Annotated in this window: 56 protein-coding genes, 1 other RNA gene and 1 pseudogene (1 of these 58 only partly in view); 34 read left to right on the top strand and 24 right to left on the bottom strand. The window is 50.6% G+C overall.

What is annotated here, in order from left to right; all coding sequences use genetic code 11:
• Window positions 1-955, top strand: partial view of a serine/threonine transporter SstT gene (gene sstT, locus SK36_RS00820; protein ID WP_048220512.1) — the 3' portion only. 290 nt of this gene lie to the left of the window's left edge; 955 of the gene's 1,245 nt are visible here — the last part of the coding sequence; its start codon lies beyond the left edge, outside the window; it ends in the stop codon at window positions 953-955.
• Between the two features lie 16 nt (window positions 956-971).
• Here sstT and SK36_RS00815 read toward each other — a convergent pair whose 3' ends face one another.
• The 3 genes from SK36_RS00815 to uxaC form a co-directional block, all read right to left on the bottom strand.
• The gene (locus SK36_RS00815; protein ID WP_048220511.1) at window positions 972-1,526 is read right to left on the bottom strand and encodes a YgjV family protein; all 555 of its coding nucleotides are present in this window, start codon (window positions 1,524-1,526) and stop codon (window positions 972-974) included.
• A 206-nt stretch (window positions 1,527-1,732) separates the two neighbouring features.
• Window positions 1,733-3,220, bottom strand: a complete 1,488-nt coding sequence (locus SK36_RS00810; RefSeq protein ID WP_048220510.1) for a UxaA family hydrolase — start codon at window positions 3,218-3,220, stop codon at window positions 1,733-1,735.
• Between the two features lie 14 nt (window positions 3,221-3,234).
• Window positions 3,235-4,647, bottom strand: coding sequence for a glucuronate isomerase (gene uxaC / locus SK36_RS00805; protein ID WP_048220509.1), 1,413 nt, complete (start codon window positions 4,645-4,647; stop codon window positions 3,235-3,237).
• Window positions 4,648-5,120: 473 nt separating this feature from the next.
• Here uxaC and SK36_RS00800 point away from each other — a divergent pair, with 473 nt between their 5' ends.
• The 11 genes from SK36_RS00800 to SK36_RS00750 all read left to right on the top strand — a co-directional run bounded on the left by SK36_RS00800 (window position 5,121) and on the right by SK36_RS00750 (window position 12,551).
• Entirely contained in the window at window positions 5,121-6,422 is a 1,302-nt protein-coding gene (locus SK36_RS00800; RefSeq protein WP_048220508.1) for an MFS transporter, read from the top strand.
• Between the two features lie 134 nt (window positions 6,423-6,556).
• The gene (exuR, locus tag SK36_RS00795; RefSeq protein ID WP_045447868.1) at window positions 6,557-7,333 is read left to right on the top strand and encodes a transcriptional regulator ExuR; all 777 of its coding nucleotides are present in this window, start codon (window positions 6,557-6,559) and stop codon (window positions 7,331-7,333) included.
• Window positions 7,334-7,683: 350 nt separating this feature from the next.
• Window positions 7,684-8,346 (top strand): DedA family general envelope maintenance protein YqjA, encoded by a 663-nt coding sequence (gene yqjA, locus SK36_RS00790; protein WP_045447871.1) that lies wholly within the window; start codon window positions 7,684-7,686, stop codon window positions 8,344-8,346.
• A gap of 3 nt (window positions 8,347-8,349) precedes the next feature.
• Window positions 8,350-8,733, top strand: a complete 384-nt coding sequence (mzrA, locus tag SK36_RS00785) for an EnvZ/OmpR regulon moderator MzrA (protein ID WP_045447874.1) — start codon at window positions 8,350-8,352, stop codon at window positions 8,731-8,733.
• Window positions 8,734-8,880: 147 nt separating this feature from the next.
• On the top strand, window positions 8,881-9,249 hold the full coding sequence (locus SK36_RS00780) for a DUF1090 domain-containing protein (RefSeq protein ID WP_045447878.1): 369 nt from the start codon (window positions 8,881-8,883) through the stop codon (window positions 9,247-9,249).
• Window positions 9,250-9,282: 33 nt separating this feature from the next.
• Entirely contained in the window at window positions 9,283-9,588 is a 306-nt protein-coding gene (locus tag SK36_RS00775; protein WP_045447881.1) for an ElaB/YgaM/YqjD family protein, read from the top strand.
• Between the two features lie 2 nt (window positions 9,589-9,590).
• Window positions 9,591-9,986 (top strand): phage holin family protein, encoded by a 396-nt coding sequence (locus SK36_RS00770; protein ID WP_045447884.1) that lies wholly within the window; start codon window positions 9,591-9,593, stop codon window positions 9,984-9,986.
• Window positions 9,986-10,285, top strand: coding sequence for a YqjK-like family protein (locus tag SK36_RS00765; protein WP_045447887.1), 300 nt, complete (start codon window positions 9,986-9,988; stop codon window positions 10,283-10,285). The genes SK36_RS00770 and SK36_RS00765 overlap by 1 nt, the downstream gene beginning before the upstream one ends.
• 216 nt (window positions 10,286-10,501) lie before the next feature.
• Window positions 10,502-10,894, top strand: a complete 393-nt coding sequence (locus tag SK36_RS00760) for a DoxX family protein (protein ID WP_048220506.1) — start codon at window positions 10,502-10,504, stop codon at window positions 10,892-10,894.
• A 178-nt stretch (window positions 10,895-11,072) separates the two neighbouring features.
• The gene (yqjG, locus tag SK36_RS00755; protein ID WP_048220505.1) at window positions 11,073-12,059 is read left to right on the top strand and encodes a glutathionyl-hydroquinone reductase YqjG; all 987 of its coding nucleotides are present in this window, start codon (window positions 11,073-11,075) and stop codon (window positions 12,057-12,059) included.
• Between the two features lie 126 nt (window positions 12,060-12,185).
• Entirely contained in the window at window positions 12,186-12,551 is a 366-nt protein-coding gene (locus SK36_RS00750; protein ID WP_045449799.1) for a DUF805 domain-containing protein, read from the top strand.
• Between the two features lie 83 nt (window positions 12,552-12,634).
• Here the strand turns inward: SK36_RS00750 and yhaJ are convergent, their stop codons facing one another.
• Window positions 12,635-13,531, bottom strand: coding sequence for a DNA-binding transcriptional regulator YhaJ (yhaJ, locus tag SK36_RS00745; RefSeq protein ID WP_045447896.1), 897 nt, complete (start codon window positions 13,529-13,531; stop codon window positions 12,635-12,637).
• Window positions 13,532-13,635: 104 nt separating this feature from the next.
• Between yhaJ and SK36_RS00740 the strand changes: the two genes are divergently transcribed.
• Window positions 13,636-14,337 (top strand): pirin family protein, encoded by a 702-nt coding sequence (locus SK36_RS00740; protein ID WP_045447899.1) that lies wholly within the window; start codon window positions 13,636-13,638, stop codon window positions 14,335-14,337.
• Between the two features lie 25 nt (window positions 14,338-14,362).
• On the top strand, window positions 14,363-14,512 hold the full coding sequence (locus SK36_RS24520; protein WP_136345234.1) for a hypothetical protein: 150 nt from the start codon (window positions 14,363-14,365) through the stop codon (window positions 14,510-14,512).
• A gap of 69 nt (window positions 14,513-14,581) precedes the next feature.
• On the opposite strand, the gene SK36_RS00735 is transcribed toward SK36_RS24520, so the two are convergent.
• The 14 genes from SK36_RS00735 to garP form a co-directional block, all read right to left on the bottom strand.
• Window positions 14,582-15,892 carry an L-cysteine desulfidase family protein gene (locus SK36_RS00735; protein WP_045447902.1) on the bottom strand — a complete coding sequence of 437 codons (1,311 nt, stop codon included), beginning with the start codon at window positions 15,890-15,892 and terminating at the stop codon, window positions 14,582-14,584.
• A gap of 24 nt (window positions 15,893-15,916) precedes the next feature.
• The gene (locus SK36_RS00730) at window positions 15,917-17,248 is read right to left on the bottom strand and encodes an SLC5/6 family protein (protein ID WP_048220504.1); all 1,332 of its coding nucleotides are present in this window, start codon (window positions 17,246-17,248) and stop codon (window positions 15,917-15,919) included.
• A gap of 382 nt (window positions 17,249-17,630) precedes the next feature.
• A complete protein-coding gene (gene tdcG / locus SK36_RS00725; protein WP_048220503.1) occupies window positions 17,631-18,995 on the bottom strand; it encodes an L-serine ammonia-lyase in 1,365 nt (454 codons plus the stop codon).
• A 91-nt stretch (window positions 18,996-19,086) separates the two neighbouring features.
• Window positions 19,087-19,482, bottom strand: coding sequence for an enamine/imine deaminase (locus SK36_RS00720; RefSeq protein WP_045447911.1), 396 nt, complete (start codon window positions 19,480-19,482; stop codon window positions 19,087-19,089).
• Between the two features lie 13 nt (window positions 19,483-19,495).
• A complete protein-coding gene (gene pflB, locus SK36_RS00715; protein ID WP_048220502.1) occupies window positions 19,496-21,790 on the bottom strand; it encodes a formate C-acetyltransferase in 2,295 nt (764 codons plus the stop codon).
• 28 nt (window positions 21,791-21,818) lie between these two features.
• Window positions 21,819-23,027, bottom strand: a complete 1,209-nt coding sequence (gene tdcD / locus SK36_RS00710; protein WP_045447917.1) for a propionate kinase — start codon at window positions 23,025-23,027, stop codon at window positions 21,819-21,821.
• 31 nt (window positions 23,028-23,058) lie between these two features.
• Entirely contained in the window at window positions 23,059-24,390 is a 1,332-nt protein-coding gene (gene tdcC / locus SK36_RS00705) for a threonine/serine transporter TdcC (RefSeq protein ID WP_045447919.1), read from the bottom strand.
• Between the two features lie 21 nt (window positions 24,391-24,411).
• Window positions 24,412-25,401: a bifunctional threonine ammonia-lyase/L-serine ammonia-lyase TdcB gene (tdcB, locus tag SK36_RS00700; RefSeq protein WP_045447921.1), complete on the bottom strand. Its 990-nt coding sequence runs from the start codon at window positions 25,399-25,401 to the stop codon at window positions 24,412-24,414.
• A 97-nt stretch (window positions 25,402-25,498) separates the two neighbouring features.
• Complete coding sequence (tdcA, locus tag SK36_RS00695; protein ID WP_045447923.1) at window positions 25,499-26,437, bottom strand: transcriptional regulator TdcA; 939 nt, start codon at window positions 26,435-26,437, stop codon at window positions 25,499-25,501.
• A 784-nt stretch (window positions 26,438-27,221) separates the two neighbouring features.
• Window positions 27,222-27,598: RNase P RNA component class A (gene rnpB / locus SK36_RS23130), an RNA gene on the bottom strand.
• Window positions 27,599-27,630: 32 nt separating this feature from the next.
• On the bottom strand, window positions 27,631-28,776 hold the full coding sequence (gene garK, locus SK36_RS00690; protein WP_045447926.1) for a glycerate 2-kinase: 1,146 nt from the start codon (window positions 28,774-28,776) through the stop codon (window positions 27,631-27,633).
• Between the two features lie 65 nt (window positions 28,777-28,841).
• On the bottom strand, window positions 28,842-29,732 hold the full coding sequence (garR, locus tag SK36_RS00685; RefSeq protein WP_045447929.1) for a 2-hydroxy-3-oxopropionate reductase: 891 nt from the start codon (window positions 29,730-29,732) through the stop codon (window positions 28,842-28,844).
• Window positions 29,733-29,763: 31 nt separating this feature from the next.
• Entirely contained in the window at window positions 29,764-30,534 is a 771-nt protein-coding gene (garL, locus tag SK36_RS00680) for a 2-dehydro-3-deoxyglucarate aldolase (RefSeq protein WP_048220501.1), read from the bottom strand.
• Between the two features lie 15 nt (window positions 30,535-30,549).
• Complete coding sequence (gene garP / locus SK36_RS00675) at window positions 30,550-31,884, bottom strand: galactarate/glucarate/glycerate transporter GarP (protein ID WP_045447935.1); 1,335 nt, start codon at window positions 31,882-31,884, stop codon at window positions 30,550-30,552.
• 402 nt (window positions 31,885-32,286) lie between these two features.
• Between garP and garD the strand changes: the two genes are divergently transcribed.
• The 12 genes and pseudogenes from garD to SK36_RS00615 all read left to right on the top strand — a co-directional run bounded on the left by garD (window position 32,287) and on the right by SK36_RS00615 (window position 45,872).
• Window positions 32,287-33,858, top strand: coding sequence for a galactarate dehydratase (gene garD, locus SK36_RS00670; protein ID WP_045447938.1), 1,572 nt, complete (start codon window positions 32,287-32,289; stop codon window positions 33,856-33,858).
• Window positions 33,859-34,034: 176 nt separating this feature from the next.
• Window positions 34,035-34,889 carry a tagatose bisphosphate family class II aldolase gene (locus tag SK36_RS00665; RefSeq protein ID WP_045447941.1) on the top strand — a complete coding sequence of 285 codons (855 nt, stop codon included), beginning with the start codon at window positions 34,035-34,037 and terminating at the stop codon, window positions 34,887-34,889.
• Window positions 34,890-35,022: 133 nt separating this feature from the next.
• Window positions 35,023-36,295 (top strand): annotated as a pseudogene (gatZ, locus tag SK36_RS00660) (tagatose-bisphosphate aldolase subunit GatZ).
• Window positions 36,296-36,309: 14 nt separating this feature from the next.
• Window positions 36,310-36,774, top strand: coding sequence for a PTS galactitol transporter subunit IIA (gene gatA, locus SK36_RS00655; protein WP_045447947.1), 465 nt, complete (start codon window positions 36,310-36,312; stop codon window positions 36,772-36,774).
• 29 nt (window positions 36,775-36,803) lie between these two features.
• A complete protein-coding gene (gene gatB, locus SK36_RS00650) occupies window positions 36,804-37,088 on the top strand; it encodes a PTS galactitol transporter subunit IIB (protein ID WP_003828616.1) in 285 nt (94 codons plus the stop codon).
• 4 nt (window positions 37,089-37,092) lie between these two features.
• Window positions 37,093-38,466 (top strand): galactitol-specific PTS transporter subunit IIC, encoded by a 1,374-nt coding sequence (locus SK36_RS00645; RefSeq protein WP_045447951.1) that lies wholly within the window; start codon window positions 37,093-37,095, stop codon window positions 38,464-38,466.
• A gap of 44 nt (window positions 38,467-38,510) precedes the next feature.
• Window positions 38,511-39,554 carry a galactitol-1-phosphate 5-dehydrogenase gene (gene gatD, locus SK36_RS00640; protein WP_048220500.1) on the top strand — a complete coding sequence of 348 codons (1,044 nt, stop codon included), beginning with the start codon at window positions 38,511-38,513 and terminating at the stop codon, window positions 39,552-39,554.
• 111 nt (window positions 39,555-39,665) lie between these two features.
• Complete coding sequence (locus SK36_RS00635) at window positions 39,666-40,439, top strand: DeoR/GlpR family DNA-binding transcription regulator (RefSeq protein ID WP_045447957.1); 774 nt, start codon at window positions 39,666-39,668, stop codon at window positions 40,437-40,439.
• 456 nt (window positions 40,440-40,895) lie between these two features.
• The gene (locus tag SK36_RS00630) at window positions 40,896-41,468 is read left to right on the top strand and encodes a fimbrial protein (protein ID WP_045447960.1); all 573 of its coding nucleotides are present in this window, start codon (window positions 40,896-40,898) and stop codon (window positions 41,466-41,468) included.
• A gap of 77 nt (window positions 41,469-41,545) precedes the next feature.
• Window positions 41,546-42,244 carry a fimbrial biogenesis chaperone gene (locus SK36_RS00625; RefSeq protein WP_048220498.1) on the top strand — a complete coding sequence of 233 codons (699 nt, stop codon included), beginning with the start codon at window positions 41,546-41,548 and terminating at the stop codon, window positions 42,242-42,244.
• Window positions 42,245-42,279: 35 nt separating this feature from the next.
• Complete coding sequence (locus tag SK36_RS00620; RefSeq protein WP_048220497.1) at window positions 42,280-44,799, top strand: fimbria/pilus outer membrane usher protein; 2,520 nt, start codon at window positions 42,280-42,282, stop codon at window positions 44,797-44,799.
• Window positions 44,800-44,810: 11 nt separating this feature from the next.
• Window positions 44,811-45,872 carry a fimbrial protein gene (locus SK36_RS00615; protein ID WP_045447968.1) on the top strand — a complete coding sequence of 354 codons (1,062 nt, stop codon included), beginning with the start codon at window positions 44,811-44,813 and terminating at the stop codon, window positions 45,870-45,872.
• A 122-nt stretch (window positions 45,873-45,994) separates the two neighbouring features.
• Here the strand turns inward: SK36_RS00615 and rsmI are convergent, their stop codons facing one another.
• On the bottom strand, window positions 45,995-46,858 hold the full coding sequence (rsmI, locus tag SK36_RS00610) for a 16S rRNA (cytidine(1402)-2'-O)-methyltransferase (protein WP_048220496.1): 864 nt from the start codon (window positions 46,856-46,858) through the stop codon (window positions 45,995-45,997).
• Between the two features lie 62 nt (window positions 46,859-46,920).
• Here rsmI and SK36_RS00605 point away from each other — a divergent pair, with 62 nt between their 5' ends.
• From SK36_RS00605 to dolP, 4 genes are read left to right on the top strand one after another with little or no spacing between them, the layout of a single operon-like run.
• Complete coding sequence (locus tag SK36_RS00605) at window positions 46,921-48,975, top strand: penicillin-binding protein activator (RefSeq protein WP_048220495.1); 2,055 nt, start codon at window positions 46,921-46,923, stop codon at window positions 48,973-48,975.
• The gene (locus SK36_RS00600) at window positions 48,933-49,328 is read left to right on the top strand and encodes a YraN family protein (RefSeq protein WP_048220494.1); all 396 of its coding nucleotides are present in this window, start codon (window positions 48,933-48,935) and stop codon (window positions 49,326-49,328) included. Before SK36_RS00605 ends, SK36_RS00600 begins: the two co-directional genes overlap by 43 nt.
• A 34-nt stretch (window positions 49,329-49,362) precedes the next feature.
• Window positions 49,363-49,953, top strand: coding sequence for a DnaA initiator-associating protein DiaA (gene diaA / locus SK36_RS00595; RefSeq protein WP_003024948.1), 591 nt, complete (start codon window positions 49,363-49,365; stop codon window positions 49,951-49,953).
• 9 nt (window positions 49,954-49,962) lie between these two features.
• Complete coding sequence (gene dolP / locus SK36_RS00590) at window positions 49,963-50,538, top strand: division/outer membrane stress-associated lipid-binding lipoprotein (protein ID WP_045447981.1); 576 nt, start codon at window positions 49,963-49,965, stop codon at window positions 50,536-50,538.
• A 35-nt stretch (window positions 50,539-50,573) separates the two neighbouring features.
• On the opposite strand, the gene SK36_RS00585 is transcribed toward dolP, so the two are convergent.
• Both SK36_RS00585 and SK36_RS00580 read right to left on the bottom strand, forming a co-directional pair.
• Window positions 50,574-51,209 (bottom strand): NAD(P)H-binding protein, encoded by a 636-nt coding sequence (locus SK36_RS00585; protein WP_048220493.1) that lies wholly within the window; start codon window positions 51,207-51,209, stop codon window positions 50,574-50,576.
• Between the two features lie 38 nt (window positions 51,210-51,247).
• Window positions 51,248-51,676 carry a YhbP family protein gene (locus SK36_RS00580; protein ID WP_045447987.1) on the bottom strand — a complete coding sequence of 143 codons (429 nt, stop codon included), beginning with the start codon at window positions 51,674-51,676 and terminating at the stop codon, window positions 51,248-51,250.
• Window positions 51,677-51,728: 52 nt separating this feature from the next.
• Between SK36_RS00580 and SK36_RS00575 the strand changes: the two genes are divergently transcribed.
• Window positions 51,729-52,028 carry a GIY-YIG nuclease family protein gene (locus tag SK36_RS00575; protein ID WP_045447990.1) on the top strand — a complete coding sequence of 100 codons (300 nt, stop codon included), beginning with the start codon at window positions 51,729-51,731 and terminating at the stop codon, window positions 52,026-52,028.
• Here SK36_RS00575 and SK36_RS00570 read toward each other — a convergent pair.
• A complete protein-coding gene (locus SK36_RS00570) occupies window positions 52,015-52,518 on the bottom strand; it encodes a GNAT family N-acetyltransferase (RefSeq protein ID WP_045447993.1) in 504 nt (167 codons plus the stop codon). The genes SK36_RS00575 and SK36_RS00570 overlap by 14 nt on opposite strands.
• Window positions 52,512-53,036, bottom strand: coding sequence for a ubiquinone anaerobic biosynthesis accessory factor UbiT (gene ubiT / locus SK36_RS00565; protein WP_045447996.1), 525 nt, complete (start codon window positions 53,034-53,036; stop codon window positions 52,512-52,514). Before ubiT ends, SK36_RS00570 begins: the two co-directional genes overlap by 7 nt.
• Window positions 53,037-53,255: 219 nt before the next feature.
• Between ubiT and ubiU the strand changes: the two genes are divergently transcribed.
• From ubiU to SK36_RS00550, 3 genes are all read left to right on the top strand, one after another.
• The gene (ubiU, locus tag SK36_RS00560) at window positions 53,256-54,251 is read left to right on the top strand and encodes a ubiquinone anaerobic biosynthesis protein UbiU (RefSeq protein ID WP_045447998.1); all 996 of its coding nucleotides are present in this window, start codon (window positions 53,256-53,258) and stop codon (window positions 54,249-54,251) included.
• 8 nt (window positions 54,252-54,259) lie between these two features.
• The gene (locus tag SK36_RS00555; protein ID WP_045448000.1) at window positions 54,260-55,138 is read left to right on the top strand and encodes a U32 family peptidase; all 879 of its coding nucleotides are present in this window, start codon (window positions 54,260-54,262) and stop codon (window positions 55,136-55,138) included.
• 78 nt (window positions 55,139-55,216) lie between these two features.
• Window positions 55,217-56,224 (top strand): luciferase-like monooxygenase, encoded by a 1,008-nt coding sequence (locus SK36_RS00550; protein ID WP_045448002.1) that lies wholly within the window; start codon window positions 55,217-55,219, stop codon window positions 56,222-56,224.
• A gap of 88 nt (window positions 56,225-56,312) precedes the next feature.
• Here SK36_RS00550 and mtr read toward each other — a convergent pair whose 3' ends face one another.
• Complete coding sequence (gene mtr / locus SK36_RS00545; protein WP_045448005.1) at window positions 56,313-57,557, bottom strand: tryptophan permease; 1,245 nt, start codon at window positions 57,555-57,557, stop codon at window positions 56,313-56,315.
• Between the last annotated feature and the right edge of the window lie 114 nt (window positions 57,558-57,671).

Here is a 57,671-nt window from a genome sequence, read left to right as displayed (position 1 = left end):
AGCCGCCGTCGTGTTCAGCTTCGCTTTCCCGTCCACACTGCATCTTTCCAGTAGTGCGAACGATATTGTGCCGCCATCAGGTATTGTCGAAGTCATGCGTGGTCTGTTGATGAGCATGGTTTCTAACCCGATTGATGCTCTGCTCAACGCGAACTATATCGGTATTCTGGTATGGGCTGTCGGGCTGGGTTTTGCACTGCGCCACGGTAACGACACGACCAAAAATCTCGTCAACGATATGTCCAATGCCGTTACTTTTATGGTGAAACTGGTGATTCGTTTCGCGCCGATCGGTATTTTTGGTCTGGTTTCTTCCACTCTGGCAACCACCGGTTTTGCAACGCTTTGGGGCTACGCACAACTGCTGACCGTGCTGGTCGGGTGTATGTTGTTGGTGGCGCTGGTAATTAACCCGCTGCTGGTGTTCTGGAAAATTCGCCGTAACCCATACCCGCTGGTACTGGCTTGTCTGCGTGAAAGCGGTGTTTATGCATTCTTCACCCGCAGTTCAGCCGCCAATATTCCGGTGAATATGGCGCTGTGCGAGAAGCTGAATCTGGACCGGGATACCTACTCTGTTTCTATCCCGCTCGGGGCAACCATCAATATGGCGGGGGCAGCAATTACCATCACCGTCCTGACGCTGGCGGCGGTCAATACGCTGGGGATCCCTGTTGATTTACCGACAGCATTGTTACTTAGCGTGGTGGCTTCACTCTGTGCCTGCGGCGCATCAGGCGTGGCGGGTGGTTCTCTGCTGCTGATCCCACTGGCGTGCAATATGTTTGGTATCCCGAATGATATCGCCATGCAGGTGGTTGCCGTCGGCTTTATCATCGGTGTATTACAGGACTCCTGTGAAACCGCACTGAACTCATCAACAGATGTATTGTTTACCGCCGCAGCTTGCCAGGCTGAAGACGAGCGTCTGGCAAACAACGCCCTGCGTGGCTAACCTCTCCTCCCCTCCGTCATCGTGCGGAGGGGTTTTCTTGCTGTACGCTTTTTTCAATTTTGAAGGGATCGATTCCGCGTTTTTGCATGCGTCTGAAACGAATAATGTTCAGGCCGTTCATCACCAGAAAACTTCCTTCAATCATCGTGCCGCCAATTGATCCCAGCCAGAAATTGTGAATAACCCAGCAGGCTGTTGCGCACCACATGACACAGCGGACGGTTAAACCTTTACAGCGAAACAGCGCCCAGGTGCTGGCCAGCGTACCGACAATAGGGAGAAGCTCCATTGCGTGCTGTAATTTCGCCAGCCCCAGAACCAGCGTAAGGATAATGAAAAGGGTCATCACCCACAGTTTACGGGTGCGCATCGAGACAAGCGTTCGAATGGTGTTAAGCTCTGCGCTCATCCCCGCCGGATACGCTCCCATCAGGAAGAAATGCACGCCGATAGTGGCACTATAGACAGCAAGCTGCAGCCTGAATCGGCGCTCATCGCGGTTGAAGAAAGTGGTAATGCCGATCAGAAAGGCGATGACACCTACGCCCTGGGCCAGCCAATACGCGGTCATGGAAGATCCTTGTCAGGAAACACAAAAACAAACGGCGCTCCATATTATGAAACGCCGTTTTTTTAATCCAGTCGAGATTAATTACCCAAAAGATTTCGTTCTACCTCAAGGTGGCAAGTTCAGGTATCCCCCGGAGCTTACTGAAGTAAGTGACCGGGGTGAGTGAACACAGCCAACACCATCGTGGTGCGAAAGATGAAGGATAATTACAGCGTTACGCCACTCTTAAAGATAGCCAGCTCACGGAAGTCATTACGCTCGTTACAGGTCTGTTTGCCGTTAGCAAACTCAACGATCGTGTCGACAAACTCGTTCAGCAACTGAGGCATGGCCTTACCGTGGATAAGTTGTCCGGCGTCAAAATCAATCCAGTGCTTTTTCTTCGCAGCCAGCTCACTGTTAGTGGCGATTTTTACCGTTGGAACAAAACCACCGTAAGGCGTACCGCGACCAGTGCTGAACAACACCATATGACAGCCTGCGCCCGCCAGTGCGCTGGTCGCAACGGCATCATTGCCCGGAGCACTTAACAGATTCAGGCCGTGTGTTTTAAGACGTTCGCCGTAACGCAGTACATCCACGACTTTACTGGAACCCGCTTTCTGGGTGCAGCCCAGCGATTTATCTTCCAGCGTGGTAATCCCACCCGCCTTGTTACCCGGCGATGGGTTCTCATAGATCGGCTGGTTGTGGGCAATGAAGTACTGTTTGAAGTCATTGACCATCATCACCAGCTTCTCGAAGGTCGCCTCGTCGCGGCAATGATCCATCAGCAGTTGCTCAGCACCGAACATTTCCGGCACTTCGGTCAGTACAGTCGTACCGCCGTTAGCAATGACGTAGTCGGAAAAACGCCCCAGCATCGGGTTAGCGGTAATGCCAGACAAGCCGTCCGACCCGCCGCACTCCAGACCAAACTTCAGCTCGCCCAGTTTACCCGGCTCGCGCTTATCATTACGCATCACGTTGTACAACTGACGAAGATGTTCGATCCCGGCTTCCACTTCATCTTCCTGATGTTGGCAGACCATGAAATGGACGCGCTCTGGATCGAACTCGCCCAGCGTTTCACGGAAGGCATCAACCTGGTTGTTTTCACAACCAAGGCCAACCACCAGCACCGCGCCCGCGTTCGGATGACGCACCATATTTTGCAGCATAGTACGGGTGTTAATATGATCATCGCCCAGTTGCGAACAGCCGTAGGTATGACTAAAGAGATGAACCCCGTCAATGCCTTCAGCATCGTTAGTCTCTTTCAGGAAACGAGTTTGCATCTGACGCGCCATGGCGTTGACACAGCCAACAGTCGGCAGGATCCACAGTTCGTTACGCACCCCGACATCGCCATTGGCCCGGCGGTAGATCTGCACATCGCGATCCGCCGGTTGTGCTTCTGGCTCCTGAAAGTCGGGTTGATAGCTGTATTCATCCAGATCGCTCAGATTGGTACGCGTATTGTGAGCATGAATATGCTCACCCGCTGCGATATCCGCCAGAGCATGGCCGATCGGCAAGCCGTATTTAATGACGTTCTCACCCTGCGCAATATCGCTCAGTGCAAATTTATGTCCACGTACAACATCCTGTCGTAGCGTTACGGTATGGTTATCGACACTTACCTGCGTACCTTGCGCCAGGTCTGCCAGCGCGACCGCAACGTTATCCAACGTATGGATCTTGATGTATTGCATATCAACCCCGGACCTTAGTTCAGTTCAATGGCGAAGTAGTCGCGCGCATTGTTGAAGCAGATATTTCTGACCATTTCACCCAGCAACTGGATATCTGCCGGAGCTTCACCAGCGGCAACCCAACGACCAATCATCTGGCACAGGATGCGGCGGAAATACTCATGGCGTGTGTATGACAGGAAGCTACGGCTGTCAGTCAGCATGCCGACAAAGCGGCTCAGCAGGCCGAGCTGGGCCAGTTGCGTCATCTGACGCTCCATCCCGTCTTTCTGATCGTTAAACCACCATCCGGAACCGAACTGCATTTTGCCCGGCATACCTTCACCCTGGAAGTTACCAATCATAGTGCCGAGCACTTCGTTATCGCGCGGGTTCAGGCAGTACAGGATCGTTTTGGGCAGCAGGTTTTCTTCGTTCTGCTTGCTCAGCAGTTTGGAGAGTTCTTCTGCAACAGGACGATCATTGATGGAGTCAAAGCCTACATCCGGCCCCAGCAGTTTGAACTGACGCAAGTTGTTATTACGCAGCGCGCCAATGTGGTACTGCTGTACCCAACCGCGGCGTGCATACTCAGCGCCAAGGAACACCAGTACAGCCGTTTTAAACTGAGCTACTTCATGCTCGCTCAGGGTTTCACCCGCCAGGCGACGGGCCAGAATGCTATCCAGTTCGGATTCGTTAGATTCCGCAAACAGCACCACATCGAGGGCGTGGTCGGACACTTTACAGCCGTGAGCAGCAAAGTGATCCAGACGTTTAGTCAACGCGGTCTGCAGATCGGTAAAGCGGCGAATGTCAGTGTCAGACACTTCACCCAGCTTCGCCATATAGTCGTTAAAGGTCGCCTGTTCAATATTGAAGGCTTTATCCGGACGCCAGCTCGGCAGCACTTTGATAGCAAAGGTGCTGTCTTTTGCGACTGAGGCGTGATGCTCCAGCGAGTCAATCGGATCGTCGGTGGTACCCACCATTTTCACGTTCATCTGCTGCATGATACCGCGCGCGGAAAATTTATCCTGCGCCAGCAATTCATTGCATTGATTCCAGATTTCATCCGCCGTAGCAGGTGAGAGTAGCTTACCTGTAATACCAAATGGACGGCGCAGTTCAAGATGCGTCCAGTGGTAGAGCGGGTTACCAATAGTGTGCGGCACCGTTGCGGCCCAGGCATCAAACTTTTCACGATCGGACGCATCGCCGGTACACAGGCGTTCAGCGACGCCGTTGGTACGCATAGCACGCCATTTATAGTGGTCGCCCTTCAGCCAGATGTCATACAGGTTGTTGAAACGGTAGTTTTCCGCGATTTGTTGCGGCGGCAAATGGCAGTGGTAATCGAAGATTGGCTGGTCTTTAGCGTAATCATGATAGAGACGGCGGGCAAATTCGGTATCCAGCAGAAAATCTTCAGTCATAAACGGGGTCATTATCGTCTTCCTCTCAGCGAGTGCGTCAGATTGCTTATGTTTTGATGTTGTCAAAGTTATCACACCAATTTCCATATACTGAAGATATTTTCGTGAGTTAGATCAACTAATGATGACAAAAAAATTACTCTCAAAGAGGTAAATCGTGCGCCAGACCGCTCCAGCACTGGCTTTGCTGAATCGAAATAATGACCACACGAAGATTCACACTTTTGTGATGGCACTCACCTTTTAAAGCTGTATGACAAGTTATCTTTTTGCCGTCGCAATACATAAGCCGACGGAATGCAAATTACCGATGGTCCACCATCGGATTGACCGGTACGGAAACCGAATTAGCAAGATTATTTACATGGCAAAGTTCGGGGAGTACCGGTTTTTATCGGTTACGCCCTTCGTAAAAGAACATCCTCCGCCCTACACAGGAAGATGACCGCGCTTCTTGCGGAAATAACAAAACGATGAGGTTTTACATGCGTAAAATTAAAGGGTTACGTTGGTACATGATAGCACTGGTGACGCTTGGCACCGTGCTGGGTTATCTGACGCGTAACACTGTGGCGGCAGCTGCGCCAACTCTGATGGAAGAGTTACACATCTCCACTCAACAGTACTCCTATATCATCGCAGCGTATTCTGCTGCTTACACCGTTATGCAACCCGTCGCTGGCTATGTTCTGGATGTACTCGGGACAAAAGTGGGCTACGCGATGTTCGCCGTTCTGTGGGCCGTCTTCTGTGGTGCAACTGCACTGGCCGGAAGCTGGGGTGGTCTGGCACTCGCGCGAGGCGCTGTCGGTGCCGCTGAAGCCGCGATGATCCCTGCGGGTCTGAAAGCCAGCTCTGAATGGTTCCCTGCAAAAGAGCGTTCTATTGCAGTTGGTTACTTTAACGTCGGATCTTCTATTGGTGCGATGATCGCTCCGCCGCTGGTAGTCTGGGCGATTGTCATGCACAGCTGGCAGATGGCGTTCATTATCTCTGGTGTTCTGAGCTTCATCTGGGCCATGTCCTGGCTTGTCTTCTATAAACATCCTCGCGATCAGAAAAAACTGTCTGATGAAGAGCGCGATTACATCCTCAACGGTCAGGAATCACAGCATAAAAACAGCACCGCGAAGAAAATGTCGCTCGGCCAGATCCTACGTAACCGTCAGTTCTGGGGTATTGCGCTGCCGCGTTTTCTGGCAGAACCAGCCTGGGGTACCTTTAACGCCTGGATCCCACTGTTCATGTTTAAAGTCTACGGCTTTAACCTGAAAGAGATTGCGATGTTCGCCTGGATGCCAATGCTGTTTGCCGATCTGGGTTGTATCGTCGGGGGATATTTGCCGCCGCTGTTCCAGCGCTGGTTCGGTGTGAACCTGATCGTTTCACGTAAAATGGTCGTCACCATGGGGGCATTCCTCATGATTGGCCCAGGGATGATTGGTCTGTTCACCAGCCCGTACGTTGCTATCGCCCTGCTGTGCGTCGGCGGTTTTGCTCACCAGGCACTGTCCGGTGCGCTGATTACCCTCTCTTCTGACGTGTTTGGCCGTAATGAAGTGGCAACCGCGAATGGTCTGACCGGTATGTCTGCCTGGCTTGCGAGTACCCTGTTTGCGCTGGTCGTTGGCGCCCTGGCTGACACCATTGGCTTTAGCCCACTGTTTGCCGTGCTGGCAGTATTTGACCTGCTCGGTGCGCTGGTTATCTGGACGGTGTTGCAAAACAAACCGGCCAGCGAGATAGACTCGGGGCCACAAACTAAAAACCCCGCGACGCAAAGTTAACCTGACGCTTTTTAGCAAGGTTATAAATTGCAAAGCCGCCAGCTAACTGGCGGCTTTTTTATCGTCGCGAGTAGAGCCATAGTCGCAAAAGTGGTATAACAAATATAGTCTGCCGTATCATGCCTGGAGCGCATATGGAAATCACCGAACCACGACGTTTGTATCAACAACTTGCTGCTGATCTTAAAGAACGCATTGAGCAGGGCGTCTATCTGGTGGGCGATAAACTTCCCGCCGAGCGCTTTATCGCCGATGAAAAAAATGTCAGCCGCACCGTGGTCCGTGAAGCCATCATCATGCTCGAGGTTGAAGGCTACGTTGAAGTGCGTAAAGGGTCGGGGATCCACGTCATCTCTAACCAGCCAAAACACTATGTCGCGCCGGATGAAAGCCTGGAGTTTGCCAGCTATGGTCCCTTTGAGCTTCTCCAGGCTCGCCAGCTCATTGAGAGCAACATTGCTGAGTTTGCCGCGACCCAGGTGACCAAGCAGGACATCATGAAACTGGTGGAAATCCAGGAGAAGTCGCGTAACGAGAAAAGCTTCCGTGACTCTGAGTGGGATCTCCAGTTCCATGTGCAGGTCGCGCTGGCAACGCAGAACACCGCTCTGGCCGCCATTGTTGAAAAGATGTGGACTCAGCGCGTACACAACCCCTACTGGAAGAAATTGCACGATCACATCGATCTCCGCACGGTAGATAACTGGTGTGATGACCATGACCAGATCCTGCGGGCATTAATCCGTAAAGATCCTCATGCGGCCAAACTGGCGATGTGGCAACACCTTGAGAACACGAAGCAGATGCTGTTCAACGAAACCAGCGATGATTTTGAATTCAACGCTGACCGTTATCTTTTCACGGAAAATCCGGTCGTTCATCTGGATACCGCCGCGAACGCAGCAAAATAAACGCTCTTATATTCACAGGCGCATCAGGGCGGTGCCTGTGAATAACGCTCGGTAAGCATTAGGTATAAAGTGTCAGCCTGTGTAAATCCTCTCGCCACCCTCCTTTGCGATAAGCAAAATCAGAGTTCAACGACCGTAATTTCTATAACGGACTACGTTGACCTTTGTTACAATTAAAAGCGTTTTGAATTTTTGTGTGTTAGTGCTTGCTTACTTCACAACTTAACAGGGAACAGTTCAGGCCGTGAATTTGTGTCAGACCGCGCCCCATGTAAAAACATTAATAAAATTGCGGCATTACAAACTCCAGACAACCGGCGTGACGACAACCGATTCTCCAGGAATACTGAATGGAACTACTGACTCAATTACTGAATGCCTTGTGGGCTCAGGATTTTGAAACTCTGGCCAATCCCTCTATGATTGGTATGCTGTATTTTGTCCTGTTTACAATTTTGTTTCTGGAAAACGGGCTGCTTCCTGCGGCCTTTTTACCTGGTGACAGTTTACTGGTACTGGTCGGCGTGCTTATTGCCAAAGGAGCAATGGGCTTTCCGCAAACTGTACTGTTACTTACTACCGCGGCCAGCCTCGGCTGCTGGGTTAGCTATATACAGGGACGGTGGTTGGGTAACACCCGTATCGTACAGAACTGGCTTTCTCATCTTCCCGCCCATTACCATCAACGTGCGCATCACCTTTTCCACAAACATGGCCTGTCTGCGCTGTTGGTGGGCCGTTTTATTGCCTTTGTCAGAACGTTACTGCCTACCATTGCAGGATTGTCAGGCCTGAATAATGCACGTTTTCAGTTCTTCAACTGGATGAGCGGGCTGTTGTGGGTGCTCATCCTGACATCGTTGGGTTATCTGCTGGGCAAAACACCGGTTTTCCTCAAGTACGAAGATCAGCTCATGTCATGCCTGATGCTGCTTCCGGTTGTTTTACTGGTGTTTGGTCTGGCAGGTTCACTGGTTGTGCTATGGAAGAAGAAATACGGGAACCGAGGGTAAATTATGCTGAAACCACGCATAACGCTTCGACGGCTGGCCTGGACAACCACCTTTATCTTGTTTGTAGGCGGGCTGATCCTGACCTGGTCAGCCATTCGTCATCAGGAATCGACACTCGCCATTCGCGCCGTTAACCAGGGCGCCAGCATCCCTGACGGTTTCTCCATCTGGCATCATCTTGATGCTAACGGAATTCGTTTTAAAAGTATCACTCCACAGAAAGACGCGCTGCTGATCACCTTTGATTCCAGCGCGCAAAGTGCAGCAGCTAAGGTTGTGCTGGACAGAACATTACCGCATGGCTTCGTCATCGCTCAGCAGGATGATGGCAATCAGGCAGTGCAGTGGTTGTCGCGCTTACGTGATAATCCGCATCGTTTTGGTTAACTTCCAGGAATCTGAATTATATCACTCACTTTGGTGATTTCGCCGTTTAGTGCCTATGATTAATAAACTGGGTTTATGGCCCATGCTTTATTACCTGGAGCAACGACCCCAAAGTAACAGGGTCGAATCACAATGGAAGGTTCAAGAATGAAATACCGCATCGCTTTGGCTATTACCCTTTTCACACTCAGTGCCGGCAGCTACGCCAACACCCTTTGTCAGGAAAAAGAGCAAGATATTCAGCGGGAGATTAGCTATGCCGAAAAGCACAATAATCAGAACCGCATCAATGGCCTGAACAAGGCACTTAGCGAAGTCCGGGCAAACTGTACTGACAGTAAACTGCGCGCCGACCATCAGAAAAAAATCTCAGAACAGAAAGATGAGATAGCTGAGCGTCAGCGTGATTTAGCCGAGGCGAAGCAAAAAGGCGATGCGGATAAAATCGCAAAGCGCGAACATAAGCTCGCGGAAGCTCAGAAAGAGCTGAAAGAACTTGAATCTCGCGATTACTAAGTACGGTAACTACCCACTCACCTGGAGAGAACTATGTCAAAAGATAATGCTACGGAACACCTGCGCGCTGAGCTGAAATCCCTTGCGGATACGCTTGAAGAGGTACTGAGCTCCTCTGGCGATAAGTCGAAAGAAGAGTTGAGTAAAATTCGCAGCAAGGCTGAACGAGCACTGAAAGAGAGCCGTAATCGTCTGGGAGAAACCAGCGACGTGATTGCCAAGCAAACCCGTGAAGCCGCTGCCCGTGCCGATAACTATGTGCGCGAAAACCCATGGACAGGCGTCGGCATTGGCGCTGCGGTCGGTGTGGTACTTGGCGTACTGCTGTCGCGCCGTTAACAATGGCGGATTCTCATCACGCACAAGGTCCAGGCAAGAGCGTACTGGGTATCGGACAACGGATCATCACGATCCTCGTTGAAATAGTCGAAACCCGCCTGCGGCTGGCCGTCGTTGAACTGGAAGAGGAAAAAGCCAACCTCTTTCAGCTTCTGCTGATGCTGGGGCTGACCATGCTGTTCGCTGCTTTTGGTCTGATGAGCCTGATGGTACTTATCATCTGGGCCATTGACCCTCAGTACCGCCTCAACGCGATGATTGCCACCACCGTGGTGCTGTTGCTTTTGGCCCTCATTGGCGGCTTATGGACATTACGTAAGGCCCGCAAGTCAACACTGTTACGCCATACCCGCAATGAACTCGCTAACGACAGGCGGGCCCTGGAGGATGATGCATAATGAGCAGTAAAGTCGAGCGTCAAAAACGTAAGGCACTGCTGCTTAGTCAGATCCAGCAGCAACGGCTGGATCTGACAGCCACCCGACGCGACTGGCTCGAGGCAACTGGTGCGTACGATCGCGGCTGGAATACACTACTGAACCTGCGCTCCTGGGTGTTGGTCGGCAGCAGCATCATGGCGATTCGCACGATCCGTAATCCTAACCTGCTCGTACGCTGGGCCAAACGTGGTTTTAGCGTCTGGAGCGCATGGCGGCTGGTGAAGGCAACAATCAGACAGCAGCAGCTGCGCGGTTAATCTCCTCACTCCCATGCCTGATGGCGCATCGCTTTCAGGCAGCAAATTTCTCGCTTCTCATCACTCAAATTTTTTGAAAATTACTGACAGTTTTCCTTGCTAACAATTGTCATTATCCACGTTTATTATTCTCTCCATCGACAGCAATGACGCGCTATACAGCGTTGATGCACAAAAAACAAAATATACCGCCTGAGTGGTTTCCTGGAGAGTACGATGAAAAAATTAGAAGATGTTGGTGTACTGGTAGCGCGCATTCTGATGCCAATCCTGTTTATTTCTGCAGGCTGGGGAAAAATCACCGGATATGCGGGTACCCAACAGTACATGGAAGCCATGGGCGTCCCTGGTTTTATGTTGCCACTGGTAATCCTGCTTGAGTTCGGCGGCGGTCTGGCCATTCTGTTTGGCTTCCTGACTCGTACTACCGCGCTGTTCACTGCAGGCTTCACATTGCTGACCGCGTTCATCTTCCATAGCAACTTTGCGGAAGGCATGAACTCGCTGATGTTCATGAAAAACCTGACCATTGCAGGCGGTTTCCTGCTGCTGGCTATCACCGGTCCGGGCGCATTCAGCATCGACCGCGTACTGAATAAAAAGTGGTAAGCAAGCTATAAATTGCCGGTGTGTTGGCTACACTCAGAAACCCCAGTCACATAGTTATTAATGTTCCTGGGGATTTCTTCCCTTGCCGCCTTCCTGCAACTCGAATTATTTAGGGTATATACTCAAAGAAAAAAGACGAGGGGATTAGCTCCTCGTTTTGCTATCCGGGAGAGAGATAATGGGACAACTGATTGATGGCGTCTGGCATGACACCTGGTATGACACCAAATCTACCGGAGGAAAATTTCAACGTTCTGCATCGGCTTTCCGTAACTGGCTCACCGCTGATGGCTCGCCGGGTCCAACTGGCGAAGGTGGGTTTGCCGCCGAAAAAGACAGATATCACCTGTACGTTTCTCTTGCCTGCCCGTGGGCGCACCGCACGCTAATTCTGCGCAAGCTCAAAGGGCTGGAGCCGTTTATTTCCGTTTCTGTTGTAAATCCGCTGATGCTGGAAAACGGCTGGACGTTTGATGACGATTTCCCGGCAGCGACAGGCGATACGCTTTACCAGCACGAGTTTCTCTATCAGTTGTATTTACACGCCGATCCGCATTACAGCGGCAGGGTTACCGTTCCGGTACTGTGGGATAAAAAAAATCACACCATTGTCAGTAATGAATCGGCAGAAATTATCCGTATGTTTAACACCGCCTTTGATGCGCTGGGCGCAAAAGCCGGTGATTACTACCCACCAGCCCTGCAAAGTAAAATTGACGAGCTGAATAGCTGGATCTATGACAACGTTAATAACGGTGTCTATAAAGCCGGTTTTGCCACCAGCCAGCAGGCGTATGACGACGCAGTGGAAAAAGTGTTTGAATCCCTGGCACGGCTGGAGCAAATTCTCGGTCAGCATCGCTACCTGATCGGTGACCAGTTAACAGAAGCTGATATTCGCCTGTGGACCACGCTGGTGCGCTTTGATCCGGTCTATGTCACCCACTTTAAGTGCGACAAACACCGTATTAGTGACTATCTGAATCTTTACGGTTTCCTGCGCGATATCTACCAGATGCCGGGCATTGCGGACACCGTTAACTTTGACCATATCCGTAATCACTATTTCCGTAGCCACAAAACCATCAACCCGACCGGTATTATTTCCATTGGGCCATGGCAGGACCTCAACGAGCCACACGGACGTGATAGCCGTTTCGCATAATTTACACAGGCACCCTTCAGGGTGCCTTATTAATTAACATCGTAAATATTTACCCACGAACCAATCACAGCTATTCTTATTTTGATTGCTTTAAAAACAAGTAATTGAATGCAGAACGAGGCAAAAATGGATTGGTATTTAAACGTATTAAAGAACTACTTTGGCTTTAGCGGCCGTGCACGCCGCAAAGAGTACTGGATGTTTGTTCTGGTCAACATCATCTTTACGTTCGTACTGGGCATTCTGGACAGAATGTTTGGTTGGCAACGCGCCGGGGGAGAAGGCATATTAACGACAATTTATGGGGTTCTGGTATTTATACCGTGGTGGGCAGTGCAGTTCCGCCGTCTGCATGATACCGATCGCTCAGCATGGTGGCTGTTAGTGCTGCTGATCCCTATCATTGGCTGGTTGATAATCGTCATTTTCAACTGTCAAAACGGTACGCCGGGTAGTAACCGCTTCGGGTCGGACCCAAAAAACCAGTCCTGACGCGGTATATGTGGATGCCTGATAGCGTAACGCTTATCAGGCCTACAAATGGCTATATTTGCAGGCCTGTAACGGTGCTTGCGCTACTTTCCGGCAAACAGCTTCGGAATTTCCCGTAAACACCAGGATTTCGCCTCACCCATACTGTCCCGTCGCCACGCCATGATGATATCAATTTCATTCGTGGATTCCGGGCTAACAACCCGCAGTCTGCCTGCCGCGATATCCTCTTCCACCAGCGGATACGGCATGGTCGCCACCCCCAGCCCGGCCAACAACGCCTGGCGCTTATCTTCTATCGAACTCACCGTCAGGCGGGGTTGTTTATCCAGAAGCTGAACGGTTAACACCGGGCGCTCTCGGGCGGTATCTGCGACCGCAATACCACGGTATTTCACACGAGTGACCTCTGACAACGGCTCTGGCTCCTGATGGATAGGATGATCCGGTGCAGCTACATAGACGTTCATCAGCGAGTACAGTTTGCGGGAATTAATTTCTGACGATGAGCGAAAATGCATATCCGGGGCAATCACAATATCTGCTCGCCCTTGTTCCAGACGCTCCCATGCCCCTGCCAATACTTCGGTAATAACGGAAAGCTGAGTATTCGCCTTCACAGCGAGCCGGTCGATGAGTGGGAAAAATGCGGCCGTTGGCACCAGCGCTTCGGTGACAATCGTCAGATGCGTTTCCCAGCCGCGAGCCAGCGCTTCAGCATCGGTGGTGAGCTTATCTGCCGCTTCCAGCAGCACGCGCCCACGCTCAAGCAACATCCGCCCCACATTGGTGAATTTTGTACGATGACCTGAACGGTCAAACAATACGACGTCCAGCTCTTCTTCCAGTTTTTGCATCGTGTAGCTGAGTGCGGAAGGTACACGCCCCAGTTCGTCTGCCGCAGCGGCAAAGCTGCCACGTCTGTCAATTGCATCCATAACGCGTAGCGCTTCAAGCGTTAAAGCCCTTTCTTTGGCCATTTCGTTCTCATTCAGGAAATTTGAACATACCGGGCAGAATATCTGGCTAACAATGCAGCGTCTAGCCATTTAACATAAAAGGAAGTAAAGAGAGGTCAAGAACTATGATTACTACCCGAACAGCCAAACAGTGCGGACAAGCAGACTACGGCTGGCTGCAGGCCCGTTATACCTTCTCCTTTGGACACTATTTTGATCCTAAACTGCTGGGTTATGCCTCACTGCGTGTTCTGAACCAGGAAGTTCTGGCACCGGGAGCCTCTTTCCAGCCACGTACCTATCCGAAGGTTGATATCGTAAACCTGATCCTCGAAGGGGAAGCTGAATATCGCGACAGCGAAGGCAACCATATTCAGGCTAAAGCCGGTGAAGTCTTACTGCTCGCCACGCAGCCAGGAATAAGCTACAGCGAGCACAATCTCAGCAAAGATAAGCCATTAACCAGAATGCAGCTGTGGCTGGATGCCTGCCCACAGCGGGAAAATGCTTGTGTACAGAAAACTACGCTGAGCGCAGGTAAACATCAGTTAATTGCATCCCCGGACGGTGAGCAAGGCAGCCTGCATCTTCGCCAGCAGGTATGGGTGCACCATGTTGAACTGCAAAAAGGTGAATCGCTAAGTTTTCAGTTACATGGACCACGGGCCTATTTGCAGTCAATCCACGGTACTTTCCATGCGTTAACGTCTGGAGCGGAGAAAGAAGCACTGACCTGTGGCGATGGCGCATTTATTCGTGACGAAGCTAACATAACGTTGGTTGCCGATACGCCATTACGCGCTTTGCTGATAGATTTGCCCGTATAGTCAGGGAAAACAAGGGAGTGCGGCTATGAGCAAAAAATCGTCAAAAAAACGGCAAACGAAAGTAGAGCCCAAACCACAGGAAACGGTCACTTTCGGCTACGAAGAAATGCTGACTGAACTGGAAGCGATTGTTGCCGATGCCGAGATCCGGCTGGAAGAGGAAGATGCCGCCTGATAAGGCGGCATCTGATACAGGATCACCTTGCCGGATACCGACGCTAACGCACCTTATCCGGCCGGGTAGTTAATGCGCTTTACTGGCCATAATCTCTATGATCTGCTTGTCGGTTTCCTGCATCGAACGACATGCCAGCGCACACAGATTCGAAATAGATTGCTCCACGTTATGCGCCACAATCCCTTCGTTACCGGTCACGGCTGTATCATCCAGGGCCATGAGTACCGCCTTCCACGCCGCAGACGCACTGGTAGAGACCTTCATCGCGCAGCTGTTTGAAGCGCCATCGCAAATCATCCCGCTTACATCGCCAATCATGCTACTGATAGCCATCGCGATAGTGTTGTAACGACCGTCTACCAGCCATGCCATACCTGCCGCCGCGCCCATCGCCGCAGTGGTCGCCGCGCACAAAGCCGACAAGCGTGGAAGCTGATGATGAATGTAAATCGCGCTCAGGTGTGACAGCATCAACGCCCGCGCCAGTTTTTCATCATCGGCACCAAAGTGTTCAGCAACCACCATTACCGGTACCGTGGCGGTAATGCCCTGATTACCAGACCCTGAATTGCTCATCGCAGGCAGTGTCGCCCCCCCCATACGCGCATCCGATGCCGCACTGGTACGGATCAGAATGGCGGTTGAAAGGTCGTTTGCCAGCAAACCACGAGCACACTGCTTCTCAAGTGTGGCACCGATGTGCAATCCCCAGGTTCCGCGTAATCCTTCCTGGGACAGTGCACCGTTCAATTTTGCCGCATCCAGAATAAAGCGAATCGACTCAAACGGTACCGCATTCACAAACGCTAAAATCTCTTCCAGCGAAGTATGGGATAATACTGCCAGCGGTGATATCTGCTCGTCGTCCTGCGCCAACTCTTCTTTGGTAAACACCACGCCGTTGTTAGTCTCAATGTGCACAATGTTAGTGTGACCGCCTACAATGGTGACGCACGCCCACCCTTCACTGCTATAAACCTTAGCGCGCGAAAAGAGAATATCCTCGCAAGGTTGCTGCAGCATCACCGCAACCTTCCCGGCCTCCAGCATGGCTTTTGCATCCGTAATGGCTTCAGCGGATGCATCTTTCAGCACTTCTAAACCTGCGCGAGCATTTCCCCCCAGCGCACCCAGTGCAGCCGCGACGGGCAGACCTACCATTCCGGTACCCGGCACGGTGACGCCCATACCGTTTTTCATCAGGTTCGGTGATACCCAGGCATCAATGCGTTCAACCGCGCCGCTCAGTTCAGAGGATGCCACCGCTGCGGCCAGAGCCAGAGAGATAGGTTCGGTGCAACCCAGTGCAGGTTTAACCTCTTCCTGCACCGCGCGGATAAAACTATCCCATATTGGATTCAATGTAGTCTCAAACATAACAACGACCTTTGCTCAGATAACTCAAGAAAATGCCAGGAACGGAGAAACGCACAACAGCAGACCTGTGATAATAATCAGATACAGAGATGCGCCTTTATATTTGTGTAGTGCAGGAACCTTGTAGACCAGCCAGGCCGGAATCAAACAACCCACCATGCCGAAGATTGGGCTACAAATAGAAGTGAAGCTCAGTACCGGCGCATTGAGCACAATCGCACTCCAGGCCAGTAAGATGGCGAATACCATGATGCCGCGCTGAACGAGTGTTTCATTGATCTTTTCGGCCGGCATTTTGCGGCGCAGTACGTTCATCACGATACCCTGGGTCGCTTCACGGAAGCCTAAGTAAACGCCAAAGAAAGCGGTCATAACGGCGAAGATATTCAGAATTACGCTGACGATTTTCACCCAACCAGCGCCATCCCCGCTGATAAACTGCGCGGCAATCGCCAGAGCGGAAATATTCTGCTCATACGCTTTAACTGCTTCGTCGTGACCCATTGCTAAAGTGAAAGAAACTGCGTAGAAAAAGACGGTGACAAACAAAATACCGAACGCGATATTCATAGCGCGAAGGGCTTTATGACGTGCGACCTCAATGGATTTTTCACGAGAACGGTACGAAATAACCATCGGGCTTAAGGTTTGAATAAACAGAATTGAGGTCAAGGTGAATGGCAGTGTGATAATCGCGTTTTTAATCAACAGCGCCATCGGCGGCAGCGCGCCAATGTTGTGAAGATGCCACATCCCGACCATCGAAACGCCCAACGCCGCCACCACCAGCAGTTTGGTTAACACCATACCGGTGGAGATTTTAAACAACATTTTTTCGCCGCGTGACGAGATGGCAACAAGAATGCAAATCAGCACCAGACCATAGAACGGGCTGTCAGACAGTAGACCTTCTGTAACGCCAAACGTGTGCAGATATGAGGCGCTATCGTTAGTAATGGCGGTGGAATAAACGAACATCCAGATAACCAGCATCACAAAATACAGAGCACCTAACAGGATGCCCCAGTTTTTGCCTAAATAGCCGCTAATGACGCTCGGGTAATCTTTACACTCAGGAGACTCAGCCAGCGTATTGATAAACAAACGCTGGAACAAATACATGGCGGGGTAGCCGATAACAGAGGATAACAGGAAAACCCATAACCCCATCAGGCCCACCTGAACGGGAAGAAAAACAATCCCCGCACCAATCGCCATTCCAATACTCATAATGACCCAGCCAGTATCCGTACTGTCGAACTTAATGGCTTCCCGCCATTCGCTTTCGGTCATGCCAGCCCGACGCGCCGGAGCGGATGCATCGAGTATTACGCTATTATTCGTTGCCGTTTCCATAATTCCTCGCTCAATGTGTAGGTAGAGGTTTTTTTATTTTTGTCGTACTGCCTCAAGGCGATACGCAGTACATGAGATGCAGGCGAGTTGTTTGAATGAAGAAATCATACGCGCAGGGTCAGAGAAAAACTTCACAAACAAGCCCCTGTAATTTCTAAAAGTTAAGAAATATTTTCTCTTTTATAGGAAAATTAAGAATTGAGTTTCTATTTTTGAAGCAGATCACAACAAAAAAGGTGCACCTAAGTGCACCTTTTTTATCATGCCATTTTGATTAATTCACCGTCGGATGGCGGCGCTTGCGCCTTATCTGATCGACAAAAGTCACAAGCGCGCGTAAACCGCAGGCCTGATGAGCGTAGCATCAGGCACAGCTATCACCTCAGGTACAAACCACTTTGATCGCCAGACCGCCACGAGAAGTTTCACGGTATTTATCGTTCATGTCTTTACCGGTTTCGTACATCGTCTCGATAACTTTATCGAGTGATACACGTGGCTCAGACGTGCGACGCAGCGCCATACGCGCGGCGTTTACGGCTTTTACAGCGTTGATCGCGTTACGTTCAATACATGGAATTTGTACCTGCCCCGCCACCGGATCACAGGTGAGCCCGAGGTTATGTTCCATCGCGATTTCAGCGGCAATACAGACCTGTGATGGGCTGCCGCCAAGCAATTCAGTCAGCCCGGCTGCGGCCATTGAACACGCCACACCAATCTCTCCCTGGCAACCCACTTCAGCACCAGAAATAGACGCATTCATCTTATAAAGCGCACCTATCGCCCCTGCGGCCAGTAAATAACGAGCAATTGAATTCGCATTCACCGGGCGACGGAACTTGTCGTAATAGGCCAGCACCGCGGGGATAATCCCACATGCGCCGTTTGTCGGCGCGGTAACGACCCGACACCCGGCCGCGTTTTCTTCGCTCACCGCCAGAGCGAACATGTTGATCCAGTCGATGACGTTCATCGGATCGCTGGACAGGTTATCGCTGGAAACCAGCAAACGGCGTAACGCCACAGCGCGACGTGGAACGTTAAGAGGACCAGGCAGGACGCCTTCAGTGTTCATGCCACGCTCTATACCGGCATGCATGACGTCCCAGATTTGAGCGAAGCCCGCATCAATCTCTTCTTTACTGCGCATCGCCAGTTCGTTTTGCATCATCAGGCCGGAAACAGAAAGCCCGTTTCTCTCGCACAGCTTCAGCAATTCGCTGGCGGAATGGAAGTTGTACGGCACATGCGCCTCGGTATCGTGCGCCAGGCCAAAATGTTCCTCTTCAACAATAAAACCACCGCCAACGGAGTAATAGGTTTTACTTAACAACTTCTCTTCGCCATTCCATGCAGTGATCCGCATTCCATTTTCATGACGTGGTAGCGTTTCTGTATGGAAAAGAATGTTGCTCTCTGGAGGGAAATCGACCACATGTGTCCCCCCGGCAACCGGCAAACGTCCGGAGCGGGTCACTTCCTGAATAAAACCAGCAATTGCGTCAATATTCACGCTCTGCGGGCTGTTACCTGCCAGTCCCATCATGATGGCGACATCGGTCGCATGGCCTTTTCCGGTCAGGGAAAGCGAACCATAAAGATCGACGACAATGCGCGTGGTCTGAGGTAATTCTCCGGTACTGACCAGTTGGTCGATAAAACGTTTACCTGCATTCATTGGTCCCACGGTATGGGAGCTGGAAGGTCCAATGCCAATCTTAAAAATATCGAATGCGCTAATCATATCCACACCCTCGGATTGCCGTTCAGTGAAGACCAGGTTTCACACTCATTACAGGATTGGGGCGATCCTGACGATCGCCCCGCGGGGGGGATTACAACGTGTCGCCACGTACGGCGATGGCTTCAATCTCCAGCTTCACATCCTTCGGCAAGCGAGCAACCTGCACGCAACTGCGCGTTGGGTAGATTGCTTTATGCTCATCAAAGAACTGCTGATACACTTGGTTAATCGTGGCGAAGTCATTCAGATCAGCAACAAATACGGTGGTCTTCACGATATCGCCCACTTTCAAACCCGCAGACTCCACGATCGCTTTAACGTTTTCCAGGCTCTGACGCGCCTGATCGGCCACGTTTTCTGCCACTTCACCCGTTTGTGGACACACCGGGATCTGACCTGAGGTCAGCACCATGCTGCCCAGATCCACACCCTGCACGTAAGGCCCAATGGCCCCTGGCGCACATTCAGTTGCAATAATTTTTCTCATAGCCCCTCCGGCGTTAAAGCGCCTGGGTGAAAGTACGTGAAATAACATCCTGCTGCTGCTCACGGGTGAGCGCATTAAAGCGCACCGCATAGCCAGACACGCGGATCGTTAGGTTCGGATAGTTTTCCGGGTGCTCAATCGCATCCATCAGCATTTCGCGGTTCATGACGTTAACGTTCAGGTGCTGCCCGCCTTCGACATGCGCTTCATGATGGAAGTAACCGTCCAACAGACCGACCAGGTTGGTTTTACGTACGCTATCCTCTTTGCCCAGCGCCGCCGGCACAATGGAGAAGGTGTACGAGATACCATCTTTGGCATAGGTAAATGGCAGTTTGGCAACTGAGGTTAACGACGCAACGGCACCTTTGCGATCGCGACCGTGCATCGGGTTTGCCCCTGGTGCAAACGGAGTACCTGCGCGACGTCCGTCCGGCGTGTTGCCGGTTTTCTGTCCGTACACCACGTTGGAGGTGATGGTCAGAATAGACTGCGTCGGTACCGCGTTACGATAGGTCGGTAACACTTTAATTTTCTTCATAAAGCGTTCAACCAAATCGCAGGCAATACTGTCTACGCGCTCATCATTGTTACCGTACTGCGGATAGTCGCCTTCAATTTCGAAATCGACTGCCAGACCGCTCTCATCACGGATCGGTTTCACTCGCGCATATTTGATAGCCGACAGGGAGTCCGCCGCGACGGAAAGACCCGCCATGCCACATGCCATCGTGCGATAGACATCACGATCATGCAGCGCCATCAGTGAGGCTTCGTAGCTGTACTTGTCGTGCATATAGTGAATGATGTTCAGCGCACTGATGTACTGCACTGCCAGCCAGTCCATAAAGTGGTCCAGGCTCTCCATCACCGTGTCGTAATCCAGCACATCATCCATCAGCGGAGCCGTTTTCGGACCCACCTGGATTTTCAGCTTCTCATCCACACCGCCGTTGATTGCGTACAGCAGCGTTTTGGCGAGGTTGGCACGTGCACCAAAGAACTGCATTTGCTTGCCGATAACCATCGGGCTGACACAGCAGGCGATGGCATAGTCATCGCTGTCAAAGTCAGCACGCATCAGATCGTCGTTTTCATACTGTAAAGATGAAGTGACGATAGAGACCTGTGCAGCATATTTTTTGAACGCAATCGGCAGAGCTTCAGACCACAGTACCGTCAGGTTCGGCTCAGGTGCTGGCCCCATGGTGTGCAGTGTATGCAGGTAGCGGAAGGAGTTTTTCGTGACCAGCGTACGACCATCCAGCCCCATACCGCCAATGACTTCCGTTGCCCAGATAGGATCGCCCGAGAACAGGGTGTCGAATTCCGGTGTACGCAGGAAACGCACCATGCGGATCTTCATAATGAAGTGGTCGATCAGTTCCTGAGCCTGCTGCTCGGTTAAGAGCCCGGCTTTGAAGTCGCGCTCAATATAAATATCGAGGAACGATGCGGTACGACCCAAAGACATTGCGCCGCCGTTCTGAGATTTCACCGCTGCCAGATAAGCAAAGTAGACCCACTGCACAGCTTCCTGCGCATTACGCGCCGGACGGGAAATATCGCAACCGTATTTCGCCGCCATTTCCTGCATTTGCAGCAGTGCACGACGATGTTCAGACAGCTCTTCACGCAGGCGAATCGTAGCTTCCAGATTCTGCCCCCACTCCAGATTCGACTGGAGATCGGCAAATTGCAATTCACGTTCACGCACCAGATAACGGATCCCGTACAGTGCGACGCGGCGATAGTCACCGATGATGCGGCCACGACCATAACCATCCGGCAGACCGGTTAATACACCGGACTTACGGCAGCGCAGCATATCCGGGGAGTAAGCGTCAAATACGCCCTGGTTATGGGTTTTTCGCAGCTCAGTAAACTGGTATTCAAAATCCGCGTCCATCTCACGACCATAGGCATCAAAAGAGCTTTTGATCATGTTAATGCCGCCAAACGGATGTAGGGCACGCTTGAGCGGCTTATCCGTTTGCAGACCAACGATCTTTTCCAGTTCTTGTTCGATATAACCCGCATCGTGTGCGGTAATCGTTGTTGCAATGTTGGTATCGAAATCAACCGGCGCATGCGTCGAGTTTTCAATACGGATGCCCGCCATCACTTTTTCCCACAATGCTGTGGTCGCTGGCGTCGCTTCGGCGAGGAAAGATTCATCCCCTTCATAAGGCGTATAGTTATGCTGAATAAAATCACGGACATTAATTTCTTCTTTCCAGTCCGTACCTTTAAAGCCAAGCCATGCTTCGGCATACAGCATATCGCTGGTATCGATATTTACCTTCATGAAAAATAATCTCTCTACTGAAAATTAATTATGCAAATTCCACTGGTGCGTTAACTTTGCCTAAATTAATGGCATCGAGTGCAATCATTTTCTCTTCATTCGTTGGAATAACAGCGCAAATAGCTCGGGCATCTTTACCTGAAATAATTCGCTCACCGTGGGAATTAGGCAGGCTATTCATATCGCTGTCGATATTCACTCCGAATACGGCCAGATGTTCAATTACCATACGGCGAATTAAGACCGAATTTTCACCAATTCCACCGGTGAAAATAATCCCATCAAGACGATGAAGCGATGCGGCATGTCCGGCGATATGACGTGCAATGCGATGTACAAACGTCTTAATTGCCAACTGTGCACGCTCGTGTCCTTCGTGCCAGGCTTTCTCCAGCGTACGTAAGTCAGAAGACAAACCGGAAATACCCAGTAAGCCAGACTCTTTATTGACCACGCGCTCAAGGTCGCTCAGTGTCTGGTTGGTTTCACTCGCAATCCATGCCATCGCACCAAAATCCACATCACCGCTGCGCGTCCCCATCATCAGACCTTCCAGCGGCGTCATACCCATTGAGGTATCAACGCTTTGCCCATTTCGGACCGCACAGATGGAAGCACCATTACCCAGGTGAGCGATCACTAAACCAGAATCATCATTCTGGAGGCCGAGAAGCTCATGTGCGCGCTGAGAAACATAGCGGTGCGAGGTGCCATGAAAACCATAACGACGAACCCCCAACTCCTCAAAGTATTTCCACGGTAAACCGTACAGATAAGCTTCAGGTGCCATCGTCTGGTGGAAGCTGGTATCAAATACAGCAACCTGCTGCACTCCCGGGAAAAGATGTTGCGCGGATTCAATCCCGCTCAGGTTCGCATAATTATGTAACGGTGCTAAAGGTGATACCTGGCGAATATTATCGATAACTTCATCAGTAATTATTGCTGACTGCGTAAAGATACTTCCGCCGTGGGCAATGCGGTGGCCAATTAAGGCCACGCTGTCCATTAAATTACGTTTCTCCAGTTCAACTGCAATTGCTTTTAATGCATCTTCGTAGCTGTGGTGAGCCAGCTTAGCTGGCTCTCCTCCATTAATTGCTATGAACGCATTTTCAGAATTAATACCGTCCGCAATTCCCGCCATTAAAACATCACAGTTAGCTGCATCCAGCACTGAGAATTTTATTGAAGATGAACCGCAGTTAATAACCAGTACTACCGGAAACTCATTCATTTCACTACTCCGCTCATCCTGAGCTTAAGGATTAAAACAGTTTGTAGACAATGTTCAGGATGGTCAGCAAACCAATCACGGTAACAAACACGTTATCCAGACGGCCACGGTATTTTGCCAGTGACGGCGCTTTACGGATGGCGTACATCGGCAGCAGGCAGAGCAGTGAGGCGATAATTGGCGCGCCCATCGCTTCAATCAGGTCCAGGATATTCGGGTTGGCATAAGCCACGACCCAGGTGGAACCCATGATGAAGATCATGCTGATGGTGTTGAGCTTGCCCATTGAAACTTTGGTTTTATCGCCTTTGTAACCAAACTTCAGTACCAGACCGTTCAGACCTTCCAGCGTGCCCAGATAGTGGCCGAAGAAAGATTTGAAGATGGCAACCAGTGCGATAATAGAAGCACCGTATTCCAGAATGGTTGCGAAAGTCGATTTCGTACCGGACAGTGAAGCAAAGTGGTTCGCCAGGTAAGAAAGTACCGGAATGTTCTGCGCTTTCGCTTCAGCCATATTAGCCGGAGAGAGGGTAAACAGGCAGCTGAAGGCGAAGAACATCACCACCGCAACCATCAACATACTGGCACGGGAGATGATTTTTGAACATTTCTGCTCGGTAAATTCACGACCAAAATCTTTCTCATACTCTTCACGTTTAGAAACTACGAAGGAAGAGACAATCGGCGAGAAGTTGAAGGAGAACACCATGATGGAAATACCCAGCCATACAGTGACCAGAATACCGTCATGCCCGGTCAGCGCTATATTACTGAGATCCACCTGATCGATAACCGCTGAGTTCCAGTAAGGGATCAGGGACAGAGAGATAAGCACCAGGCTGGCAATAAATGGCCATACCAGGAAGCTCATCACTTTAACCATCAAATCTTTACCAAAATAGATGACGAATGCCATCAACAGCAGCAGGAACAGTGCCACGAAGCCACGGTTAAGCGCTGGCATCTGCAACTGGTTTTCCCAGAAGGTCATAAAGGTGTTGGTAATGGTGACGCCATAAATCCACAACAGTGGGCAAATCGCAAAGAAGTAGAGGAACGTGATAACCACGCCACCTGTTTTACCAAAGTGCTCTTCAACCGTTTCTGTGATGTTACCGGAAGGATTAGAGCCGGAAAGACACAGGCGTGCCAGTGCACGGTGGCAATAGAACGCGATGGGGTACGCTAACACCAACATTAACAGAATGGGGATCAGCCCGCCAAAACCTGCGCGGATAGGGAAGAACAGCACCCCGGCGCCGATGGCTGTACCAAATAAACCCAGTGTCCAGGTGGTGTCCGATTTGCGCCAGGACGATTGTTTTGTCTGGCTGGATACAATGCTATCAGTAGTACTCATATCCTATCCTCAACGAAAATATTAAGCGTCAACTAAACCAGTAATTTGGGATACACGAGAAAGATCGATATTACCACCAGAAATAATGCTGACTGTTTTTCTATTCTGGATATAGCTATCTAATTTCCCGCTTAATAATGCTGCACATGCCAGAGCACCGGCACCTTCAGTCACAACTTTATTTCGCTGAATTAATGCCACCATACTGTTGCGAATTTCATCTTCGCTGACGAGGACAATGTCATCTACCAATTCACGAACGATTTCATAAGTCAAATTACCCGGGCGGGAAACGTCACAACCATCCGCCAGGGTGCCGGTCGTTCGATGCGTGGTTATTTCTCCAGCGTGGAAAGATGCCGCCATGCCGTGAACGTTTTCAGACTGTACGCCAATAATTTTAATTGTCGGGTTGATGGATTTAATTGCTACAGCAATACCAGCAATCAGACCACCGCCGCCAATTGGTACAATCACGTTATCGACATCGTACAGATCTTCCAGAATTTCCAGGCCAATGGTGCCCTGACCGGCAATCACTTTCGGATCATCATAAGGAGGAATAAAGATACGGCCTTCAGTCTCTACAATCTCGCTTACCTTCGCGATAGTGTCGTTGAAGTTGTCGCCGTGCAGCACAACTTCTGCTGAGTAATCGCAGGTTGCAGCCACTTTAGACTTCGGCGCACCTTTTGGCATCACTACTTTGCCATCGATACCGAGCATTGCGCAGGAGAGAGACACCCCTTGCGCATGGTTACCTGCGGAGCAAGCCACCACACCTTTCAGTCTTTCCGCCTCTGTTAATGAACTGAGCTTATTAAAAGCACCACGGATTTTAAATGAGCCAGTACGCTGCATATTTTCAAACTTGAGGAAAATTTCCCCTTTGCAACGTTCACTAAAATAGTTAGAGCGAGGCATTCCCGTTTTATAAATTTTCCCCGCCAGTCTTTTTTTCGCTTCGAGGATATCTTCAATTGCAACTGGGAGATCGTATGTAATGTGCATTAGAACCTCTTACCTGGGTATTAAAGTAAATAGATAGCCGTTACCAACGTCTGATATAGACAGATGGCGTTAATTCCGTATTAAACAAATTCAATCATTAATCAATTTCAATTAACTGCTTTCGTCTATGAGAATTGTAAGATGAATATTCTTTGGCTAATTCAACCAAAATTGATGCTGCTTTTTTTATTCGATAATTTTTAGACCAAACGGCGGCATAACGCGCAACCGGTAAGGATTCTTCTACCGGAATAGTAATAAACTGGTTTGAACCAAATGGAGTGGTCATATCGCAGGGAATTACTGTTAAGAAATCAGCATTGAGAACAAGATTATAAATCGTGACGACGGAGTCTGTTTTAACGATGTTTTCACTGCTGATGCCATTTTTTTGTAACGTGGTAAGAAGTTCGCTGTAGTACCCCATATTCGTTTGTGGCAACACCCACTGTTCGTTTTTCAACGCTTTCAGCGTGGTGATGCCGGTGCATGTTCGGGAGTTACTGGCTACCAGAACGAACTCTGACTCAAAGAGCGGCTCCACATGTAGATCGTGTAGTTTCATCTCATCACTCAGTGTACCAATAGCGAAATCCAGTCGCCCGTCACGAACCGCCGGTAAGAATGAGGATAGCTGAGCCTCATACATGGAAACCTGCGCTTTCGGGAACACCTCTTTAAACTTCTTAATCATGCCGGACATGATGGTAAAGGCAATCAGTGAAGGAAAGCCAAACGACACATCAACAACTGCATTGCCCGTCATGCTGTTCATCTCATCCACCATGTTTTTCATTTCACGGGTAATGGATTCAGACCACGAGAGCATCACCTGACCAGCCTGAGTCAACGTGACGCCTGTATTTTTACGAACCACTAACTCAATACCAAAATAAGCCTCAACATCATTAATTATTTTACTGACAGCAGGTTGAGTTAATCCTAATTCTTTTGCAGCTGAGCCGATAGAACCACTTCTAATGACTTCCTGAAAGACCACTAAGTGCTGTGTTTTAGGGAGAGTAATAGTATTCATATCGACCTGCGTTAATTACTTTGTTGACGGCAGGGAGTGTACCAAATTAAGTGAACAAGGATATGTGCGACCACTCACAAATCCCCTTGACTTACATTTTGTAAGATTATTATAAATCCATTAATCACTTATTAATCAATGCAATACAAAAACGCGATCTCACTTTAACCTGATTTTAATCAAAAAAAGATGGGGGGATAACAAAAATTTATGGCAATAACACACCAGGTTTCTTAGATATTTCAAAAGATCGTGAAAGGCTATATTTCAAGCAATTACAGAGTATTTATCGGGCTGAATTACGCTTAAATTTAATGAGTAACTTATCAAATATAATTATATTTATATCATAATTGTGGTTAAATAATGTTATGGGTCACATTTTTTTGCCCCATATGTTTGTAAAGAAACATTGCATTTATTGATATTTAAGCTTATTCATACAATCAATTATCATGTGCAACAATATATTAACACGGTTTTTGCGCAGTTTATCAGCAACTAATTTTGTGATAGCGATCGATTGCGTTCGTTTTCTCTATCAAAAATTACCAAAGGTAGCGTTTTGTGTTAGCCATCACAAAATCAGAAATCTCCCTCGATACATCTCTCTCTAATAGAGAAATCCCGATACGGAAATAAGCAGAAATAAAAAATAGATTCGCAAAGAATTAATGTAGTGCGTTTGCAACGCCTGCCCGTAAATCGACCTACAGGATAATGGCGTAAACGGCTTATCCATGCTGCAAAAGCAAAAACCCCGCCGAGGCGGGGTTTTCTTAAAAGTTGAAGCTGACCGATAAGCCGGGTTCTGTCGTGGACAGTCATTCATCTAGGCCAGCAATCGCTCACTGGCTCAAGCAGCCTACCCGGGTTCAGTACGGGCCGTACCTTATGAACCCCTATTTGGCCTTGCTCCGGGTGGAGTTTACCGTGCCACGGACTGTTACCAGCCGCGCGGTGCGCTCTTACCGCACCCTTTCACCCTTACCTGATCCCACTTGCGTGGGCCATCGGCGGTTTGCTCTCTGTTGCACTGGTCGTGGGTTTCCCCCCCAGGCGTTACCTGGCACCCTGCCCTATGGAGCCCGGACTTTCCTCCCCTCCGCCCGTCTCCCCCGAAGAGGACGACGACGAAGCGGCGACTGTCTGGTCAGCTTCGGCGCGCAGTATAGAGGGTTTGCGGGCCAATGTCACCCCGCACTACGCATTCCTATCGCCAGCGTAGCAGCGATGTTTCGTGACGCCCGATAAATATTGTCAAATGCTCCGCGAAACGCCTCTTCCAGCGTACCTATGCTGGTCAATACACTAAATACCGCATCGATACCATATTGATGTACGACGCCTACATCCCGCGTCAGGCTGCCCGCAATACCAATTACTGGTTTGTGGTACTTCTTCGCCACACTGGCCACACCAACCGGTACCTTTCCGTGAACACTCTGGCTGTCGATACGGCCTTCTCCTGTGACCACCAGAGTACAGTCGTGAATATGTTCTTCCAGATTGAGGGCCTGGGTAACAATCTCAATACCGCTGCGCAGCTCTGCACCTAAAAATGCCGTTAATGCCGCCCCCATCCCCCCCGCAGCCCCTGAACCAGGAACGTTCTTCACATCCACTCGCAGCGATTTTTTAATGATATCGGCATAGTGAGAAAGATTACGGTCCAGCTCAATAATACGTTCCTCGGTTGCCCCTTTTTGAGGGCCAAAAATACGGGAAGCGCCCTTGTCACCGGTCAGAGGGTTAGTCACATCACAGGCAACACGGATAGAACAGTTTTTTAATCGCGGATCCAATCCTGAAATATCAATGCTGTTCAGGCTATTCAGGCAACCGCCGCCGTAGCCAATTTCAGTCCCATTGGCATCGCACAGTTTTGCCCCCAGAGCCTGCGCCATGCCCGCTCCACCGTCATTGGTTGCACTGCCGCCAATGCCAATAATGATGCTTTTCGCGCCGCTTTCCAGCGCTTGCAGAATCAATTCTCCAGTGCCACGCGATGTAGTCACTAATGGATTGCGTTTTTCAGGAGGAACCAGAGCCAGCCCACTGGCTGCCGCCATTTCGATAAAAGCAGTTTTACCATCCCCGGACATGCCCCAGCAGGCATTCACTTTTTCGCCCAGTGGGCCAGTCACCAGGGCTGAATGTTTAGTCCCATGGGTGGCGGCAATCATGGCTTCAACCGTCCCTTCACCACCATCGGCAACGGGAACTGAAACATATTGCGCATCGGGAAAGATTTCCCGAAATCCTTTTTCTATCGCCTGAGCGACCTCAATGGCGGAGAGGCTTTCTTTATAAGAGTCTGGGGCAATTACGATTTTCATAGTTATGTAGCCTGACAGTGCCGCGCAAGGCAAGAATTACAGGGCGCGAGAAGGCGCCCTTCTTGTTAGCGAGTGACTTCCACTTTCGCCAGTTTTTCGTAATAGCATGCAAGAGCACTATGATCAGCAGTGCCCAGCCCATCTGCACGTAGCGCCTGCATCATCTCCATGACTGCAGCAGTTAGCGGCAGTTGGGCGCCCACACCATGGGAGGTGTCCAGCGCATTCGCCAGATCTTTTATATGCAGATCAATACGGAAGCCTGGTTTAAAGTTTCTGTCCATTACCATCGGTGCTTTAGCATCCAGCACGGTACTCCCGGCAAGACCGCCACGGATGGCCTGGTATACCAGATCCGGGTTAACGCCTGCTTTGGTCGCCAGCGTCAGTGCTTCAGACATAGCGGCGATGTTCAGCGCGACAATGACCTGGTTTGCCAGCTTGGTTACGTTACCCGCACCGATGTCACCGGTATGCACCACAGAACCAGCCATCGCTTTCAGCAGATCGTAATATTTATCGAAAATCGCTTTATCACCGCCGACCATCACTGACAGCGTGCCATCAATCGCCTTCGGTTCACCACCGCTGACCGGCGCATCCAGCATATCTACGCCTTTCGCTTTCAGCGCTTCGCTGATTTCACGACTTGCTAACGGTGCGATAGAGCTCATGTCGATCAGCACAGTCCCCGGCTTAGCACCTTCAATAATACCGCCTTCACCCAACGCTACCTCTTTCACGTGCGGCGAGTTTGGCAGCATGGTGATGATCACATCGCACTGTTCAGCAATGGCTTTCGCCGTGGTAGCGGTTTCTGCGCCTGCGGCAATGACTTCCGCAATCGCTTCAGGGTTACGGTCAGCAACCACCAACGAGTAACCTGCCTTGAGGAGGTTTTTACTCATTGGTTTACCCATAATACCGAGGCCAATAAAACCAACTTTCATTGTCATATATTTATCTCTCTATACTGTCGTATGGTGGTTATTTCTTAAAGGAATCAGCCAGTTTCTGCGTGGCAGAACGGAACACGCCGAGATCGCTACCCACGGCAACAAACGTTGCGCCCCAGTCCAGATAACGACGGGCATCCGCTTCTACCGGTGCCAGAATACCGCTTGGCTTACCGTGCGCTTTAGCGCGGGAAAAAATGTGCTGGATAGCCTTCTGCACATCGGGGTGGGACGCATTGCCCAGATGCCCTAACGCAGCAGCCAGATCGCTTGGGCCAACAAAAATACCGTCAACACCTTCAGTTGCAGCGATAGCATCAACGTTATCAACACCCTGCTGACTTTCGATCTGTACGATAATGGTGATGTTCTTATTCGACTGCGCAAAGTAGTCCGGTACGGTGCCGAACATATTGGCACGGTGAGAAACGGATACACCGCGAATACCTTCTGGCGGATAGCGGGTAGACGCCACCGCGCTGACGGCTTCTTCTTCCGTCTCCACAAACGGGATCAGGAAGTTATAGAACCCGATATCCAGCAGACGTTTAATGATCACCGGCTCGTTGGTCGGTACGCGCACTACCGGCGCGCTGGAACTGCCTTTCAGCGCCATCAGTTGCGGAATAAACGTCGAAACATCGTTTGGCGCATGTTCACCGTCCAGTACCAGCCAGTCAAAACCAGCCAGACCTAATACTTCGGTGCTGATGGGACTGGCCAGCGCGGACCAGCAGCCAATCTGAATTTGTTGCGCCGCCAGGGCCGCTTTAAACTTGTTCGGGAAGATTGTGTTATTCATCGCCTATACCTTTGTTTATTTCTGCAATTCCATACGTTTAATGTCACCGACAATAAACAGGTAGCAAACCATCGCCATCAGCGCCGAACACCCTACAAACATCAGCGCAGCATTAAATGAGTGCAACTCGCTCACCAGATACCCAATTACCAGAGGGGTTACGATAGAAGCGACATTACCAAATACGTTAAAGACTCCACCGCACAGGCCAACAATCTCTTTTGGTGCAGTATCGGAAATCACCGGCCACCCCAGAGCGCCAAAGCCTTTACCAAAGAACGCCAGCGCCATCAATGCAACGACCAGGACGGTATTATCAGTGTAATTACACAGAATAATGGTCGAAGCCAGCAGCATTCCGAGCACAATCGGCAGCTTACGTGCCAGAGTGATACTGAAACCACGTTTAATCAGATAATCAGAGAACACTCCGCCCAGTACGCCGCCAGCAAACCCGCAAAGCGCCGGAATAGAGGCAACCAGACCGACTTTCAGAATCGACATGCCTTTTTCCTGCACCAGGTAAATCGGGAACCAGGTCAGGAAGAACCAGGTGATGGTGTTGATAAAGTACTGTCCGAAGAACACCCCCAGCATCATGCGATTGGTCAGCAGTTGCTTGATATAGTGCAATTTCGGGCCACTCGCAGCCGCAGTGCCAGGCTTCTTGTGGTCCATATCCACTACCGCGCCGTTATCAGAGATAAACTTCAGCTCTTCTTGCGACATACGCGGATGATCAGTTGGATTATGGATAAGCTTGACCCACAGCCCGGTCAGGACAAAACCAATCACACCCATCACGGTAAAAACATGTTCCCAGCCCCAGGCGAAGGTCAACCAACCTAACAATGGCGAGAATAGCGCCAGAGAGAAATACTGCGCCGAGTTAAAAATCGCCGATGCCGTGCCACGTTCTTTAGTCGGGAACCAGGCCGCAACAATACGGGCGTTAGCCGGGAAAGAAGGCGCTTCAGAAAAACCAAGCATGAAACGCATGATAAACATTGATATCCCTGCCCAGGCCAGTGGGAACATGTCCACAAAGCCCTGCAGGAAGGTAAACAACGACCAGAAGAACAGACTGTAGGTGTAGACTTTCTTCGAACCAAACTTATCAAGCAGCCAGCCGCCGGGGATTTGCATCAACAAATAGGCCCAGCCGAAGGCGGAGAAAATATAACCCATGGATATGGCGCTTAACTGCAACTCTTTTGCCACTTCGGTACCAGCAATAGATAGCGTCGCACGATCCGCATAGTTAACGGCTGTAACAATAAATATTATCAGCAATATTAAATATCTGGTATGCGTACCTTTCTTTTCCTCTACTACCGTATCCAACATCATTCTATTTACCTCGGGTACATAAAAACATTTTATTATTATTTGGTGGGTATTCGTGGTGATGAATTACCGATAAAAAGATATACGATAATTTATCAGACGCTATTAAACCGTGATTCAGTATAATCAGCTGCGCGCTGTTAATCATTGTGCAAAAGCTCATTTAAGACATACTGTTAAAAGATTATTTTGGTCATATGCACATAATCATGGGCGCTAATGCACACATTTACGTATTGCTATCCCCGATGGCAAGGCTTTCCTGATGTTAAGTGATCCTGGTCACATTCTTCAAATTAAACTCCTGACATTCTTATTTAACGACAAAGAGTCTTTATTACTTATAATTAGATTCAATATACATATTCGCACTATTATCACCACCTGGCTGGAGAATACTGGACAATGGCCGACATCGAAATTAGGCAAGAATCGCCTACGGCGTTTTATATTAAAGTACACGACACGGATAATGTGGCGATTATTGTCAATGACAATGGTCTGAAAGCCGGGACGCGTTTCCCGGACGGACTGACGCTGATTGAACATATTCCCCAGGGTCATAAAGTGGCGCTCACGGATATTGCTGTTCACGGTGAAATTGTGCGCTATGGCGAAGTGATCGGCTATGCCGTTCGCGACATCGCACGCGGTAGCTGGATTGATGAGTCGATGGTTGAGCTGCCCAAAGCCCCGCCACTGGAGACACTGCCGCTGGCAACCAAAGTACCAGAGCCACTTCCACCTCTTGAAGGTTACACCTTCGAAGGCTACCGCAATGCAGACGGTAGCGTCGGCACCAAGAACCTGCTCGGCATCTCCACCAGCGTGCACTGTGTGGCAGGCGTTGTGGATTATGTGGTGAAAATAATTGAGCGCGATCTGCTGCCAAAATACCCGAACGTAGACGGTGTTGTGGGTCTGAACCATTTATATGGTTGCGGTGTGGCGATCAACGCGCCAGCAGCCATCGTGCCCATTAGAACTATTCACAACATCGCCCTGAACCCGAACTTCGGCGGCGAAGTGATGGTTATCGGCCTGGGCTGCGAAAAGCTCCAGCCGGAGCGACTGCTGGAAGGTACTCATGATGTAAAAAGTATTCCGGTGGACAGCGCCAGTATCGTCAGTCTGCAGGATGAAAAACACGTTGGCTTTAAATCCATGATTGATGACATTTTGCAGGTCGCCGAGCGTCATCTGGCGAAACTCAATCTGCGCCAGCGTGAAACCTGTCCAGCATCTGAACTGGTGGTTGGGATGCAATGCGGAGGCAGCGATGCGTTTTCCGGCGTAACGGCCAACCCGGCGGTAGGCTACGCCTCCGATCTGCTGGTACGCTGCGGCGCAACCGTCATGTTCTCAGAAGTGACCGAAGTGCGTGATGCGATCCACCTCCTGACCCCGCGCGCGATCAACGAAGAAGTGGGCAAACGTCTGCTGGAGGAGATGGCCTGGTACGATAACTATCTTGATATGGGCAAAACTGACCGCAGTGCTAACCCTTCTCCGGGCAATAAAAAAGGAGGTCTGGCGAACGTGGTCGAAAAAGCGCTGGGTTCCATTGCGAAATCAGGCAAAAGCGCAATTGTGGAAGTGTTGTCGCCAGGTCAGCGCCCCACCAAACGCGGCCTGATTTATGCCGCAACGCCTGCCAGCGATTTTGTCTGCGGTACGCAACAGGTGGCTTCCGGGATCACCGTGCAGGTGTTCACCACCGGTCGCGGCACGCCGTACGGCCTGATGGCAGTACCGGTAATTAAAATGGCGACCCGCACCGAACTGGCTAATCGTTGGTTTGACCTGATGGACATCAACGCCGGGACCATCGCCACCGGAGAAGAAACCATCGAAGAGGTGGGCCTGAAGCTGTTCGAATTTATTCTCGACGTCGCCAGCGGGCGTAAGAAAACCTTCTCGGATCAGTGGGGACTGCATAACCAGCTGGCCGTGTTTAACCCGGCGCCAGTGACCTGATTATCTCATCCTGCTGTTAAAAAGCATGCCTACGGGCATGTTTTTTTTTGCCTGTAGCTTTCATAACCCTCCCATTCCTTTCGAAACTTTCATTTTTCCGATCAAAATCACAAAATAACATTACGAAACCCTATATTTTGTTTCGACAAAAGAAATCGAAAGAAATCGGAGGAAGGATGTTCATTATTTCAAGCAAAACGATGCTCAGGAAGGCCCAGCAAGAAGGCTATGCGGTGCCTGCCTTTAACATCCACAATCTCGAAACCTTACAAGTGGTAGTAGAAACTGCTGCAGAGTTACGTTCGCCATTAATTGTCGCCGGAACACCTGGCACCTTTAGCTACGCAGGAGTTGGCAATATCGTTGCTATCGCCAGCGAACTGGCGAGAAGCTGGAACCATCCCCTCGCTATTCATCTCGATCACCATGAAAAAATTATCGACATTCAAGAGAAGGTCGCTGCAGGTGTCCGCTCGGTCATGATCGATGGTTCGCATTTACCGTTTGCCGACAACATCGCCCTGGTCAGAAACGTGACTGACTACTGCCACCGCTACGACGTCAGCGTAGAGGCTGAACTGGGACGTTTGGGTGGACAGGAAGATGATCTGATCGTCGACGGAAAGGATGCTCTGTATACCCACCCAGAGCAGGCTCACGAGTTCGTTACAAAAACCGGTATTGATTCCCTGGCGGTAGCTATCGGCACAGCACACGGCCTGTATACCGCAGAGCCAAAACTGGATTTTGAACGGCTGGAAGAAATTCGTCAACGCGTTGATATCCCTTTGGTTCTACATGGCGCATCCGGCCTGCCCCCTCAGGATATTAAGCGAGCTATCTCGCTGGGAGTCTGCAAAGTCAATGTCGCTACTGAACTCAAAATCGCCTTTTCTAATGCGCTAAAAAACTATTTGAGCACGCACGCCGATGCAAGTGACCCACGGCACTACATGGTTCCCGCCAAGGCGGCCATGAAGGAAGTAGTAAGCAAAGTCATAGCTGACTGCGGCTGCGAGGGAAAGCTGTAATCCATTAATTCATTTGAATAGCACGGGTTCTGACGAAGGTTTGTTTTTAAAGCTGGATCACGAAAGAGGCTTTTGACCTTTGCCTTCAATCCAAAAATATTATGAAGATAAACAAAAGATATCGGAGATAGAAGTGAAAGAAATAATCTCTCGTCATAAAGCAGGTGAACATTTAGGAATTTGCTCTGTTTGTTCAGCACATCCGCTGGTCATTGAATCCGCATTACGTTTTGATCTCAATACGGACAGTAAAGTCCTGATTGAAGCAACGTCCAATCAGGTCAACCAGTTTGGCGGTTACACCGGAATGAAACCCGCCGATTTTCGTGATTTTGTCTATAACATCGCGCAAAACATTGGTTTCCCACGCGAAAGACTGATTTTAGGGGGGCGATCATTTAGGCCCTAACTGCTGGCAAAATGAACCAGCAGCAGAAGCTATGGAAAAATCCGTGGCTCTCATTAAGGCCTATGTCTCTGCAGGTTTCAGCAAAATTCATCTTGATGCCTCAATGTCCTGTGCTGGCGACCCCATGCCGCTGGACCCGGTGACCGTCGCCCAGCGTGCAGCCGTGCTTTGTCAGGCTGCAGAAGAGACAGCCACCGAAGAACAGAAACACCAACTGACTTATGTTATTGGTACGGAAGTTCCTGTGCCGGGCGGAGAAGCCAGTACCATTGGTACCGTTCACGTCACGCGTGAAGAAGATGCCGCCCGTACACTGGAAACACATCAGGTCGCCTTTCGCGCATTAGGGCTCGAAGACGCATTAACCCGCGTGATCGCGATTGTGGTCCAACCCGGCGTAGAGTTCGATCACACTCAAATCATTCATTACCAGCCTCAGGCTGCCAAAGCGCTTTCCGCCTGGATCAAAGAGACACCAATGGTCTACGAGGCACACTCTACTGACTATCAGACCCGTCAGGCCTATCGTGCCCTCGTACGCGATCACTATGCGATTCTGAAAGTCGGTCCGGCGCTGACCTTCGCCCTCCGTGAAGCCATTTTTGCACTGGCACAAATGGAAAATGAACTCATCGCTCCGGAACAACGGAGTCAGGTGCTGGAGGTGATTGATGAAGTCATGTTGAATGAGCCGGATTACTGGAAAAAGTACTATCGCCCTACCTGGAGTCAGGCAATGGTCGATATTCATTTTAGCCTTTCCGACCGCATTCGTTATTACTGGCCTCATCAACGTATTCGTCAAGGCGTGGAAAAGTTAATCAGCAACCTGAATGACGTCGAATTACCGTTAGGGTTAATAAGCCAATTTTTGCCCGTGCAGTTTGAACGCCTGACCGAAGGTACGATTACTGCCTCACCCCATAATCTGATTATCGACAAAATCCAGGACGTCCTGCGCGCCTATCGCTTTGGTTGCGCGCCAGCTATAGCCTGAAATCTGGAGAATATATGAGCCAACTCTTTGTCCGAACCGGTATTAATTTTAGCTCGTGTCAGCATGCGCTGACACACATTGGGGAGGAGATGCTGGCCAAAGGGGTCGTGCATAAAAGCTACCCACAAGCCTTGATTGAGCGTGAAGCAACATTCCCGACAGGGATAGCGCTGGAGCGTCATGCAGTCGCTATTCCGCACTGTGAAGCTATCCATGCAAAATCTCCAGCTATCTATCTGATTCGCCCGGATACACCTGTCAATTTTCAACAAGCAGATGATGACGAAGAGATAGCTGTCTCTTTAATTATCGCCTTAATCGTTGAGAACCCTGCGGCACAGCTGAAACTCCTGCGCCGTCTGTTTAGTGAGCTACAAAACCCGAACACCATTGAAGCATTATTGAATGCTCCAGAAGCTGAACTGGAAATGCTCTTTCGGGAATCAATCCTTGAGTCTGAGCCATGTGCGCAGGCCTGATAAAAAACTGATAATAAAAGGAATACCCTATGAAGCGTAAAGTAATTGTGGCCTGTGGCGGTGCGGTAGCAACTTCAACAATGGCTGCGGAAGAAATTAAAGAACTGTGCGAAGCCAACAATATCCAACTCGACCTGGTGCAGTGCCGGGTAACTGAAATCGAGACCTATATGGATGGCGCAGACCTCATCTGCACTACCGCCCGCGTTGACCGCACTTTTGGTGATATTCCTGTGGTTCACGGCATGCCTTTTGTGTCCGGCGTGGGTATCGAAGCATTACAGCAAAAAATCCTGACCATTCTCGTGGGGTAACGCCATGTTTAGCGAAATTATGCGTTATATCCTTGATTTAGGTCCAACGGTCATGCTGCCGTTAGTGATCATCATCTTCTCAAAACTGTTGGGGATGAAACTCGGGGATTGTTTTAAATCCGGTCTGCATATTGGGATTGGTTTCGTCGGTATCGGACTGGTTATCGGCCTAATGCTCGACTCTATTGGCCCTGCAGCAAAAGCCATGGCGGAACAGTTTCAAATCAACCTGCATGTGATTGATGTGGGCTGGCCGGGGTCATCTCCGATGACGTGGGCATCACAGATCGCGCTGATTGCAATCCCTGTCGCCATCGGAGTCAATATCCTGATGCTGGTCACGCGAATGACCCGCGTGGTGAACGTCGATATCTGGAATATCTGGCATATGACATTTACCGGCGCAATGTTACATCTGGCGACGGGGTCTTACTGGCTAGGTATTCTGGGTGTGATCGTTCATGCCGCCTTCGTCTACAAACTTGGCGACTGGTTCGCGAAAGATACGCGAGACTTTTTCGGTCTTGAAGGGATAGCTATACCGCACGGATCGTCAGCCTATCTGGGGCCAATAGCGGTATTGGTTGATACCATCATTGAAAAAATACCCGGTCTGAATCGCATCCATTTTAGCGCAGACGATGTACAAAAACGCTTCGGTCCTTTTGGCGAGCCGGTTACCGTTGGCTTTGTTATGGGTCTGGTCATCGGTATGCTGGCTGGTTACGACGCGAAAGGGGTTCTGCAACTGGCCGTCAAAACAGCGGCGGTGATGCTGCTGATGCCACGCGTGATCAAACCAATCATGGATGGCTTAACGCCGATTGCGAAGCATGCACGTAAACGCCTGCAGGCCAAATTTGGCGGTCAGGAATTCTTAATCGGTCTGGATCCTGCGTTGCTGCTCGGCCATACATCGGTGGTTTCCGCCAGTCTAATCTTTATTCCGCTGACCATTCTGATTGCCGTCCTGGTACCTGGTAACCAGGTACTGCCATTCGGCGACCTCGCAACCATCGGTTTCTTTGTGGCAATGGCCGTTGCGGTGCATCAGGGTAATCTGTTCCGCACGCTGATCTCCGGCGTCATCATCATGGGCATCACCCTTTGGATTGCCACACAAACCATTGGCTTACATACCCAGCTCGCCGCCAATGCAGGCGCGCTGAAAGCTGGTGGAATGGTGGCATCAATGGACCAGGGGGGGTCCCCAATAACCTGGCTGCTGATTCAGCTCTTTACCTGGCAAAACGTTGTGGGCTTCATTGTTATTGCCGTCATTTATCTGACTGGTGTTCTGCTGACCTGGCGTCGGGCGCGTAACTTCACCGCTGCGGAAAAAGCCGCCTCTATCTCAGAAAGCCAGCCCGCATCTTAATTTCTGGGGGGCATTTGCTCCCCTTCACATTTCTGGAGACTTTTATGAAATCAGTGGTTATTCACGCTGAGGGAGACGTGCGCGTTGAAGAACGTCCCGTACCACAGTTGCAAACTGAAGACGATGTATTGGTCAGGGTTGTTAGTTCAGGACTTTGCGGTTCAGATATTCCCCGCATTTTTAATCATGGTGCACACTATTACCCGATAACGCTAGGCCATGAATTCAGCGGCTATGTTGAATCGTACGGTGCAAGTGTTACTGACATGCAGCTCGGCGATGCCGTCGCCTGCGTACCGCTACTCCCCTGTTTTCACTGTCCACAGTGCGAGCGAGGATACTTCTCGCTGTGCAAGCAATATCAGTTTGTCGGTTCACGCAGCGAAGGCGGTAACGCGGAATATGTAGTCGTAAAACGCGCCAATCTGTTCCGCCTGCCTTCAGATATGCCGATCGATGATGGGGCGTTCATCGAACCTATTACCGTCGGACTACATGCGTTTCACCTGGCTCAGGGTTGCGAAGGTAAAAATGTGATTATTGTGGGTGCCGGTACTATCGGTTTGCTGGCAATGCAATGCGCCCGCGAACTCGGCGCGAAAAGCATCACAGCGATTGATATCAACCCACAGAAGCTGGAATTAGCAAAAGAGCTGGGAGCAACTCATGTTTTTAACAGCCGGGAAATGAGTGCTACGGAGATTCACTCGAGCCTTACCGATATTCAGTTTGAACAGCTCATACTGGAAACCGCAGGAACCCCACAAACTGTAACCTTGTCTGTCGAAATTGCAGGCCCTCGCGCGCAGGTGGCGTTGGTCGGAACACTGCATCACGATCTGACGCTGGCTTCAGGAGTATTTGGTCAAATATTGCGTAAAGAGTTAACCATTCTCGGTAGCTGGATGAACTATTCCAGTCCATGGCCTGGAGAAGAATGGGAAACCGCAGCACGTTTACTGACTGAAAAACGCTTGCAACTGGAACCTTTAATCGCCCACAGCGGTAATGCCGAGAGCTTCGCCAGTGCCGTTAAGTCACTTAATGGCGCGCCGATGCAGGGAAAAATCCTGCTTAAACTATCCTGATCTCACGAGCCAGCAACCTGCGCTGGCTCACATTTACTTTCGAAATTTGGCGTTCACCTTTCGCAATCCTTCGATTAAACTAGTGACAATTAAATTGTCAGGCAAATCAATATGAACTCATTTGAGAGAAGGAACAAAATTGTCGACCTGATTAATACGCAAGGTAGCGTACTGGTAATGGATCTTTCGAATACCTTTGGTATTTCTGAAGTAACCATTCGCGCCGACCTGCGATTATTAGAAGAGAAGGGGCTTGTCACCCGTTTTCACGGTGGTGCGGCAAAACCTGGAAGCCATCTGGCCGAAGGTGACAATCAGGAAGTGATATTAGAAGAACGGTATCAGCTCGCCAGTGATCCCAAAAAAAGGATTGCCCAGGCCGCTACTGCGATGGTTGAAGAAGGGATGACCGTGATTCTGGATAGCGGAAGCACTACCTTACTGATCGCGGAGGCGTTAAACCGGAAAAGCAATATTACCGTGATTACCAATAGCCTGCCTGCCGCATTTACGCTGTCAGAAAACAAAGACATTACGTTGGTTGTCTGTGGGGGAACGGTACGCCACAAAACCCATTCAATGCATGGCACCATCGCGGAACGTTCATTACAAGGGATAAGCGCTGACCTGATGTTTGTTGGCGCCGATGGGATTGATGCCACGAATGGTATTACCACATTCAATGAAGGTTATTCCATTAGCAGCGTAATGGCAGCGGCGGCGCATAAGGTCATTGCCGTACTGGATGCGACTAAGTTCAATCGACGTGGTTTTAATCAGGTATTACCGATGGAGAAGATTGACTGCGTGATTACCGATGACGGCATTAGCAAACAGGATAAATCAGCACTGACAAAAACAGGCGTTGAATTGCTGGTCGTTTAGAGGTGCCAGGTTTCCCGTTTCCCCCCAGAGCGTTGCAGCCTATCTTTTTGCTGCAACGCTTTCTGGTTGATGCCTACAATAAATTACATATTGAAGTATCACACTTACTTAATACGACAAATATTCCTTCATATATTATATAATATACCCTCAAACATACAATCTTCAAAAAAATACAACCTTCGATAATGTCATGACGAGCTAGTATAATTATACGCACAACGTTACCATTAAAAAAATCAACATCACCTATAAACGTCAGTAAATCATGCGCTAAATAATGATTCCAAAATCGTTATCAACGTAATAAAAAACATAAAATGAATATAAATTTATTCCCAAAAATACATGCCTTCGTTCTAATTTACAAACATAAATCATACAATAAAAAGCTTACAAACTTATCGCTAAAATAATATTCATTCATGAAATAAATATCACAAGGATTAGGTTATTATGACGTTAATAAACAAAATGCTGATTGTGGGCGCGCTAGCTTTAGCCGCAGGCAATGCTGCCGCAACCGATGGGCAAATAATCTTTAATGGCGAGATCATCGAATCTACCTGCGAAATCAACACTCCTAACCGTGAAGTTAATGTCGAACTGGGAAGCTACAATAGGTACCAGTTCAGGGCCGCTGGCGACCGCAGCCCAAAAATTCCGTTCACTCTTCCATTAATCAACTGCCCAATGACCGCATGGGAGCACATTGATGGAACCAAGGATGCGTCATTCCAGTTATGGCTGGAAACACGCTCAGGCGGCACGGTCGTTAACCACCCAGACCTGGCGAAAGTCAGCAGTATGACCACCGCCGCTGACGGGGTCGGTATCCAGATTGAGGATGCAAAAACCCAAACGATCATACCGTTGAACAGGCTGGCCACGCCGAAAATATCCTACAAGATTACGGGGGCCACGATGAACGTCGACCTGTTCGCCTACTACGTTTCAACAGAAGCTCCCGCTGACATTACCGCCGGTGAAGCCGACGCTGCCGTTGATGTCACACTCGATTACCGTTAATCGTCACTGCGGTGCAGCCTGCGCATTTACACGGGCTGTACCCATTCCCCCCTGTTTTTGCAGCATCAGGTAGAAAAATGACCATCTTGATACGGATCATCACGGTAGTAATAACCTTGTTGTGTAACACCCTTGTCAGCCAGGTGCAGGCCGGAGGCGTAGTATTACAAAGAACGCGGGTTATCTATAACGCCGATCGTAAAGAGGCGGCGCTACCGCTGCTCAACCACAGCGATAAAATGCCTTATCTGCTGCAATCCTGGGTTGATAATCTCCAGGACGGCGAGCGCGGCCCATTTATTATTACGCCACCGCTATTTCGTCTTGATGCCGGTGATAGTTCGTCATTGCGTATTATAAAAACGGATGCTTCATTACCTGACGATAAAGAATCAATGTTTTATATCAATGTGCGAGCCATTCCTGCGCAAAATAAATCTACCGCCGACAAGAACATGCTGACGCTGGTTTTTAAGACCCGTATCAAGCTTTTTTACCGTCCTGCGCAGCTTAAAGGACGGGCTGTCGATGCCTGGAAAACGGTGGTATTTAAACGTAGCGGTAATTCACTCAATATTTATAACCCGTCTGAATATTATGTTGTTTTCGCCGGAATGAATGTTGGAAAAACCGAATTAACGCAGAGTATTGATTATCTGGCTCCCGGCGAAAATAAAACATTGCCGCTGCCTGCGAACACTGGAAATACCGTGAAATGGGCGGCAATAAATGATTACGGTGGCAGCACTGAACCGGAAACCCGTCAATTGCAATAAGAACATAACAGCAAACAAAATTACGGATTCCAGTAATGAAAATAATCATAGCGCCCAAGAGCAGGCTGATTTTTAACCATTTGACGGTTTTCGTCAAACACAGTTTACCGCTGGTCTTTTCCGCCAGTGGGCTGGTCTGTAGCACAGCCTATACCGCAGAATATTATTTTGATTCGTCCATGCTGGAAACTCAAAAAAGTGGCATGCAACCTACCGATCTGTCGCTATTTTCACAGGAAAAATCGCAGCTTCCGGGCGATTACCGCGTAGATATTTATCTCAATAAAAATAAAATCGGGCAGAAGACGCTAACGTTTACCGCCAACGCCAGCCAGCAGCTGGAACCGCAGTTCACCATCGCTCAGCTACGTGAACTGGGGGTAAAGGTGGATGATATTCCGGCGTTAGCCGAGAAAAGCGACGACGCGATAATCAGCGCATTGCCGTCGCTTATCCCCAGTACGACCATAGACTTCGACTTCAACCACAGCCGGCTGAATATGAGTATTCCGCTGATTGCGCTCTATCGTGATGCCCGAGGCTACGTTGCCCCCTCCCGTTGGGATAGCGGCGTCCCAGCCCTATTCACCAATTACAGCTTTTCCGGCTCTGATACACGCTACCAGCGAGGCGACCAGAGCGAGCGCCAGTATCTTAATTTGCAAAATGGTGCCAACGTCGGCCCATGGCGGCTGCGCAACTACAGCACCTGGAACCGCGACGATCGGTCGTCCAGTTGGAATACCATTAACAGTTATCTCCAGCGCGATATTAAGACGCTGAAATCTCAGCTATTGATAGGTGAAAGTGCCACCACTGGCAGCCTGTTTTCCAGCTATCAGTTCACCGGGATGCAGCTCGCCTCTGACGACAACATGCTGCCCAACAGCCAGCGCGGTTTTGCGCCGACCATTCGCGGCATCGCCAATACCAGCGCCATCATCACGGTACGGCAAAACGACTACATCATTTATCAAAGTAATGTACCCGCCGGGGCATTTGAAATTAACGACCTTTACCCTAGCGCCTCCAGCGGCGACCTGGATATCACCATTGAAGAGAGCGACGGCTCCCTTCGCCACTTTGTCCAGCCTTACTCCTCGCTACCGTTGATGCAGCGCCCAGGGCGTTTGAAGTACAGCGTCACCGCCGGGAAATTTCGCGCCACTAACAGCAACGATAGCGACGAACCCGAGTTTGCCGAAGGGACGGCGATATATGGCCTGAATAACACACTCACGCTCTACGGTGGCCTGCTCGGAGCAGAAAACTATCAGTCGCTGGGCGCAGGCGTCGGCAGCACACTGGGGATGATTGGGGCACTGGCGGTGGACATCACTCGTGCCGACAGTCAGTTCGACGATCAACAGTCTGCATCGGGCTACCAGTGGCGAACCCAATACACCAAAGAGATCCCGGAAACAGGAACCAACCTGTCGCTGAGCTATTATCGCTACACCAGCAGCGGCTTCTTTACCTTCTCAGATGCGAATGCACACGGTCAGGACAGTAGCCAACGCCAGCGTAGCCAAATTCAGCTCAACCTTAGCCAGTCGCTGTTTGGCAGCGTGAGTTTTTACACCTCTGGCTCGCAACGTGATTACTGGAATAGCGGTGGGCATGATCGCAACTTATCGCTGGGGATTAACGGCCAGATAGCCGGAATTGGCTACAACCTTAGCGGGCAGTTCACCGACTATGACGAAGAGGATAACGACCGCACGCTTTCGCTTAGCCTCAGCATTCCACTGGATCGCTGGCTACCACATAGTCGGGCGTCGTACCGCATGACAAATAAGAAAGACCGCGCCACTCAGAATGAAGCCCGCCTCGATGGCTCATTGTTGCAGGACAACCGTCTGAGCTACTCGCTCAAGCAAACCCAGGATACTGATAACAACCACAGCAGCAGCCTTGGCAGTAGTTATCGCTCAGCCTATGGCACTTTCAACGCCAATTACGACTACAGCAATGACAGCCGCCAGTACAGCTACGGCGCGTCCGGCGGCATCGTGATGCATCGGCACGGCGTCACGCTGTCGCAACCGCTGGGTAACAGTTTCGCGCTGATCGACCTCAACGGCGCACCCGGCGTACGCGTGCAGAACTATCCCGGTATCGCCACCGATCCGTTCGGTTACGCGGTGATCCCTTATCTGACTTCGTACCAGGAAAACCGGATCTCACTGGATACCACGCTACTGCCTGATGACGTTGACGTGCAGCAAACCACACAAGTGGTTGTGCCAAACAATGGTGCAGTGGTCACCGCCCGTTTTACTGCCGATATCGGCCTGCGCGTGTTGGTCACGCTGCGCAACAAAAATGGCAACCCTGTGCCATTTGGCGCACGGGCCAGCAATCCAGATAGCGGGCAGGAAAATATTGTCGATGAAGGCGGCGTTCTTTATCTGGCGGGGGTCTCTACGCAGCCACAGCCCTGGACTGTGCAGTGGGGGAATCAGGCCGATCAACAGTGCCAGTTTACCTTCAGCTTACCTGCCGGCAAAGCCAGCAAGGCCTCAGTTTTGCGTGGCACTGCCCAGTGTCTCTAAGGATAAAAACAATGAAAAAAAGCGCGTTTATCATGGCTATTTTACTGTGTAGCAGCCATTCTGCGCAGGCTGCCTTCGGCAGTTGTGAAGCCAATGAGGTCTATTCCAGCGATCTTTCTGCCGACTGGAGTGAAGCTGACAACGTTGTCGGGCATAACTCGACATCGACTGCCCCGGTCACGGGAAACAGTTATCAAATCACCTGCGACTGCCCGAAAAACACCGGGGTTAATCCCTATTACAGGGCGGACTCACTGCTCCCGACCCAGGGACAAACTACGGGTTACTACAAGCTGAACGATAGCCTGGATATTCGCACCACGCTCAGAGACATTCCCGGAAAAGGCGAGCAGGTTGTTCCCATGACGAGCGTGAAAGAGAGCGTGCTTTATCAGGAGAGATCCGACAACGGTTTGTGTCGCGACGATGACCCCAGCAAACGTGCCGCCGCCGTATCGATCGGCGCACAAACTCAGTTTGAACTGCGCATTACTAAACCGTTTTTAGGGGAGTTGATTATCCCGCAGACGGATGTAGCGGTGATTAAAGCCGCGTGGAGCAACAATGTATCCTCTCCTCAAAGCCCTGGCGCCTATAAAAACCTGGTTACACTTTCCATCAGCGGGCGGATCACCGTACCGCAGAACTGCAAAATTAATCAGGGCGACGTGGTTCAGGTCAATCTTGGTTTTATTAACGGCAACCGCTTTACCACCAAAGACACCATGCCTGACGGCTATACGCCGGTAACATTCGATATTACCTACGATTGTGGCGATACCTCGACCATCGCAAATACCTTACAGATGAGATTTGACGCTGACGATATCATCAATCAGTACATTCTCGTGGCTCGGCGCAGAAGCGGGGATAACGTTCCGGATGTAGGTATTCGTATGCGGCATACCGACGGTGGAGCAACGAATATTCCGTTTACTGGCGGCATTGTTTTTATCGACTCGTCAGGTTCCGGCGCAGCCCATATGTCCGCGTACCCCGTCAACCTGGTCGGCGGCGTGCTGGCTCCGGGAAAATTCAGTGGCACGGCCACTATCACGATTATTGTCAGATAACGCTATGACGAATGAAAAAATCGGATGACGCGTCGCTGACCAGAACCACAAAAAAACGTACAATTTATTGAAATTTAACATCATTGTAGTATTTGGCAAGCACAGCGACGCCCGATGAAATATTACTCGCCCTGCTGCTCCAGCGCATATTTATACAGCGCATTTTTCTTCACGCCGTGGATCTCTGCCGCCAGGGCTGCCGCTTTCTTCAGCGGTAGCTCTTTTTGCAGCAATGCCAGCGTGCGCAATGCTTCGGCAGGTAGTTCATCTTCCTGCGCTTTATGCCCTTCGACAATCAGCACCATTTCACCCTTACGGCGATTTTCATCTTCTTTTACCCATGCCAGCAGTTCGCCGACTGGTGCGCCGTGAATGGTTTCCCAGGTTTTGGTCAGCTCGCGCGCCAGGACCACGTAGCGGGATTCCCCCCACACAGCCACCATATCTTCCAGACTATCCAGCAGGCGATGGGTTGATTCATAGAAAATCAATGTACGTGGTTCAGCTTCGATGGCTTTCATCGCATCACGACGGCCTTTCGATTTCGCCGGTAAGAAACCTTCGTAGCAAAAACGATCCGACGGCAAACCGGCTGCGCTCAGCGCGGCAATGGCAGCACACGGGCCAGGCAGAGGAACCACACGAATACCGGCTTCACGACAGGTACGCACCAGGTGATAGCCCGGATCGTTAATCAGCGGTGTTCCAGCATCGGAAACCAGCGCGATGTTCTGGCCTTCCTTAAGCTTCGCCACCAGCGTTTCAGCTTTTTGCTGTTCATTGTGGTCATGCAGTGCAAACAAACGCGCGCTGATCGCGAAGTGTTGTAACAATAATCCCGTATGACGGGTATCTTCTGCGGCAATTAAATCAACGGCTTGTAAAACTTCGAGCGCTCGTTGGGTAATATCAGCCAAATTTCCGATAGGAGTAGGTACAATAAAGAGTTGGCCTTGAGAATTATCCGCCGATTCGTGTTGTTTCATTGTGTCGTCCGTATTGCCGATTTAATATTGAGCATTGCGTAAAAAATATCACTGGATACAGTATGGTACCCTCAACATTTTCTCGTTTGAAAGCCGCGCGCGCTCTGCCAGTAATCCTGGCAGCATTGATCTTCGCCGGCTGTGGCACCCAGGCGCCAGACCAAAGTGCAGCCCACATGCAGGGCACCGCACAGGCTGATTCCGGCTTTTATCTGCAGCAAATGCAGCAAAGCTCAGATGATAGCAAGACCAACTGGCAATTACTCGCCATTCGTGCGCTGCTGAAAGAAGGCAAGACCCAGCAGGCTGTCGAATTGTTCAAGCAACTCCCACAGAGTCTGAACGATACACAACGTCGCGAACAGTCTTTATTGGCTGTTGAAATCAAGCTGGCACAAAAAGACATTGCTGGCGCGCAGGCGCTGCTGGATAAACTCACTCCGGCCGATTTCGATCACAACCAGCAGGCTCGCTACTGGCAAGCGCAGATCGATGCCAGCCAGGGGCGCCCATCGTTAACACTGCTGCGCGCTCTGATTGCTCAGGAACCGCTACTGTCAGCACAGGACAAGCAGAAAAACATCGATGCCACCTGGCAGGCTCTCTCGTCAATGACGAAAGAGCAGGCACAGACACTGGTCATCAATGCGGATGAAAACGTTCTGCAAGGCTGGCTGGATCTGCAACGCGTGTGGTTCGATAACCGTAGCGACCCGGATATGATGAAAGCGGGTATTGCCGACTGGCAAAAACGTTATCCGCAAAACCCTGGTGCGAAATTACTACCCACTCAGTTGATAAACGTCCAGAGCTTTAAGCCAGCATCCACCAGTAAAATTGCGCTGTTGCTACCTCTGAATGGCCAGGCTGCTGTTTTTGGTCGTACTATTCAACAGGGCTTTGAAGCGGCTAAAAATATGGGCACGCAACCCGTAGCTACTCCTGTTGCAGCCCCCACCGCATTGGCTACGAGCAACACTGAAGCGAATACTCAACCGCAGTCTGCCGACGGTGTTGCCAGCCCTTCTCAGGCCTCGGTGAGCGATCTGACACAGGATGCGCCAGTACAGCCAGAAGCTGCTGTCAACACACCGCAAACTGCACCAGCCCCGGCGACGACGGCAAGCGCGCCAGCGAATCCATCCGCTGAGCTGAAAATCTACGACACCTCATCACAACCGCTAAATCAAATCCTGGCCCAGGTTCAGCAGGATGGCGCCAGCATTGTTGTCGGCCCACTGCTGAAAAACAATGTTGAAGTACTGATGAAAAGCAACACACCGCTGAATGTGCTGGCGCTTAACCAACCTGAGGCGGTGCAGAACCTGGCAAATATTTGCTATTTCGCTCTGTCACCAGAAGACGAAGCTCGCGATGCCGCACGCCATATTCACTCGCAGGGTAAGCAGGCCCCGCTGCTGCTTATCCCTCGTAGCGCGCTTGGCGATCGCGTGTCCAACGCCTTTGCTCAGGAGTGGCAGGCGCTTGGTGGCGGCGTGGTGTTACAGCAGAAATTCGGCTCCACCGCGGAACTGAAAATGGGCGTCAACGGCGGTTCAGGGATCTCCCTGACGGGTAGCCCTATTGTATCCTCTATACCTTCGCAGCCTGGCGTGACGATTGGTGGCCTGACAATTCCAGCTCCACCAAGCGATGCGCAAATCACCGGTGGCGGTGGTCGCGTTGATGCCGTGTATATTCTGGCAACGCCAGAAGAAATCGCGTTTATTAAACCGATGATTGCTATGCGTAACGGCAGCCAGAGCGGTGCAACCCTTTACGCCAGCTCTCGTAGCGCACAAGGCACAGCCGGCCCTGACTTCCGACTGGAAATGGAAGGCTTGCAGTACAGCGAAATCCCGATGTTGGCCGGCGGTAACGAGCCTCTCATGCAACAAGCGCTAAGCGCGGTGCATAACGACTACTCGCTTGCGCGCATGTACGCAATGGGTGTCGATGCCTGGTCGCTGGCTAACCACTTTTCGCAAATGCGTCAGGTGCAGGGCTTCGAAATTAATGGCAACACCGGTGCATTAACCGCGACTCAGGATTGCGTGATTAACAGGAAGTTATCATGGCTCAAATACCAGCAAGGGCAAGTCGTCCCCGCCAGTTAACGAGTAAAGAGACCGGTGACGCGTGGGAAGCTACCGCGCGTGACTGGCTGGAACGCAAAGGACTGCGTTTTATTGCCGCCAACGTACGTGAACGTGGCGGCGAAATTGACCTGATAATGCGTGAAGGCAAAACGACCGTCTTTGTTGAAGTCCGTTTCCGCCGTTCAGCCCTTTTTGGCGGCGCGGCAGCAAGTGTGACCCATAGCAAACAACACAAATTATTACAGACCGCCCGTTTGTGGCTCGCCCGTCATAATGGGAGTTTTGATACTGTGGATTGCCGGTTCGATGTGTTAGCCTTCACCGGAAATGATGTTGAGTGGTTTAAGGATGCGTTTAATGACCACTCATAATTGAAGATACAGAGCCTGGTTCTTAAGGATTAGCGTGTTAGATAGAATTAAAGTCTGCTTTACAGAAAGCATTCAAACTCAGATTGCTGCGGCTGAAGCGCTTCCGGATGCGATTTCCCGTGCAGCCATGACGCTGGTTCAATCCCTGCTCAATGGCAACAAAATTCTCTGTTGTGGTAATGGGACGTCCGCTGCCAACGCACAGCATTTTGCTGCCAGCATGATCAACCGTTTTGAAACAGAACGCCCCAGTTTACCTGCTATTGCACTAAATACTGATAATGTGGTCTTAACTGCGATTGCCAACGATCGCCTGCACGACGAAGTTTATGCAAAACAAGTCCGTGCGCTGGGACATGCAGGTGATGTTCTGTTGGCTATCTCTACGCGTGGTAATAGCCGCGATATCGTTAAAGCCGTTGAAGCTGCCGTCACGCGTGACATGACGATCGTAGCGCTGACCGGTTATGACGGGGGTGAACTGGCCGGATTATTGGGGCCACAGGATGTCGAAATCCGCATTCCCTCACACCACAGCGCCCGCGTTCAGGAAATGCATATGCTGACGGTAAACTGCCTTTGCGATCTCATCGATAACACGCTTTTCCCTCACCAGGATGATTAAGGAGTACACATGAAGGCATTTTCGCCGCTCGCAGTCGTTATTTCTGCGTTGCTGTTGCAAGGCTGTGTAGCTGCCGCCGTTGTCGGAACTGCAGCTGTCGGGACTAAAGCCGCAACAGACCCTCGCAGTGTCGGCACCCAGGTAGATGATGGTACCCTGGAATTACGCGTCAATACGGCGTTGTCAAAAGATGCCCAAATTAAGAAAGAAGCGCGCATCAACGTCAGCGCCTATCAGGGTAAGGTGCTGCTGGTCGGTCAGTCTCCTAATAGCGAGCTTTCTGCACGAGCAAAACAAATTGCTATGGGCGTAGAAGGAACGACGGAAGTATTTAACGAGATCCGTCAGGGCCAGCCAATCGGTCTTGGCGAAGCGTCCAACGATACCTGGATCACCACCAAAGTTCGTTCCCAGTTGCTGACCAGCGATCAGGTGAAATCCTCTAACGTTAAAGTGACAACCGAGAATGGAGAAGTATTCCTGCTGGGTCTGGTCACCGAGCGTGAAGCGAAGGCTGCAGCAGATATCGCCAGCCGGGTAAGTGGCGTGAAGCGCGTCACCACAGCCTTTACGTTCATCAAATAACGCGTAAATAGCCCGGTGAGGCCATACTCGCCGGGTTATTTCGCTCTTTCCCGAAGCTGGGATGAAGTAAGAACTGACACCCCTTCATGAGCAGGTGAGATAGCTTCCACCAGCATTGCCCGCGCAACATCACGCGCCTCAATCGATTTCCAGTTTCCGGGCAACAGCCGGAATAACGGTGCAAAGAACATTTCATTTGCCCGCTGCTTATCCCGTTCCCCCAACAACATTGAAGGCCGTGCAATCGTTAACCGTGGCCAGTTCTGAGCAATCAGCGCCTGTTCCATTTCTCCTTTAACCCGGTTATAAAAAAATGGGGAGTTGGCATTGGCTCCCATAGCGCTGACTACCAGCATATGCTGGGCCCCCAGGCGAAGACCCGTCAGGGCGGTATCCACCACTAGGGTATAGTCTGCGTGAATAAATGCCTCTTTGCTGCCCGCTTCTCGTCGGGTGGTTCCCAGGCAGCAAAAAACGATATCTATCGGATCGTTCACCTGTGCCAGCGCATCTGTCAGTTGCGGATCGTGCGGGTTATAGACCCCAACCGTATCGGCCAGTGGGCGGCGTGTTGGAGCAGTAATGGCGTGGATCTGCGGTTCATTCAGCAGCATACGCAATAAATGCCCCCCCACCAGCCCCGTTGCACCTGTAATTAACACCTGACTCATCGCTTCTCCTTCCTTTGCGCCCACTATCATTCATCTAACTATAGATCACGTAGCCAAAGCATTTTTTTACCAAAACCCAATGTGTTGTCAGTGAATTTGATTTCATCCAGCCGAATCTCCCAGACGGGCGCAGGCATCATTTTGGCGACAGGGAAGCGGCGATTATAAGCTTTACGCGCTAAGTCACTCTCTTCTCCCTCCAGACGCCTGATTTCCCCTTTAAACTGCACACCGCGGATCAGCGCCACCGTTTTGGGCTGGCCGTTTACCGTTCCAGCAACGGGTGCGCGCGGGCCGGACATCTGTGCATGGCGCGTCTTCTCTTCGGTGAGCACATAGAACGCCACCTTTTGTGCATCAAACAGATAAAATGCATTGGCACACCACAATTCACCCTCATGGTGCACACACCAGGTCACGACGTGCTGTTTTGCCAGCCAACGAGTCACCGCAGTCAGTGTTTCCATTTCTGTTCTCTTTTATACTGTAAGTTTGAAAATTATCACGTCGATGGTGACAATGACACCCTGGTATCTGTACCTGATCCGTACCGCAGACAACGCCCTGTACACCGGAATAACAACCGATGTGCAACGCCGCTATAAGCAGCATCAGAGTGGAAAAGGCGCAAAAGCACTGCGCGGGAAGGGGGAATTAACTCTGGCATTTGCGGCGCAAGTCGGCGACCGTTCGCTGGCCCTGCGCATAGAATATCGAATTAAACAGCTTACAAAGCGTCAGAAAGAACGCCTTGTAGAAGGCGAAGGGTTTGAGGCGCTACTGAGCAGCCTGCAAACCCCGGCGCTTAAAAACGATTGAAGTGATCGTGGTATTCCACCAAACCCGTCACACCATTCAGCGCATCTTCCGCCAGGCGATGCACCTGAAATGCGCTTTCGGTACCAGGCCAGCGGCAATGAAGATCGTGGTGAGCGGCCAGTTCAAAGCCTAAGCGACTGTACAATGCTGGATCGCCCAGTGTGACCACCGCGGCGTAACCAAACTCGTTCAGCGAATCCAGCCCTTCATAAACCAGTTGACGCGCCAGCCCCTGTCCGCGGTAGTTTTCATCAACCGCCAGTGGAGCCATTCCGACCCATTGCAGGTCTTCACCCTGTACATCAACAGGACTGAACGCGACATAGCCCACAACCTGGCCTTCGTCATCGGTCGCAACCAGACCCAGCGTCAGAAAGCCATCTTCGCGCAGGTCATGTACTAACTTCGCTTCTGCATCGCTATCAAATGAGCGGCGCAGCAACGCATCAATACCAGGGGCATCAATGGGAATTTCAACTCGAATCAGCATGGTTCACCTACCGAGGTCTGTTTGGTTTCTGGCGAATGTTTCATACCCGCCTCAACAAAGTCCGCCAGTTGCAGCAGCATGACACGCAACGGTTTCGGCATCTGCTCCAGTTCAATGGCGTCCATCAGATTTTTCACATGTAGCCCTAATTCTGTATCGCCTTCAATCACCAGGCGACGCTGGAAGAAAAGCGTATCCGGGTCCTGCTTGCGCGCTGCAATCATCAATAAATCGCTGGCATCTGCGCTAAAACTCACATCAGCGTCTGCGTCCTGACTGACGATAAGTTTGTCGTTCTCAACAGAGGTATACCATCTGAGGCCAATATCGCGAACATTTATGCTCAACCAGCGACCGTCGAGAAACTCAAGTTCTCCATCGGCCAGCGCCTGGCGAAATTGCCAGCTCAAGACTTGTTCCAGAACCTGGCGCTTCAGCGTAAAGGGCGTCAGTTTAACCGGTACACTCATCAGAGAAGGACCAAAATGTACTAAGCGTGAACGCAGTTTATCCAACACGAGCTTTACTCCCTGTTTCAATAGTCCTGCTATTTTGCCATATCAAATAAACGACATAGCGGCATAAATCAACAATTCGATGCGAAATTGTTACCTCTTTATTGGTGTCACCAATACGACTTTAACTGCCTCAAATCAAAAATTGTCTCAGCAAGGTTAACTAAAATCCCTCTTCGTTAACATTTTTGCGCCCTGGTGGCGCAACTTTCAGGATAAATTATGGAGCTGCTCTGCCCTGCCGGAAATCTCCCGGCGCTTAAGGCGGCCATCGAGAACGGCGCTGATGCTGTATACATCGGGCTGAAAGATGACACCAACGCCCGTCATTTCGCCGGCCTTAATTTTACCGAGAAAAAATTGCAGGAAGCGGTGAATTTTGTCCATCAACACCGCCGTAAGCTGCACATCGCAATTAACACCTTTGCGCACCCGGATGGTTACGCACGTTGGCAACGAGCCGTTGATATGGCGGCGCAACTGGGTGCTGATGCGCTGATCCTCGCCGATCTCGCTATGCTTGAGTATGCCGCAGAGCGCTACCCGCATATTGAGCGCCATGTCTCCGTTCAGGCATCCGCAACCAACGAGGAAGCGATTAATTTCTACCATCGCAACTTTGACGTCGCACGCGTTGTTCTACCACGTGTGCTATCAATCCATCAGGTAAAACAGCTCGCTCGCGTAACACCAGTTCCTTTAGAAGTGTTTGCCTTTGGCAGTCTGTGCATTATGGCGGAAGGTCGCTGCTATCTTTCGTCTTATCTGACGGGTGAATCCCCCAACACCGTTGGTGCGTGCTCCCCTGCCCGATTTGTTCGCTGGCAGCAAACCCCAGCAGGCCTTGAATCTCGCCTGAATGAAGTGCTGATTGACCGCTATCAGGACGGTGAAAACGCAGGTTATCCAACGCTTTGTAAGGGACGCTATCTTGTGGACGGTGAGCGTTATCATGCGCTGGAGGAGCCGACCAGCCTTAATACGTTAGAACTGCTACCCGATCTGATGGCAGCCAACATCGCCTCGGTGAAAATTGAGGGACGTCAGCGTAGCCCGGCTTACGTCAGCCAGGTGGCGAAAGTGTGGCGCCAGGCGATTGACCGTTGCAAAGCCGATCCGCAGAACTTTGTTCCGCAAAGCGCCTGGATGGAAACACTCGGTTCAATGTCCGAAGGCACGCAGACTACGCTTGGTGCGTATCACCGTAAATGGCAGTGAGAAAAGCAATGAAATATTCCTTAGGACCAGTGCTCTACTACTGGTCGAAAGAAACGCTGGAAGATTTTTATCAGCAGGCCGCTACCAGTAATGCCGACGTTATCTATCTTGGGGAAGCTGTGTGTAGCAAACGCCGCGCCACCAAAACGGGTGACTGGATTGATATGGCAAAATCACTCGCCAGTAGCGGGAAACAGGTGGTGCTGTCCACGCTGGCGCTGGTTCAGGCATCATCGGAGCTGGGTGAGCTGAAGCGCTATGTAGAAAATGGCGACTTCCTACTGGAAGCCAGCGATCTGGGCGTTGTGAACATGTGCGCCGAACGTAAACTGCCATTTGTCGCCGGGCATGCGCTCAACTGCTACAACGCCGTGACCCTTCGTCTGTTGCTTAAACAAGGCATGGTGCGCTGGTGTATGCCAGTAGAACTATCCCGCGACTGGCTGGTGAATCTGCTCAACCAGTGTGATGACTTGGGTATTCGCAACCAGTTTGAAGTCGAAGTTCTGAGCTACGGGCATCTACCTTTAGCGTACTCTGCCCGCTGCTTTACCGCACGCTCTGAGGACCGACCAAAAGACGAATGCGAAACCTGCTGCATCAAATATCCAAATGGCCGCGATGTCCTGTCGCAAGAGAACCAGCAGGTCTTTGTCCTGAATGGGATTCAGACCATGAGCGGTTATGTCTACAACCTCGGTAATGAACTGACGTCCATGCAGGGCCTGGTTGATATCGTCCGTCTGTCCCCATTAGGAACCGAGACATTCGCGATGCTTGATGCCTTCCGTGCCAATGAGAATGGCTGTGCCCCATTACCACTTACTGCCCACAGCGACTGTAACGGCTACTGGAAACGTCTGGCAGGTCTGGAGCTTCAGGCGTAAAAAAGCTCACTTTGTTAACAACGGTAATCAAATTTTAATGCAGTATTAAAAGATTAACCGGTAACAAAGTGAGCCGTTATGACTGACAAAATTATTCCGTTCTCGGTGCTGGATCTGGCACCGATCCCCGAAGGTTCCAGTGCAAAAGAGGCTTTTACGCACTCTCTGGATCTCGCTCAACTGGCTGAAAAGCGCGGCTACCATCGCTACTGGCTGGCTGAACATCACAATATGACCGGTATCGCCAGTGCAGCAACCTCTGTACTGATAGGTTATCTGGCAGCCAATACCACCACCCTGCGTCTGGGGTCCGGTGGGGTCATGCTACCTAACCATTCACCGTTGGTGATCGCTGAGCAGTTCGGGACGCTGAATACGCTGTATCCTGGCCGTATCGACCTGGGCCTTGGACGTGCGCCAGGCAGCGATCAACCCACCATGCGCGCACTGCGCCGTCATATGAGCGGTGATATCGATAACTTCCCGCGCGATGTGGCGGAACTGGTGGACTGGTTTGACGCATGCGATCCTAATCCACAAGTACGCCCGGTTCCCGGCTATGGTGAGCAAATTCCGGTCTGGTTACTGGGATCCAGCCTGTACAGCGCACAACTGGCAGCACAGCTTGGTTTGCCGTTTGCCTTCGCCTCACACTTCGCACCAGATATGCTGCACCAGGCATTGCATCTGTATCGCACTCAGTTCAAACCTTCAGCACGGCTGGCAACACCGTATGCCATGGTGTGCATCAATATCATTGCCGCTGACAGCAATCGTGATGCCGAATTTCTCTTTACCTCGATGCAGCAGGCATTCGTAAAATTGCGTCGGGGTGAAACCGGACAGTTACCACCTCCGGTAGAAAATATGCATCAGCTGTGGTCCGCTTCTGAGCAGTATGGCGTTCAGCAGGCACTGAGTATGTCGCTGGTGGGAGATAAAGTGAAAATACGTCATGGACTGGAGTCGATTCTGCGTGAAACACAAGCGGATGAAATTATGGTCAATGGGCAGATTTTCGACCACCAGGCACGTTTACATTCGTTTGATTTAGCGATGCAGGTGAAAGAAGAGTTGGTTGGGTAGGGCGTTGTTTTGCCCGGTGGTGCTTCGCTTACCGGACCTACGAGAGCGTGTAGGACGGATAAGCGTAGCGCCATCCGGCACTAAAAGGTTACTGGTACACAGGCAATAGATTCACGCTCGACAGGATGTGGATAACCGCGTTGCCGACGCCGAAGACCAGGATCAGAGCAATCATCGGCTTGCCCCCCCATACACGGAATTTCGGGCTACCGAAGCGTTGACGGGATTTACGCGCCAGTAATGCCGGGACAATTGCCGCCCAAATCGTTGCTGCTAATCCTGCATAACCAATTGCATACAGGAAACCGTTCGGCCACAGCAGGCCACCCACAATCGGCGGAACAAAAGTCAGTAATGCCGTTTTAAAGCGGCCCATTGCAGAATCGTCAAAACCAAACAGATCCGCCAGATAGTCAAACAGCCCCAGCGTCACTCCAAGAAACGAACTCGCTACCGCAAAGTTAGAGAACACCACCAGCAGCAGATCCAGACTACGGCTGTTCAACACACCACTCAGCGCCTGCACCAGCACATCAATGTTACCGCCCTGCTGTGCAATACCAACAAATTCAGGACGCGGAATATTGCCCATCGTCCCCAGCAACCATACGGTGTACAGCACCAGCGCCAGCAGCGTGCCGTAAACGAGGCATTTAACAATGGTGCGCGGGTCTTTGCCGTAGTACTTCATCAGACTCGGTACGTTGCCGTGGTAGCCAAATGAGGCGAGGCAAAACGGCAGCGTCATCAGCAAATACGGCGTATATGAAGCATTGCTTTCCGCCACGTTAAACAGCGTAGTCGGTGTCACATGCCCTAACAAACTGCCGAAGGTCAGGAAGAACGTTATTACCTTCGCACCCAGTACAATGGCGGTCATGCGACTGACCGCTTTAGTACTCAACCACACCACAAACGCTACCAGCAGAGCAAAACCAAATCCTGCCGCACGTGCCGGAACATTCAGCGACATCTCCGAGAAGGTGTGATGCAGGATCGAACCGCTCGCAGAAATGTATGCATAGGTCAGAATATAGAGTACAAAAGCAATCGAGATACCATTAACAACGTTCCAGCCCTTGCCCAACAGGTCTTTAGTAATGGTGTCAAAACTGGATCCAATACGATAATTCAGATTGGCCTCCAGGATCATCAGCCCGGAATGCAGCATACAAAACCAGGTAAAGATGAGCGCCGCCATAGACCAGAAGAACCACGCCCCGGACATGACCACTGGCAGAGAAAACATTCCTGCGCCAATAATGGTGCCGCCGATAATCACTACGCCGCCGAGCAGCGAAGGTGACGTTTGGGTGGTGGTTAGTGTTGCCATTCAGCCATCTCTCCAGTCAATTATATTGTGACTACATTTTAATGTGTCGCACTGTACCAGTACACGAGTACAAATGAAATAAAAAAAGCCCCGATTGTTTAGATCGGGGCTGTA

Source organism: Citrobacter sp. MGH106 (genome assembly GCF_001037495.1).
GTDB lineage: Bacteria > Pseudomonadota > Gammaproteobacteria > Enterobacterales > Enterobacteriaceae > Citrobacter > Citrobacter murliniae.
Note: the sequence above shows the minus strand (reverse complement) of the source record. Positions and strands in the feature narration are given on the sequence as shown.

Coding starts and splice junctions, on each gene's coding strand:
- dolP (WP_045447981.1), top strand. CDS start 49,963: ATGAAGGCATTTTCGCCGCTCGCAGTCGTTATTTCTGCGTTGCTGTTG.
- SK36_RS00575 (WP_045447990.1), top strand. CDS start 51,729: ATGACACCCTGGTATCTGTACCTGATCCGTACCGCAGACAACGCCCTG.
- SK36_RS00630 (WP_045447960.1), top strand. CDS start 40,896: ATGACGTTAATAAACAAAATGCTGATTGTGGGCGCGCTAGCTTTAGCC.
- pflB (WP_048220502.1), bottom strand. CDS start 21,790: ATGAAGGTAAATATCGATACCAGCGATATGCTGTATGCCGAAGCATGG.
- gatD (WP_048220500.1), top strand. CDS start 38,511: ATGAAATCAGTGGTTATTCACGCTGAGGGAGACGTGCGCGTTGAAGAA.
- SK36_RS00770 (WP_045447884.1), top strand. CDS start 9,591: ATGGCGGATTCTCATCACGCACAAGGTCCAGGCAAGAGCGTACTGGGT.
- SK36_RS00620 (WP_048220497.1), top strand. CDS start 42,280: ATGAAAATAATCATAGCGCCCAAGAGCAGGCTGATTTTTAACCATTTG.
- exuR (WP_045447868.1), top strand. CDS start 6,557: ATGGAAATCACCGAACCACGACGTTTGTATCAACAACTTGCTGCTGAT.
- garD (WP_045447938.1), top strand. CDS start 32,287: ATGGCCGACATCGAAATTAGGCAAGAATCGCCTACGGCGTTTTATATT.
- tdcA (WP_045447923.1), bottom strand. CDS start 26,437: ATGAATACTATTACTCTCCCTAAAACACAGCACTTAGTGGTCTTTCAG.
- yqjG (WP_048220505.1), top strand. CDS start 11,073: ATGGGACAACTGATTGATGGCGTCTGGCATGACACCTGGTATGACACC.
- tdcG (WP_048220503.1), bottom strand. CDS start 18,995: ATGATTAGCGCATTCGATATTTTTAAGATTGGCATTGGACCTTCCAGC.
- SK36_RS00810 (WP_048220510.1), bottom strand. CDS start 3,220: ATGCAATACATCAAGATCCATACGTTGGATAACGTTGCGGTCGCGCTG.
- SK36_RS00580 (WP_045447987.1), bottom strand. CDS start 51,676: ATGGAAACACTGACTGCGGTGACTCGTTGGCTGGCAAAACAGCACGTC.
- gatB (WP_003828616.1), top strand. CDS start 36,804: ATGAAGCGTAAAGTAATTGTGGCCTGTGGCGGTGCGGTAGCAACTTCA.
- yqjA (WP_045447871.1), top strand. CDS start 7,684: ATGGAACTACTGACTCAATTACTGAATGCCTTGTGGGCTCAGGATTTT.
- garR (WP_045447929.1), bottom strand. CDS start 29,732: ATGACAATGAAAGTTGGTTTTATTGGCCTCGGTATTATGGGTAAACCA.
- SK36_RS00750 (WP_045449799.1), top strand. CDS start 12,186: ATGGATTGGTATTTAAACGTATTAAAGAACTACTTTGGCTTTAGCGGC.
- SK36_RS00775 (WP_045447881.1), top strand. CDS start 9,283: ATGTCAAAAGATAATGCTACGGAACACCTGCGCGCTGAGCTGAAATCC.
- SK36_RS00585 (WP_048220493.1), bottom strand. CDS start 51,209: ATGAGTCAGGTGTTAATTACAGGTGCAACGGGGCTGGTGGGGGGGCAT.
- SK36_RS00605 (WP_048220495.1), top strand. CDS start 46,921: ATGGTACCCTCAACATTTTCTCGTTTGAAAGCCGCGCGCGCTCTGCCA.
- SK36_RS00815 (WP_048220511.1), bottom strand. CDS start 1,526: ATGACCGCGTATTGGCTGGCCCAGGGCGTAGGTGTCATCGCCTTTCTG.
- tdcC (WP_045447919.1), bottom strand. CDS start 24,390: ATGAGTACTACTGATAGCATTGTATCCAGCCAGACAAAACAATCGTCC.
- SK36_RS24520 (WP_136345234.1), top strand. CDS start 14,363: ATGAGCAAAAAATCGTCAAAAAAACGGCAAACGAAAGTAGAGCCCAAA.
- yhaJ (WP_045447896.1), bottom strand. CDS start 13,531: ATGGCCAAAGAAAGGGCTTTAACGCTTGAAGCGCTACGCGTTATGGAT.
- SK36_RS00740 (WP_045447899.1), top strand. CDS start 13,636: ATGATTACTACCCGAACAGCCAAACAGTGCGGACAAGCAGACTACGGC.
- uxaC (WP_048220509.1), bottom strand. CDS start 4,647: ATGACCCCGTTTATGACTGAAGATTTTCTGCTGGATACCGAATTTGCC.
- tdcB (WP_045447921.1), bottom strand. CDS start 25,401: ATGCACATTACATACGATCTCCCAGTTGCAATTGAAGATATCCTCGAA.
- SK36_RS00800 (WP_048220508.1), top strand. CDS start 5,121: ATGCGTAAAATTAAAGGGTTACGTTGGTACATGATAGCACTGGTGACG.
- SK36_RS00550 (WP_045448002.1), top strand. CDS start 55,217: ATGACTGACAAAATTATTCCGTTCTCGGTGCTGGATCTGGCACCGATC.
- garK (WP_045447926.1), bottom strand. CDS start 28,776: ATGAAAATCGTAATTGCCCCAGACTCTTATAAAGAAAGCCTCTCCGCC.
- garP (WP_045447935.1), bottom strand. CDS start 31,884: ATGATGTTGGATACGGTAGTAGAGGAAAAGAAAGGTACGCATACCAGA.
- SK36_RS00735 (WP_045447902.1), bottom strand. CDS start 15,892: ATGTTTGAGACTACATTGAATCCAATATGGGATAGTTTTATCCGCGCG.
- SK36_RS00720 (WP_045447911.1), bottom strand. CDS start 19,482: ATGAGAAAAATTATTGCAACTGAATGTGCGCCAGGGGCCATTGGGCCT.
- SK36_RS00780 (WP_045447878.1), top strand. CDS start 8,881: ATGAAATACCGCATCGCTTTGGCTATTACCCTTTTCACACTCAGTGCC.
- gatA (WP_045447947.1), top strand. CDS start 36,310: ATGAGCCAACTCTTTGTCCGAACCGGTATTAATTTTAGCTCGTGTCAG.
- ubiU (WP_045447998.1), top strand. CDS start 53,256: ATGGAGCTGCTCTGCCCTGCCGGAAATCTCCCGGCGCTTAAGGCGGCC.
- SK36_RS00765 (WP_045447887.1), top strand. CDS start 9,986: ATGAGCAGTAAAGTCGAGCGTCAAAAACGTAAGGCACTGCTGCTTAGT.
- mzrA (WP_045447874.1), top strand. CDS start 8,350: ATGCTGAAACCACGCATAACGCTTCGACGGCTGGCCTGGACAACCACC.
- SK36_RS00665 (WP_045447941.1), top strand. CDS start 34,035: ATGTTCATTATTTCAAGCAAAACGATGCTCAGGAAGGCCCAGCAAGAA.
- SK36_RS00635 (WP_045447957.1), top strand. CDS start 39,666: ATGAACTCATTTGAGAGAAGGAACAAAATTGTCGACCTGATTAATACG.
- SK36_RS00615 (WP_045447968.1), top strand. CDS start 44,811: ATGAAAAAAAGCGCGTTTATCATGGCTATTTTACTGTGTAGCAGCCAT.
- rsmI (WP_048220496.1), bottom strand. CDS start 46,858: ATGAAACAACACGAATCGGCGGATAATTCTCAAGGCCAACTCTTTATT.
- tdcD (WP_045447917.1), bottom strand. CDS start 23,027: ATGAATGAGTTTCCGGTAGTACTGGTTATTAACTGCGGTTCATCTTCA.
- SK36_RS00570 (WP_045447993.1), bottom strand. CDS start 52,518: ATGCTGATTCGAGTTGAAATTCCCATTGATGCCCCTGGTATTGATGCG.
- SK36_RS00645 (WP_045447951.1), top strand. CDS start 37,093: ATGTTTAGCGAAATTATGCGTTATATCCTTGATTTAGGTCCAACGGTC.
- garL (WP_048220501.1), bottom strand. CDS start 30,534: ATGAATAACACAATCTTCCCGAACAAGTTTAAAGCGGCCCTGGCGGCG.
- SK36_RS00600 (WP_048220494.1), top strand. CDS start 48,933: ATGGCTCAAATACCAGCAAGGGCAAGTCGTCCCCGCCAGTTAACGAGT.
- SK36_RS00555 (WP_045448000.1), top strand. CDS start 54,260: ATGAAATATTCCTTAGGACCAGTGCTCTACTACTGGTCGAAAGAAACG.
- SK36_RS00625 (WP_048220498.1), top strand. CDS start 41,546: ATGACCATCTTGATACGGATCATCACGGTAGTAATAACCTTGTTGTGT.
- mtr (WP_045448005.1), bottom strand. CDS start 57,557: ATGGCAACACTAACCACCACCCAAACGTCACCTTCGCTGCTCGGCGGC.
- SK36_RS00730 (WP_048220504.1), bottom strand. CDS start 17,248: ATGGAAACGGCAACGAATAATAGCGTAATACTCGATGCATCCGCTCCG.
- SK36_RS00760 (WP_048220506.1), top strand. CDS start 10,502: ATGAAAAAATTAGAAGATGTTGGTGTACTGGTAGCGCGCATTCTGATG.